Origin of the sequence: Pseudomonas sp. UBA5706 (genome assembly GCF_002419965.1) — a bacterium.
Lineage (GTDB): Bacteria > Pseudomonadota > Gammaproteobacteria > Pseudomonadales > Pseudomonadaceae > Aquipseudomonas.
The window spans coordinates 1-57671 of the sequence record NZ_DIHC01000015.1 but is presented as its reverse complement, the minus strand read 5'-3'; the positions used below and the strand labels follow the sequence as shown (position 1 = coordinate 57671).

Here is a 57671-nt window from a genome sequence, read left to right as displayed (position 1 = left end):
CAGAATACTGGTGGACTGCGGCCGTGTGCAGCACCGCGTCGCCGTGCTGTGTGTGGGCCTTGACGACTTCAAAGGCATCAACGAGCAATTCAGTTACCAGGCAGGCGACCAGTTGCTGCTGGCATTGGCTGACCGTTTGCGCGGGCATAGCGGTCGTCTGGGCGCACTGGCGCGTCTGGGGGGCGATCAGTTCGCGCTGGTCCAGGCCGACATCGAACAACCTTACGAAGCAGCCGAACTGGCGCAGAACATCCTCGACGACCTGGAAGCGCCGTTCGCAGTGGACGGAGAAGAAATTCGCCTGCGCGCCACCATCGGCATCACCCTGTTCCCGGAAGACGGCGACAGTACCGAAAAGCTGCTGCAGAAAGCCGAACAAACCATGACCCTGGCCAAGACCCGTTCGCGCAACCGCTATCAGTTCTACATCGCCAGCGTCGACAGCGAGATGCGTCGTCGCCGTGAACTGGAAAAAGACCTGCGCGAAGCGCTGGTCCGTGATCAGTTTCATCTGGTTTATCAGCCGCAGATCAGCTACCGCGACCAGCGCGTAGTGGGGGTCGAAGCGCTGATTCGCTGGACGCACCCGGAGCACGGTTTCGTGCCCCCGGACCAGTTCATCCCCCTGGCCGAGCAGAACGGCACCATCATCGCCATTGGCGAGTGGGTGCTGGATCAGGCCTGCAAGCAGCTGCGCGAGTGGCACGATCAGGGTTTCAGCGACCTGCGCATGGCGGTCAACCTATCCACTGTGCAGCTGCACCACGCCGAACTGCCAAGGGTGGTCAATAACCTTTTGCAGATCTATCGGCTACCGCCGCGCAGCCTGGAACTGGAGGTTACCGAAACCGGCTTGATGGAGGACATCAGCACCGCCGCCCAGCATTTGCTTAGCCTGCGCCGCTCCGGGGCGTTAATCGCCATCGATGACTTCGGCACTGGCTATTCGTCTTTGAGCTACCTCAAAAGCCTGCCGCTGGACAAGATCAAAATCGACAAGAGCTTCGTGCAAGACCTGATCGACGATGATGACGACGCCACTATTGTGCGGGCCATCATTCAGTTGGGCAAAAGCCTGGGGATGCAGGTGATTGCCGAAGGCGTTGAAACCGTCGAACAAGAGGCTTACATCATCTCTGAGGGTTGCCACGAAGGCCAAGGCTATTTCTACAGCAAGCCATTGCCCGCACGGGAGTTGCTGGCTTATCTGAAGCAGGCGCATCGCACGCACGTCGGGGTGTTGTAGAGCGCTCGGCACACCGGCCGTATGGCAGTCTGCCTGTAGCAGTCCGCTTGCCAACGGCCAGAGCGTTGAAAATCACCAGCACCAAGCGCAGGGGCTGGCCACCGGTTATCACTGCCTGACAAGCCCCCCTTCAATGCCCCGTAACAGCTTGAAATACCTCCCCCGCCATGAACAAGGCGTTTTGCCTTTACACCGAATGCAAATCCTTCGCATTATTGCGCGGCTTTTTGTGGCGCTCGCCATCGTTCACACACTTCTTCGAAGCAGGATTCCGTCATGATTCGTACGCCCCTGGCTAGTGCCAGTCTGCTGGCCATCGCTATCGCCTTGGCTGGTTGTGACCAAGGCAAGGACAAGCCCGCCGCTACTGCCAATACCGCTCCGACTGCCGCCGTTGCAGCCCCGCCAGCGCCGATCAGCGATACCGCCGCCAAGGCTGTGGTCGCGAACTACGCCAATATCGTGTTCGCCGTATTCAGTGACGCCGAATCCACCGCGAAGACACTCGGCACCGCCATTGACGCCTTTCTCGCGGCACCCAGCGATCAAACCCTCAACGCCGCGCGCGATGCCTGGCTGGCCGCACGCATCCCGTACATGCAGAGCGAGGTGTTTCGCTTCGGCAATACCATCATCGATGACTGGGAAGGTCAGGTGAACGCCTGGCCGCTGGACGAGGGCCTGATCGACTATGTCGCCATGGACTACCAGCATGCGTTGGGCAACCCCGGCGCAACCGCTAACATCATCGCAAACACGTCGGTGCAGGTGGGCGAAGACACGGTCGATGTCAGCGAAATCACTCCCGAGAAACTGGCCAGCCTGAACGAGCTGGGTGGTTCCGAAGCTAACGTCGCTACCGGCTATCACGCTATCGAATTCCTGCTCTGGGGCCAGGACCTAAACGGCACCGGCACCGGCGCCGGCGAGCGTCCTGCCAGCGATTACCTTGAAGGCGCCGGCGCTACCGGCGGGCATAACGAGCGTCGTCGCACGTATCTAAAAGCCGTCACCGACCTGCTGGTCAGTGATCTGGAGGAGATGGTCGGCAACTGGAAACCGGGGGTCGCCGACAATTACCGAGCGACGCTGGAAGCAGAGTCGGGCGAAAGCGGCCTGCGTAAAATACTGTTCGGCATGGGCAGCCTGTCGCTGGGCGAACTGGCGGGCGAACGCATGAAGGTCGCGCTGGAAGCCAATTCCAGCGAAGACGAACACGACTGCTTCAGCGACAACACGCATAACTCACACTTCTACAACGGCCTGGGCATCCGCAACGTTTACCTGGGCCAATACACTCGCGTGGACGGCAGCAAGGTCAGCGGTCCAAGCCTGTCCTCGCTGGTCGCCAACGTTGACGCCGCCACCGACAGCACCCTGCGCGCCGATCTGGACGCCACTCAGGCCAGACTCCAGGTCATCGTCGATCACGCCAACAAGGGCGAACACTTCGACCAATTGATCGCCGCTGGCAACACCGCAGGCAATCAGGTCGTTCGCGATGCGATTGCCGCGCTGGTAAAACAGACCGCTGCCATCGAGCAAGCCGCAGCCAGGCTGGGCATCACCGATCTGAACCCGGACAACGCCGATCACGCGTTCTGATCGACGCTCCTGCTCCATCCCCTAAAAGCGTGGTCAGATGAGCTGCGAATAACAGCCAACCCGTATCCGGGCTGGCTGTTTTTGCCTGCGAACCAGGCTCGCCTGCCCTAGTAACCACGGGAGTTTCGAGGACCGATCCGTAAGTTCTGTAGGGAGTTTCCTGTTCACTGTTTGTCGGATTGAACGCCCCCAAGTGGCCGTCGATCATGCGCACTTCCTTGACCCCATCCCATCCAGGAGGAGACAGACAGTGCCCAAAGGAAACAAGAAACGACGCCGTGTCAGCAAGCACAAAGCCAACAATTACGGAATCCATCTGCTGGTCGGTATCAAGGGGCCGCGCGCCTGGAAAGTGACCATTTATCGCGATGGCAGGACCTTCAATAGACTCTTCTCATTCTCTCGTTATGGTGGACGAGAAGCAGCCCGCCAGGCCGCCGATGCCTGCCGCGATGAACTGATACTGACGCACCTGCCCAAGCTCAGCCGTGACGTTCGCCAACGCATCATCGCCACCAACACCAGCGGCTATCCCGGCGTGCATTATCGCTGTTACACCGGCATCGCGTATTGGGTGGCGCGCACCACGTTGCGCAACGGCAGCAGCGTGACCAAGTCGTTCAGAGTCGAATATTACGGCTATGAGCGGGCCAAGGAGTTGGCCATACGCGAGCGCGAGCGGCAGTTGGACAGCATCGGCGATTACCGATCATTCAAGGTGGTGGAAGGCGAACGCCGTTTGATGCAACTCATGGTGGAAAACCCGTCATTGGAAATTACCGGGATTTGAGCCCGCTCGCTGGTCAGGCACCCGCCTGCCAGCGAATTGGTTACAACACGTTTCGAGAGGCACTTACAAACGCAAATCCCTCTTATTCGTCAAAGACGGGGCTGTTAAGCTTGCTCGCCCCGATTTCCACCCCTATGCAGGATGTGTATGGCTGCGCGGTTCCGTCTTTGGTTCTCCCTGCTGATGGCTTGCGCCCTTGGCGGGTGCGACGACGCCCCGCGTTTCACCGCTGCGCAGCCTGGCGAATCACAATCGGCAGGTGCTGCGACCGTCAATCGCAGTGACCGTAATGCATTCTCCTCGCCCTCTGCCAATCTCTCGCCCACACGTCGTCTGGACTTCAGCGCGGGTAACAGTTTCTTCCGCAACCCATGGGTGATCGCCCCCTCCACCACCACCGCGCGCGATGGCCTCGGACCACTGTTCAACACCAATGCCTGTCAGAACTGCCACATCAAGGACGGTCGCGGCCACCCGCCCGAGCCCGGCGCTGAGAATGCGGTATCGATGCTGGTCCGGCTATCCATTCCCGATGACCCGGCTTACGCCGATCGCCTTCGAAAGCTGGGGCTGACCCCCGAGCCGGTGTACGGCATCCAGTTGCAGGACATGGCGATTCCCGGCATCACCCCGGAAGCCAAGGTGCGCGTCGAGTACGACTCGATGACCGTGCATTTCCGCGACGGCACACCGGCTCACCTGCGTCGCCCTACCCTGCGTATAACCCAGCTCGGCTACGGCCCGATACACCCCCAGGCCCGCACTTCGGCACGCATCGCCCCGCCAATGATCGGCCTGGGTCTGCTGGAGGCAATCCCGGAAGCGGCGATTCTGGCCAATGCCAATCCCGACAACCGCAATGGCACCGGTATCACCGGCACGCCGAACAGGGTCTGGGATGACGCACAGCAGAAACCGGTGCTCGGCCGGTTCGGTTGGAAAGCCTCGCAGCCCAGCATCCAGCAGCAGAACGTCCATGCGCTGGCCGGTGACATGGGCCTGACCACGACCCTGAGGCCCGCCGACGATTGCACCCCTTCACAAACCGCCTGCCTCCAGGCTCCCAGCGGCAAAGGGCCCAATGGCGAGCCTGAGGTCAGCGACAACATCCTGCGATTGATCACCTTCTACACCCGCAACCTAGGGGTCCCGGCGCGGCGCGATGTAGCCGACCCGCAGGTGCTGCAAGGCAAGAATCTGTTCTTCAAGGCCGGTTGCCAGCAGTGTCATACACCGCAATTTACTACCGCAACCGACGCCGCCGAGCCGGAGCTGGCGAACCAGGTGATTCGCCCTTACACCGACCTGCTGCTGCACGACATGGGCGAAGGACTGGCCGATAACCTCAGTGAGTTCCAGGCCAGCGGCCGACAGTGGCGCACCGCGCCTTTGTGGGGCATCGGGCTGACCGAAACCGTCAGCGGGCATACCCGGTTCCTGCACGACGGCCGCGCCCGCAACCTCATGGAAGCGGTGCTCTGGCACGGAGGGGAGGCATTGCCGGCACAACGTCAGGTGCTGGCTTTCGATGAGCAACAGCGCGCCGCCCTGCTCGCGTTCCTGAACTCCCTGTAAACATCATTTCTGAAACATAAGGAGCCGGACATGTTCCGTCCCACGCTGTTGTTCACCAGCCTCGCCGCGCTCGCCCTGGGTGCCTGTGCGCCTTCGGATCCGCAGGCGGTGACGTCTGCCGCCATTGCCAAACAAGTGATCCTGCCGACCTACAGCGGTTGGGTCGACGCTGACCGACAGCTGGCCGTCAGCGCGCTGGCCTTCTGCGAGGGCAAATCGGACCTGAACACCGCCCGCGCCGATTTTCTGCACGCGCAAAAAGCCTGGGCTCAGCTGCAGCCATTACTGATTGGTCCACTGGCAGAGGGCAACCGCGCATGGCAGGTCCAGTTCTGGCCTGACAAGAAGAATCTGGTTGGCCGTCAGGTCGAGCAACTGGTCACCGCCCAGCCGCAGATCGACGCTGAGGCGTTGGCCAAGTCCAGCGTCGTGGTGCAGGGCCTTTCGGCTTATGAATACATCCTGTTCGACGCCGGGATCGATATGGCCAGCGCTGAGCAGAAAGCCCGCTACTGCCCGTTGCTGACCGCCATCGGCAATCGCCAGAAGGCTCTGGCCGAAGAAATGCTCAACCGCTGGAACAGCACCGACGGCATGCTCGCGCAGCTCAGCAAATTTCCCAATCAACGCTACGCCGACTCCCACGAAGCCATCGCCGAACTGCTGCGCGCGCAGGTCACCGCACTGGACACCCTGAAGAAGAAACTCGGCACCCCGCTGGGCCGCCAGTCCAAGGGCGTGCCGCAGCCGTTCCAGGCCGAAACCTGGCGCAGCAATGCGTCCCTGAGCAGCTTGCAGGCCAGCCTGGAAAGTGCCGAAACGGTGTGGTCGGGTGTGGACAACAAGGGCTTGCGTGGGCTATTGCCCACTGAATACAAACCGCTGGCCGAAAGGATCGATGCCGCCTACGCCGAGAGTCGCAAACAGCTGGCCGCCCTGAAGCCGCCGTTGGCCGACCTGCTGGCCACTGAACAGGGTCGCGAGCAACTGAATGCGTTCTACGACAGCCTCAACGTGGTCCACCGCCTGCAGGAAGGCGAACTGGCCAGAGCACTGGGCATCCAGCTGGGCTTCAACGCCAACGATGGTGACTGATATGTTGCGACGTCAGGCTTTGGCGCTCGGCAGCCTCATTCTCAGCGCTTGCACCTTGGGCGGTTGGACGCTGTTCACGAACAAAAGCGCAGGTCCACTGCTGCTATCGGCCCGCGACGACAGTAACGGTCGGCACTACGCCGTGGGCTATCGCGTGGATGGCACTCGGGTGTTCGCCACCCAGGTCGCCCAGCGCTGCCACGACATCATCGATCACCCGCAACTGCCGATCGCCCTGTTCGTCGCCAGGCGGCCGGGCACCGAAAGTTACCTGATCGACCTGCGCGATGGGCGCTTGCTGCAAACCGTCAGTTCGTCACCCGACCGGCATTTCTACGGCCACGCTGTGATCCACAATAGCGGCAAATGGCTCTACGCTACTGAGAACGACATCACCGATCCGGGCCGCGGCGTGCTGGGTGTGTACCAATTCGTCGGCGAGCGTCTGCAGCGTGCGGGCGAGATTTCCACCCACGGTATCGGTCCGCATCAGGTGTCGTGGTTGCCGGATGGCGAAACGCTGGTGGTGGCCAACGGCGGCATTCGTACCGAGGCGGAGAGCCGCGTCGAAATGAACCTCGATGCCATGCAGCCGAGCCTGGTATTGATGCAGCGTGACGGCACGCTGTTGAGTAAGGAAAGCCTGTCGCAGCAGATGAACAGCGTGCGGCATATGGCAATTGCCAGCGACGGCACCATCGTGACCGGACAGCAGTTCATGGGACCGTCCCACGAGGCTGCCGAGCTGTTGGCGATCAAGCGACCGGGGCAGCCGTTTCAGGCGTTTCCGGTGGCCGAACAGCAACTGCAGGCCATGGCGCACTACACCGCCAGTGTCGCCGTGCATGACCCCTTGCGACTGGTGGCCTTAACCGCACCGCGCGGCAATCGTTTCTTCATTTGGGATCTGGACAGCGGCGCGCTGAAACTCGATGCCCCCCTGCCCGATTGCGCGGGCGTCGGTGCGGTCGCCGACGGTTTTGTCGTCACTTCGGGCCAAGGCCGCTGCCGTTTCTACGATTGTCGCCAGCGCACACTGGTCGCGCAGCCGCTGGACCTGCCGACAGGGTTGTGGGACAACCATCTGCATGTGGTCTGACGCGGGGGGTGGCTTGAGGGCGTCACGTTGATGCCCTGCGGACCTATCGCGGGCGAGCCCGCTCCTGCATCGTCTGCAACATTCCGCGTTCCGGCAGATCGGGTTGAACGCCTTAAAGGCAAACGCCCATCATCCGCGAATTCGCACCAAGGCCGCCAACTCGGTCCATCTGGCCCTGGCACGTTGCAACAAATGTAGGAGCGGGCTTGCCCCGCGATAGGCCCGCAGGGCATCACATAACGATCCCAAGCCACCCCAAAAAACCCCGAATCATCGGGGCCTTTCAATCGAAGGGTAACTTCAGCTCTGCGGCCCCGATCCCTGGGCTAGGCCAAACATAAACAGCAGAAGGTCGTGATCCGGGCGTACGGGCGAGACCACCTTCGCCACGCGCGGCAACGGACACCTTCCCTCACCGTGCACTGCGCTCAGAATCTGCGCCTTGGGCTGTTCCCAAGCCGCCATGGCAATGGATGCGACACCCAGTGCCCCGACTAAAAACAAACCTCGAGCGACTTCTAGCTTCATCGATCTAAACCTTTGATAGGGCTGCCAAACGCCGTCTCGTAAAAGTAGACGAGCTTGCTCCAGTCCGCTGATTGAAACGACGAGTGGCGGCGCAGTTGCTTCATGTCATGCTGAGCCGCGCCATAAGCAGTCAAACGTTGACGGCACTTTTCCAGATCCAGCAACGCCACTTCGGGTTTGGCATTGGCGCCTTCACCGACCACCCGCACGAAAACGTGCTTGATGTAGATGCAACTGTGTTGCCAGCGCCCCTTGTGCATACGCGCAAGGTTGATGGCCAGCTCCTTGAGCATCTGTTCGTAGACGGCCTCACCGTACTGTTCGCGGCCACCGGCTTTGAGCCAGTTTTCGAACTCGTCGAAGCCGTCCAGTGCTGCGGTCACCAGTAAGGCCCGCCACTGGTTGTTCTCGTCGCGCTCGGCGCCGCAAAACACGATGCGCGCAACGTTGACGTTGAGCTGGCGCAATCCTTCCAACGCGTCACGTTCGCGCAACACCGTCGGACGACCGAACGGGTGCAGCCAACTGCGATAGATGTGCCCGACCTGGCGTTTGACGTACAGCAGCCGGCCATTCTCCGACACGACACGCTGTACGCCGCTTTCACCACCACGACGGACATTGGGCTCTTCTACCCAATCGCCCTTGGTATTCCAGAAATAGGCAAAACGGTCCTTGGCGGGAACGGTCAATTCTGCTGCAAAATCCACGGCCATCCTGTTTCCTCTTACGTAATAGATACACACGCCACTTGGCGTACAAAGGCGGGAAGCCCGGGCGATCCCGGATGCAAATCCTGCCTTTTTGAATTCGTTTTCAACGGTGGCCACCGGTAAGCATAGAGCCGGTCAGCTACCCCTCCTTCCCGCAGGTACTTTCGGCACGCCTGCGTTTTTGGGCCTGAAGTTTGCGCCCACCAGAGCGAAACGATAACGCCAGCAGCGTCCAGGAACGGCCAGCGGCAGGGCAGTCCAGATCCCGTCACGGCTCGCCCGACAGTGTCAACAGGCGGGGGGGCCAGCTGTTTGTCGCGACGATCAGACCATCGTCAGGCCGTTACGTCCCTGTGTCTGCGTAAATATTTTCTGTCGTGCTCTTTATCATAGTTGCGAAAAAAAGAGCTAGATCCGTATACCCAAGGCCGCATCATCTGAAGGTGAGACAGCCAAAACTAAGCGGGCTGGCGTCATGCTCAGGTGATCGGGATGTGAAAAAAACATTCCACGTGCCGCACGGATGTTACGAAGTATTTCCAGACAATAGCGCAAGCATAGGGCTGGAAACCTTCGAATCGCAGCAACATTTACATAGCCTATACATTCAAACGCAACCGGGGTCAGCCTTTGGCGCCCGTCGTTTTCGGGAACTCGACGATGAAGCGGCAGCCGTTTGGCTCCATGGTGTCGAGGCTCACCGTCCAGCCCTGGTTCTCGCAGATGCGCTGAACCAGAGACAAGCCCAGGCCGAGACCTTCCCCACGCTTTTCATTGCCCCGCACGAAGGGCTGAAACATCGCTTCGCGTTTCTCTTCCGGAATGCCCACTCCGGAATCCTCAACGGTGAAGCCGTCGGGCAACAGGATAAGTCGAATGAACCCTTGATCGGTGTAGTGCAGCGCGTTGCGCAGCAGGTTGCCCATGACGGCATACAGGAACGTGGCGTTATACGAGGTTTCCGAAGCGCGGTCAGGGTAGTACTCCAAACGCAGACCCTTGGCTTCGATCGGCTCACGCCAGAGCGTCAGCAGCTGCTGGGCAGCGCCTTGCAGGGACAACTGTGGATTCATACCGGGGTCATCGCGCTGAGTGCGAGCCAGCATAAGAAAAGTCTGCACCAGGTCGCGCATTTCCTCACAGGCGCGCCCTACCCGTTCGACCTGCGCCCGCGCACGCTGATCCAGCGCCGGATTTTCCAATAGCAGCTCGCACGAGCTGGCAAGCACCATCAATGGGGTTCGCAGTTCGTGGCTGACGTCGCTGGTGAACATCCGCTCGCGTGTCAGTGCATCGCGCAGGCGCCCCAGCGTGGCGTCGAAGGCCACGGCCAGCTCACCTACCTCATCAGCGGCATAATCCGGCGCCAGCGGCGGTGCGAGGCCGAGCAACTGATCACGATGGCGCACCTGACGAGCCAGCCTGACCACCGGCGCCATCACCCGGCGCGCCAGCACCCAGCCCAGAACTACCGCCAGCGCCAGTGCCAGCACGAAGCCCACCAGCACGACCGCGAACAGCACACGTTCGCGCTCTTCGAAATCGCTTTGATCCTGCAATAGGACGTAATGCCGCCCGTCGACCACCTCGACCATCGCGTGGTAGGACAACGGCCCCCGGAACACTTCGTGAAAGCCGGGCTCCAGATGGCGTAAATCCTTGGGCAGTTCGAAATCGCCCGGCCCGCCGCTGAAATAAAACAGCTGGTCAGGCTCAGGGCGATGGCTCCAGTCCTCGACGCTGTCCATCAGCAGCAGGCGCGTCAGGTCACCGCCCAAGCCGGCGGAAATCAGTTTCTCTTCGACCAGATGGACAGTTGCGACGATACCCATGGCGAAAGACCCGGCTACCAACGCGCTCATCAAGGCAAAGGCGATGATGATCCGCTGGGCGAGGCTTTGCTTAAACTCCATCGCGGCCCTCGGCCAAGCGATAGCCGACGCCATGCACCGTCTGCAGCAACGGTTTGGCGAACGGTTTGTCGATCACCTGGCGCAGTTGGTGGACATGACTGCGCAGGCTGTCGCTGTCCGGGCAGTCGTCGCCCCAAAGGGCCTCTTCCAGGACTTCCCGGCGAAGCACATGAGGGCTTTTGCGCATCAGCACCGCCAGTAGTTTCAGGCCGACCGGGTTGAGCTTGAGCATGCGCCCTTCGCGGGTCACTTCCAGGGTGTCAAGATCGTAAATCAGGTCGGCGACCTGCAAAGCGTGCAGACCGCCGCCCTGGCTGCGGCGCAGTACCGCTTCAATGCGCGCGGCCAGCTCCGACAGCGCGAACGGCTTGAGCAGGTAATCGTCGGCGCCGGAGCGGAAACCCTGCAAGCGGTCGTCGAGCTGGTCACGCGCAGTGAGCATGATCACCGGCGTGTCGCGGCGCGCATCTTCACGCAAGCGTTTGCATAGGGTGTAGCCGTCGATGCCTGGCAGCATGATGTCCAGCACGATCAAGTCGTAATGCTCGGTCGCCGCCAGGTGCAACCCGGACAGCCCATCCTGCGCGCAGTCCACGGTGTAGCCTTTCAGGCCCAGATAATCGGCAAGGTTAGCCAGGATATCGCGGTTGTCTTCGACCAGCAGAATTCTCATGGGTAACTGTCTCCTAATGCGTTTGTCGGCGTAACCCGGGGTATGAAATACCCACTCGACAGGTCAGAGGTGGCGGCAGCTTAAGGCCATGCGCGTCCAAGGGCCAGCGTCGTTGTACATAACGTTTTTTTCACTCTCGGTTCACAGCGGGGCGACAGCGGGCGCCCCAGACTGTCGCATACGTTCGATCCCCTCCTACGCTCCGCTTGCACTATAGGATTCACCATGTCCGAGATCTTCGAACGGCCCGCCTCGCGCCCGATCAACCTATGGGTTTATCTCGGGATCCCGGCGTTGACGGCCCTCGTTTTGTTGCTGCTGGAACTGACCACCCTGGACATGAGCATTGCGAGAATAGCTTACGACCCTGCGGCAGGTCAGTTCGTGGGCAGGCACAGCTATTTCCTGGAAAACGTACTCCACGACCGCGCCAAACAGGTGGTGATCGCATTAGGCGTGCTGTCGTTTGCAGGCTTCGTTGCTGCATTCGTCGTCGAGCGGCTTAAACCCTGGAGGCGCGAACTGGGATGCCTGGTGTTGTCGATGGCGCTGTCGACCAGTTTCGTCACGCCGGTCAAGGCGGTGACGGCGGTTCAGTGTCCGTGGAGCCTGACTGAGTTCGGTGGTCAGCAAACCTACAGCGAACTGCTCAGTCCGCGCCCACCTACCGATAAACCGGGCCGCTGCTGGCCGGGCGGGCATGCGGCAACGGGTTTTACGCTGTTTGCGTTGTTTTTCGTCTTCCGTGACCGCCGCCCGCGCCTTGCCAAGGCGGGACTGATCTTCGCGTTCGGATTGGGCACCGTGTTTTCTGTAGGGCGCATGTTGCAGGGCGCACACTTCTTCTCGCACAACATCTGGACGGCGGTGTTTTGCTGGTGGATTTGCCTCGGGGCTTATTACGCCGTGCTTTATAGACCGGAGGGTAAGCAAGACAGAGTCGTTGCGGGGCAGCCGGTTTCCGGATGAGCGCAAGGTGCACTTCGGCCCTCCTTTTACAGCGAGCCCGTTTCGTCGCTGCTTGTGTGGGTCTATTCGTTTTCCGTGATGGATCGGCTAGCGGTTGCACGCTTACAGCGCGTCACCTTTTTTCGGAAAAGTAACCAAGGGCTTTCCAGGTAACTCGCTGCGGGCGAAACAGTCCGCGGGGCCGAGCCTTCATCAGTTAATCAGCGCCAGCCCAAAAAACGCATATAACGACCACCCCACCACTAATACCCAAAAAACACTCATAAAAAAACCCCGCCGAGGCGGGGTTCTTTATGCATCAGCGCAAGGCTGGCTTACATCATGCCGCCCATACCACCCATGCCGCCCATGTCTGGCATACCGCCACCGCCAGCTGGAGCATCTTCTTTGATCTCAGCGATCATCGCCTCGGTGGTGATCATCAGACTGGCAATCGACGACGCAGCCTGCAGCGCAGAGCGAGTCACTTTAGCCGGGTCCAGAATACCCATCTCGATCATGTCGCCGTACTCGCCGGTAGCAGCGTTGTAACCGAAGTTACCCGAACCCTGCTTGACCTTATCGACCACAACGCTTGGTTCGTCGCCCGAGTTGGCAACGATCTGACGCAAAGGTGCTTCAACGGCACGACGCAGCAGTGCGATACCGACGTTCTGATCGGCGTTGTCGCCTTTCAGTTCAGAGATAGCCTGCAGCGAGCGAACCAGCGCCACGCCGCCGCCAGGTACCACGCCTTCTTCAACGGCTGCGCGGGTTGCGTGCAGGGCGTCTTCAACGCGGGCTTTCTTCTCTTTCATTTCAACTTCGGAACCGGCACCGACCTTGATTACCGCAACGCCGCCGGACAGCTTGGCCAGGCGCTCTTGCAGCTTCTCTTTGTCGTAATCCGACGAAGTGTCACCGATCTGCTGGCGGATCTGGGCGATACGACCGTCGATATCGGTTTTAACGCCAGCACCGTCGATGATGGTGGTGTTTTCTTTGTTCAGCACGACGCGCTTGGCATTACCCAGGTGTTCCAGGGTTGTGCTTTCCAGGCTCAGACCGATCTCTTCGGAGATAACGGTACCGCCAGTCAGGACAGCGATGTCCTGCAGCATGGCCTTGCGACGGTCGCCGAAGCCAGGAGCCTTGACGGCCGCGACTTTAACGATGCCACGCATGTTGTTCACGACCAGAGTCGCCAGGGCTTCGCCTTCAACGTCTTCAGCAACGATCAGCAGCGGACGACCGGCTTTGGCAACGGCTTCCAGCACTGGCAACATTTCGCGGATGTTTGAGATCTTCTTGTCAACCAGCAGCAGCAGAGGGCTGTCCAGTTCGGCAACCATGGTGTCTGGCTTGTTGATGAAGTATGGAGACAGGTAGCCGCGGTCGAACTGCATGCCTTCAACGACCGACAGTTCGTTTTCCAGACCCGAACCTTCTTCAACGGTGATGACACCGTCCTTGGTCACTTTTTCCATGGCTTCGGCAATGATGTCGCCGATGGAGCTATCGGAGTTGGCCGAAATGGTACCGACCTGAGCGATGGCCTTGGTGTCGGTGCAAGGTTTGGACAGCGTTTTGAGCTGAGCCACGATGGCGATGGTCGCCTTGTCGATGCCGCGCTTAAGGTCCATCGGGTTCATGCCGGCAGCGACGGCTTTCAGGCCTTCGTTGACGATGGCCTGCGCCAGAACGGTAGCAGTGGTAGTACCGTCACCCGCGTCGTCGTTGGCACGAGAGGCAACGTCTTTGACCAGCTGCGCACCCATGTTTTCGAAACGGTCTTTCAATTCGATTTCTTTGGCAACCGATACACCGTCTTTGGTGATCAGAGGAGCGCCGAAGCTTTTCTCGATGATGACGTTGCGGCCTTTCGGGCCCAGTGTCGCTTTTACTGCATCAGCCAGGACGTTCACACCGGCAAGCATTTTCTTACGGCCAACGTCACCGAATTTAACTTCTTTAGCAGCCATGATCGATATTCCTTAAATACTTTGTAGTAACGGGAAAATGAGAGGTATCAACTCAGCCTTCGACGACCGCGAGAATTTCGTTCTCGCTCATCACCAGCAGGTCTTCGCCGTCTACTTTCACAGTGTTGCTGCCGGAGTAAGGGCCGAACACCACTTTGTCACCCACTTTGACGGCCAGCGCACGTACTTCACCGTTGTCCAGGATGCGACCGGTACCCACGGCGATGATTTCGCCACGGTTCGGTTTCTCGGCAGCCGAACCTGGCAGCACGATACCGCCAGCAGTCTTGGTTTCTTCTTCGCTGCGACGGATTACGACGCGGTCATGCAGAGGACGAAGCTTCATTGTCGATCTCCTAATTATGGTTTTTGAACGCCCGGTGTTGGCACCGGCCGGTTAACATCCCGGGCTTGCCGGTTACGGTTCGCGAGCGAACCGCAGAATACGGTCTGGCGAAAAGCGCCAGAAACCTTGCGGTGACCCATACATAAGGGCGAGCAAGCTGATTACAAGGCTCGGCGAAGAATTTTTTTATACAGGGTGAGGTCGCGAAAACGTACACGGCACCCTGGGGTGCCGTGCCGGACGTGGAGCGCAATCACTTTTTATCGACAGGCTCGAACTCGCCCTCGATAACTTCCCCCTCGATCACGTCGGGGCGCCGGGCGCCGTGACGCGCTGCACCGGGATGGGCCGCCCCTGCCGAACGTAAATCATCGGCAAAGGCTCGCTGGCGACTGGCTGCCGCTTCGGCGCGCTGGCGCACCTTGCTAACGAGCACCCGGCGAGTAAACGGCATCAGGCAGATCAATCCAAGCACGTCACTGATAAAGCCGGGCAATACTAGCAAACCGCCGCCGACTGTCATCATCAGCCCGTCCATCATCTGCTGCGCGGGCAACTCGCCTCGCGCCAGACTCGCACGGGCACTGATAGCGGTCGCAAGCCCTGCGACCCGCACGACAAAGATTCCTAGCATGGAGCCGGCGACAACCAACAGGAAGGTCGGCAAAAAGCCGATTGCCATCCCGACTTTCACCAGCACGAACAGCTCGAGCACCGGAAAAAGCAATAAAAGCAGTAGAAAAGCACGCATCAATTAGTGTCCTCAACGGAAGAAGGCTTCCAGTAGACATTAGGTGAAGTCGCAAAGTCGTTAATTCAAGCTTCGGATGCCTGAGCGGCGGGCCATTTTTCGGCGTGAGCCAGTTGGACCAAGGCCTGGCGGACTTGTGTCGGCGTATTACAAGGCTCGGCGAAGGCCAGCCAGTGCAGGCTTTGCCCGATACGCAGGTGCATGCCTTCACTGTCGATGCCAACCAAAACCGCAGGCTCGGTCTTCGGCAGTCCGGCCAGTTCGACGTAATGACCGATGGCCCTGACGTGATCTGCGTTCATGTGCTCGACCATGCTGGTTTCAACTGCACCGGCAAACGGATTAGCCAATGCTACGTCGTCCAGCCAGTGGATCGCGCCGAAGCCACCTATGTAACGGTAGCGCACCGGCGCCAGCACCCAGAAGTCGAAATCGTGAGCACTGTGGTAGCTCGCCGACTCAGGGAAGTAGCGGTAATAACGTTGTGCCGCGGCTTCGATCGCAGCGATGTCAGTGACCTTCTCCGCCTCGGCCATCACCGTCACACGGCCCACCGACTGCACGTCTTCGGCTTCGCGTTCGCCGACGATCATCGAGCACTTGGGATCGAGTTGCAGGTTGTGGGTGTGCTGGGCGATACGGCTGATCAGGATCAACGGGCGGCCTTGCTCGTCCAGGCAATACGGCACCACGGAGCCAAACGGATAACCGGGCATCGACTTGGAGTGGGTCGACAGTACGCCGCGGTACTCCTTGAGCAGCAGTGCTCGGGCTTGCCGGTTGGCGATGGCGCTCATGAAATGACTCCTGAACAGATAAAATCGGGCTAATGCGAGAGGCGAAGCGGATTTGAGGCCACACGATAATGGTTATCGCGCAAGCGTGCCAGATTGAGGAGTCGTGACGATTTTGCGAAGATTTAGCGTAAAAACCGGGGAGCTGAGCGCAAACCCGCTAGGAGTCGGCTTGCCTGGCAGCAGCCGCTGGTCCGCCACCGCCAGCAAGCCATGCCGCTTAGAGACGAGCGATAATTCTCGTCTCTGTACTTAGCTATATAAAGAAGAGCTTACCAAGCCACGCCGAAACCAGCGGTATAGCGCGTTTTGTCCAGGTCGCCGTTGCTGGAGCCGCTGATGACGTCTTTCTCAGCCTTCACATTGAGCGAGGCCCACTCGGTGACCTTGTAACGCAGACCGATTTCGGTATCGAGGCTGTAATCGGCCACGCCGCTAAGCGGTTTGCCCAATTCGCCGTTAGTGAAGAACTCAACCTTCTTGCCAATCAGGAAGCGGTTGTAATCCCACGTGCCGGAGACGGAATAGAAGTGATCCTTTTCGTCGTTGGAGTATTCGAAGTCCGTGCGGTTGAGCAATGCGCCGACCTTGAAGGCACCCAATTCATCGTCCCAGAACTGGTAACCCGGACCGGTACCTACCGTGCGCTGACGATCCAGGTCTTCGATGGTGTCACGCTTGTAGGTCAGACGGCCGTCCCAAAACCACTTATCCGTGAGGAAACGGTCGACCGAGTACTCGACGCTCCAGTTGTTGGTGGTGGTCAGGTCGTCCTGCGATTCGCGGTTGTACTCGCCCTTGGCGTTATGTCGCCACTGCCCGTGGGTCGCTGTGGTCTTGAAAGCGATGTTGTAGTCGTCGGTATCGTTCTCTGCGCGCTGGAAGTCCAGGGCAGCGTCGATATTACCTTTCCAGACCAGATCAGTGACCACCGGCTTGGGCTTCATGATCTGCTGAATGCTGGCAAGCTCAACGGTCTTGGGTGCATCACCATTGGCCAGAGTGACCTTGCCATCACCGGCGGCCTGCAACGACTTGGAAATTTCGCCGGTGTGCGCATCCTCTTTGACCAACAGGTGCTGATCGCTTTCCAGCGTCTTGACTTCTTTCCAATCCAGCGGAATATCGCCCGCATATTTGGTATTGAGCAGCAGCTTGCCGCCGTCGAAGACCTTGATGGTCCCCGTCAGCTTGTCACCGTTTTTCAACCAGACGGTATCAGCGAGCAAAGGAGTGGAAGCACTAGTGATGGCGAGGCACAACAGGGTTCTGGACAACATAAGCGACGACAGGGCTCTGATTGGCGGTGAATCGGGCATTATCCGGCAGGACAACGTCAAGGCAATCCAGGGACCGCCGGCACAGGAATCACTGACCGTAGGAAATCTCCCTAGTTCCGCAGCGAAATTCGTGCAGGCCCTTTATACAGGAACGAATGCGTGACTGAACACACTTGCATCACCCACGACCCGGCGGGTTTGTCACCTGCCCAAGCACGGCTTACGGCGCTTTATCTGACCTTGCACCAGGTGCCCGAAGGCAAGGTGGTCAGCTACGGTCAGTTGGCAGAACTGGCCGGTCTGGGAAGAGCGGCACGTTTCGTCGGTCGGGCCCTGAGCCAGCTGCCGGATGGCAGCAGCTTGCCCTGGCACCGGGTTCTCGGTGCAGGCGGAAAGCTCAGCCTGGCTGCCGGAACGGTATCCGGCGAGGAACAGCGCGCGCGTTTACGAGCCGAAGGCGTGACCATCCGTAATAATCGTGTGGATATGCAGCGTCATGGCTGGCGTCCGACAGAGCACAACGGTTAGAGTGCGCGCTTTGTCCACGTAATCTGAGGCAGATTCCAGCCCATGCCCCGCAAAACCTGGCGCGCCGCGCTCGCCGCATATGCCAGCCCCTCTACATTCGTGCTGTTGTTGCTCGGCTTCGCTGCGGGCATGCCCTACATGCTGGTGTTCTCCACCCTCTCGGTCTGGCTTCGTGAAGCCGGTGTCGCGCGTGAAACCATCGGTTACGCCAGCCTGATCGGTCTGGCGTACGCGTTTAAATGGGTCTGGTCGCCGCTGCTGGACCAATGGCGTCTGCCTCTGCTCGGCAAGCTGGGACGGCGTCGCTCCTGGCTGGTGCTGTCGCAATCGCTGGTGACAGTGGGCCTGATCGGCATGGGTTTCTGCGATCCACAACAGCATCTGTCCTGGCTGATCGCGATTGCCGTGTTGGTAGCGTTCTCCTCGGCGACTCAAGATATCGCCATCGACGCCTACCGTCTGGAGATCGCTTCCGAAAGCCAGCAAGCCACTCTGGCCGCCAGCTACATGGCGGGCTATCGCGTCGCCGCTCTGCTGGCCACCGCAGGCGCGCTGTATTTCGCCGAGGGCTTCGGCTCGACCGGCTTCGCCTACAAACACTCCGCATGGACCGGCACCTACGTGCTGTTCGGCCTGCTGATGCTGCCTGCACTGGTGACCACGCTGATCATGCGCGAACCCGCCGTGCCGCTGCGCACCCAACTTTCCGCAGCGCGCTACGGCTTCGCCCATCAACTGGCATCGGTGTTCGTGCTGATCATCCTGCTGGTGTCGGTTCCGGCGATGTTCACCCAACTGTACAACACCGATTTCGCCAGCGTGCTGTTTCAGGGCACCACCTGGAAAAGCCTGTTGATGGAAGACCGCGCCTTCCTGCGCGCGATTCTGTATACCCTGCTCACTGCGGCCTGCCTGTCGTCCATAGGACGACGCGGTTTGGCGCCGGTGCTGACCCCGATCAACGATTTCATTCTGCGGTATCGCTGGCAGGCATTCCTGTTGCTGGGCCTGATCGCCACCTACCGCATGTCTGACACGGTCATGGGTGTGATGGCGAACGTGTTCTACATCGATCAGGGCTTCACTAAGGACCAGATCGCCAGTGTCAGCAAAATTTTCGGCCTGGTCATGACCTTGCTGGGCGCCGCGTTCGGCGGCTTGGCGATCGTACGCTTCGGCATACTGCCGATCCTGTTCATCGGCGGTGCTACGTCAGCGGCGACCAACCTGCTGTTCCTGATGCTGGCCGATATGGGTCCGAACCTGAAGATGCTGATCCTCACGATCTCGCTGGACAACTTCAGCTCGGGCCTTGCGACGTCGGCGTTCGTGGCCTACCTGTCGAGCCTGACCAACCTCAAGTTTTCGGCTACGCAGTACGCGCTGCTCAGTTCGATCATGCTGCTGTTGCCCCGCCTGATAGGCGGATACTCAGGGGTGATGGTCGAGAAACTTGGCTATCACAACTTCTTCCTGGCAACGGCCGTGATGGGTGTGCCAACCCTGTTCATGATCGCCCTGCATTGGGCGCAGGAGTTGCGCAAGGCAACGCCGCATGGGGATGCGAAGCCTGCCGAGGCAGCGGTGACCGAAAGGCCGTGATTGCGCGCTGACCTGTTTTTGATTCTGGGCCGCAGCGCGTGGGAGTCTGGCTTGCCAGCGATCTGCCGCGCAGCGGCAGCGAAATCAGCAAATGCTATGTGTCAGGTAAACCGCGTGCTCAGGTTTTACTGCCGCTGCGCGCCATATCGCTGGCAAGCCGAGCTCCTACGGCCTTTGGCCAGAATCAAAAGCGTCGCGCCTGGCCGCAACCATGTGGGCAGCGTTCTACGTCGCTTCTGCCCGCAGGGCGTAGGCGTCTGGCTTGCCAGCGATCTGCGCGCAGCGGCAGCGGAATCGGTAAATGCGGTGGGTCAGGCAAACCGCCCGTTCAGGGTTTACTGCCGCTACGCGCCAGATCGCTGGCAAGCCGAGCTCCTACGGCCTTTGGCCAAAATCAAAAGCGTCGTGCCTGGCCGCAACCATGTGGGCAGCGTTCTACGTCGCTTCTGCCCGCAGGGCGTAGGAGTCTGGCTTGCCAGCGATCTGCCGCGCAGCGGCAGCGAAATCAGCAAATGCGATGTGTCAGGTAAACCGCGTGCTCAGGTTTTACTGCCGCTGCGCGGCAGATCGTCGGCAAGCGGAGCTCCTACGGCCTTTGGCCAAAATCAAAAGCGTCGTGCCTGGCCGCAACCATGTGGGCAGCGTTCCCAAAAGACGCAAACAAAAAGCCTCGATCTCTCACGAGTCGAGGCTTTTGTCGTTTCAAGGCGACGCTTAACGTACAGGCGATGCTTGCTGCTGTTCCTGCACCACACGAACCACCCGTTGCGGGAATGGGATATCGATGTTGGCGGCACGCAGGCGATCGCGGATCTCGGCATTGAAGCGGTTGGAGACGTCACCAAAGTCGCCGGTCTTGGTCCATACGCGCAATGACACTGTAATCGAGCTGTCGCCCAGCGCGGCAACCACGGCCTGCGGTGCTGGATCCTGCAGCACACGTGGGTCGTCTGCCATTTCCTTCAGTACACCCAGTGCCTGCTTGAGGTCTGCGTCGTAGTCGATGCCGACGTCGAAGGTAATCTTGCGGGTCGGCTGTCGGTTGGTGTTGGTGATGATGCCGTTGGACAGATTGCCGTTGGGCAGAATCACGGTCTTGTTGTCCCCGGTGCGCAGCACGGTATGGAAAATCTGAATGCTGTCCACGGTGCCGGACACACCCTGCGCTTCGATCCAGTCACCGATACGAAATGGACGAAACAGCAGGATCAACACCCCCCCTGCAAAGTTGGCCAGGCTGCCTTGCAAGGCCAGACCGATGGCCAAACCCGCCGCGCCGATGGCCGCGACAAAAGAGGTGGTCTCCACGCCAATCATCGATGCGACGCTGACGATCAGCAGAATCTTCAGAATGATGTTGGCCAGACTGCTGATGAAGCCCTGCAGCGCCAGATCCACGTGACGCAACGCCAGCAGCGCGCCGACTTTGGACGTCAGCTTGTTGATCAGCCACCACCCCACCAACAATACCGTAACGGCCAGCAACACGCGGCTGCCGTACTGCAAGACCATCGGAATCCAGGCTTGGGAAGCCTTGACCAGATGATCCACCTGGCCGTTCAAATCCAGATCCATTGAATGCTCCTTAGGGTCGCGAAATGAAAGACGGAAACGATGGCGCCCCAAGACGCCTTCGTTTCAACGGGACCTGCACTCGGACGCGCACAAACCCTTCAGGTTCCCCGTTCAGGCACCGAATGCGGACACAAATGCATCATCGAAGGGCGCGGACAAAGCGCAGCGTTGATCAGTCGCGAAAGTTGTTGAACTGCAGCGGCATGCCGAATTCATGACCACGCAGTGCCGCAATGGCTTCCTGCAGGTCGTCACGTTTCTTGCCGGTCACACGTACCTGCTCGCCTTGAATGGAGGCCTGAACCTTAAGCTTGGCCTCCTTGATATGGGCAACGATTTTCTTCGCCAGCTCCTTGTCGATGCCTTCCTTGAGCGTGGCCTCCTGCTTCATCAGCTTGCCCGAAGCGTAGGCCTCCTTGACTTCCAGGCACTGCACATCGATCTTGCGCTTGACCAGGGCCAGCTTGAGGATTTCGACCATTGCTTCAAGCTGAAAATCGGCTTCGGCGGTCAAGTTGACAGTGAGGTCCTTGAACTCGAAGCTGCCTTTGCCTTTGAGGTCGTAGCGACGGTCCAGCTCCTTGATCGCATTGTCGACGGCATTCGTGACTTCGTGTTTATCCAGTTCGGACACTACGTCGAACGAGGGCATGTAAATTCTCCAATTGATACGGCGCAGCTCGACATGTAGATGCAGCACGCCTGACTTGACGGTATGAAAGCCCGGTCATTATAACGAGACTTTTCCTCTGTTCATGTGAGCCTGCGATGTCGTTTTCGTTTTCCTTTTCTTCACGGCTCGACGACCTGCGGCGTCATGCTCTGTGACGTCCACCCTTTGGCATGTACTCGGCGCAGGCAGTCTCGGCAGCCTGTGGGCTGCAAGGCTGGCGCGCGCCGGGTTGCCGGTGCGGCTGATTCTTCGCGATGAAACGCGCTTGCAAGCCTACAACGCCAAAGGCGGGCTGACGCTGGGCGAGCAAGGCCTGCGGCGCACGTTCGATATTTCGGCACAGACCGGCAGCGATCCGCTGCCCATCGAGCGGCTGCTGGTCGCCTGCAAGGCCTACGACGCCGAGCGTGCAGTCGCAGGGATCGCTTCACGCCTGGCACCCGGTGCCGACGTGCTCCTGCTACAGAATGGCTTGGGCAGTCAGCAGGCCGTTGCCGCCCTGCTGTCGCACGCACGCTGCACGTTCATCTCCAGTACCGAAGGAGCGTACCGGGATGATGACTTCAGCGTGGTCCTGGCGGGCAAAGGGGATAACTGGCTCGGCGACGTTCAGCAGCGCCCTGCCCCGGTGTGGCTTAATGAGCTCGCAGCAGCCGGTATCCCGCACCAATGGACCCCGACTATCCTCGAGCGCTTGTGGCGCAAGCTGGCACTGAACTGCGCAATCAACCCGCTGACCGTGTTGCATGCCTGCCGAAACGGCGAGTTGCAGGCCCACTCGCACGCAGTCACAGCGCTGTGCGACGAATTGGTGACCGTGCTCGATCGCTGCGGCCAGCCACAGGCTGCGCTGGGACTGCATGAAGAAGTGAAGCAGGTAATCGAGGCCACGGCGGCCAATTACTCGTCGATGTATCAAGACGTAGCCCAGGGTCGCAGAACCGAAATCAGTTATCTGCTGGGTTACCTTTGCGCCACGGCTGCGCGTCACGGCCTTCAGGCACCTCTCTTGAACCGACTCCGCCAGCAGTTGATCGAGTACCTTGAAGCCAAAGGGCTATCGAGCGACTAGATACACCGCTCTTGGATTCCCCGCCCTGCGCGCGTTTTACATCGCGGGTTTGCTCTGGACCGGAACAGCGCTAACCTGCTTGCTCCTCATCTGCCAGTGACCCGTCCAATGCCATTGCGCCAGCGCCTCGAAAACCTGCCGGTGGGCCAGAAACTGCTGGCCGCCTTGCTGGTCCTGCTGACCACCGTCTTGCTGGTCGCCAATCTGACCTTTATCAGCGCCGCCTACTACATCTCCCAGGAAGCCATGGCGCCCCAAGCCTTACAAACGATTGGCCGCCTGATCAGCAACCCGGGGCTGTCCGAACAGGCGCTCTCATCACCGTACAATGCTCAGGCGCTGCTCAAGGAGCTGAAAAATTACGGCCCGTTGCGCGCTGCTGCCGTTTACGAAAGCAACGGTAACCGGCTGGCGCAGGTGCAGCAGGGTGACAAACTGCGGCTGCCCGACCACTACCGCAATCTGGAAAGCTGGCGGATTACCGAGTTTCGCAATACCCAGGTGGTTCCGATCCCCAGACCGGGCCAGGCGCCAGGGCATTTGTTGCTGGTGGCGAGCAGCGAGTTGCCGACTGCGTTTTACACCGGCACGCTGACGGCAAGCCTGGGCATCCTGATTTTCAGCGTATTGCTGTGGGCAGGCGTGGCGCGGCAAATACGCAGGTTCATTACCGAGCCGATTTACCAGTTGGAGGACTTGTCACGTCGCGTCACACGTGAAGAGAATTACGCCCTGCGTGCCAGCCCTGGCAATCAGGATGAAATCGGCTCCCTGGCTGAGGCGTTCAACACCATGCTTTCGCGCATGGAGGCCCGCGAACAGCAGCTCAAGCGCGCCCGCGATGATTCCCAGGAGGCATATGACCAGGCTCAGGGATTGGCTGAAGAAACCCGCCACACCAACCGCAAGCTGGAGCTGGAGGTACAGGTCCGTAGCAAGATCGAGAAAAAACTCACCGGCTTTCAGAATTACCTGAACAGCATCATCGATTCCATGCCGTCAGCGCTGATCGCGCTCGATGAACAGCTATACGTCACGCAATGGAACCAGGAGGCTGGCGCGCTCTCAGGCACGCCGCTCGATGAGGCGCTCAATCAGCCGATCTTTTTGGCCTTCCCGCCGATGAAGGCGTTTTTGCCGCAGATCAAGCAGACCGTTGAACGCCACGGGGTGACCAAGATCGAGCGCGTGACTTGGGTCAAGGGCGAGCTGACCCGCCACTTCGCACTGACGTTCTACCCACTGACCGGGGGCGCCGGGCGTGGCGTGGTCATCCGCATCGACGACATCACTCAACGGTTGTCTCTGGAAGACATGATGGTGCAGTCCGAAAAGATGCTTTCGGTGGGCGGGCTGGCGGCCGGCATGGCCCATGAGATCAACAACCCGCTGGGCGCGATCATGCATAACGTGCAGAACATCCGGCGCCGCCTGTCCCCTGAACTGCCGAAGAACCTGGAGCAGGCGCAAGAGGAAGGCATCGAACTGAGTGCAGTGAACCAGTACCTCTGCGCCCGGGAAGTACCGCAATTGCTCGACGGCATTCAACAGGCCGGCGCTCGCGCGGCGAAGATCGTCAGCCACATGCTCAGTTTCAGTCGGCGCAGCAATCGGCAGATGGCACCGTGCGATCTGGCGCTGCTCATCGAGCAAGCCGTTGAGATCGCCAGCAATGACTTCGACCTGACCATCGGTTTCGACTTCAAAGGCCAGAACATCATTCGCCAGTTCGATCCCAAGCTCGGCCCGGTCCCAGGCACCGCCAACGAACTGGAGCAGGTGCTGCTCAACCTGCTGAAAAACGCAGCGCAGGCGATTCACCAGCGCGAGAACGACGCCGAGCCCGGGCGTATCATCCTGCGCACTCGATTGAGCCCGCCGTGGGCGGAAATCCAGGTCGAGGATAACGGCATCGGCATGTCCGAAGCCGTGCGCAAGCGCACCTTCGAGCCGTTCTTCACGACCAAGGAGATTGGTCAGGGCACCGGGCTGGGACTCTCGGTGTCGTACTTCATCATCACCAACAATCACAAGGGCCAGATGGAGGTGCACTCCACCCTTGGCCAAGGCACCTGTTTCACGTTGCGGCTGCCGCTGGCAGGCAACCCCATTAACGTGCCGCCCCCTCAGATCATTGGTCAGAACGACCGGGAGTAGAACCATGGGATTTCGCTTGTCGAAGATTTACACGCGCACCGGCGACAAGGGCGAAACCGGCTTGGGTGACGGCCGCCGAGTGCCCAAGGATCATCCGCGGATCGAGGCCATCGGCGAGGTCGATACGTTGAACAGCCAGCTTGGGTTGCTGCTAGCGGGCCTCGAGGAATGGGTGGAGGCGACGCCTGCACTGCAGGAGATCATCGAGGTGCTTGCGCCCTGTCAGCACCGATTATTTGACCTGGGTGGCGAACTGGCGATGCCGGAATATCAGGCACTGGATGCGCAGGAAATAGGACGGCTGGAAGCAGCCATCGACATCTGGAACGAGGAAGTGGGGCCACTGGAGAATTTCATTCTGCCGGGCGGCTCTGCGCTGATCGCCCAGGCCCACGTCTGTCGAAGCCTTGCACGCAGCGCCGAGCGCCGCTGTCAGCACCTGAACGCCAGCGAGCCGTTGGCCGGAGTTGGCTTGGCGTATATCAATCGTCTGTCGGATCTATTGTTCGTCGCCGCCAGGATCATCGCGCGTAGACAGGGCGTTGCGGAGATTCTGTGGGTGCCGGCGAAGAAGCCGGACTGAGCGCAAGCGTCCTGCAGGTGCCCGCTTGCCTGCGGTCATGGGGCCGGGTCAGATACGCATTCGGTGAGTGCCCCCCCCTTCGCCGGCAAGCGCGCTTCTACAAATCAGACGCCACCTACACGTGCGGCCAAAACGCCCGAATCCCCGCTACACCCTGCGCGCCACTCTCCCAGGCACGTTGACGCTCGGCCGGCCCCACCCCGCCAAGTAGATAAACGGGCTTGCTGAACCCGTCGATCAATTCGCGCGCCAACTCCCAGCCCAGAGCCTGTGTGTCGGGATGAGACTGAGTCGGTTGAACAGGCGACAGGGTGACGAAGTCCACACCCATCTGCTCGGCCAGGACCAACTCTTCTGCGTTATGACAAGAGGCGGCCAGCCAGCGGTCCTGCGGAAATGGACGGCCCTTGCTGGCGTATTTGCGCAATTGGGCGCCGGTCAAGTGCCAACCGGCGGCAGGAAAGTCCCCTAGCCACTCCAAAGGCCCTTTGAGCATCAACTGTGCCTTGCCAGCGCAAAGCCCCACCGCATCCACTGCAACGTCGCGGTATTTAGGGTCGTAACCGTTAGGCGCACGCAATTGAACCAGCTTGATACCACCTGCGATCGCCTTCTGGATGCCCTGCAGCAAGTGAGGGGTTTCCAGCGCATCGGGGGTAATCAGGTATTCGCCTGGCAAACGGGCAGCGGCCACGATTGGCCGATTCGCCGCGGGGAATTCGTATTCGGCCAACTCGCGGTTGGAGACCCAAGCCAACGGCTGGCCTTCTGCGCCGTGTGGCTCGCCGCTAAACGACGAGACTTCCCAGACATCCAGCAACACCTGTTTATCCGGGTAGTCATGGTTAATCTTGATCAGCGGGCGCGCGGCCGTCACCGCGATGCCCAGCTCCTCCTTCAGCTCGCGAGACAGGGCCGCTTCGACGGTTTCGCCTGATTCGACCTTGCCACCGGGAAATTCCCACAAGCCGCCCTGATGCTGCTGATCGGCGCGCCGGGCAATGAGAACCTTGCCGTCAGTACCACGAATGACTGCGGCGGCTACATGGATTCGTTTCACGTTCGACTTTCCTCTATGACAGCCTGCCGCAACGCAATTGCGCATCCAGGCGAACCTTGCAGCATCCCGGCATGCCGGGGGCAATCTCAAAGACGCCACCGTGGCCAGACCGGTTGCTGCAAGCGGTTGCCGTGGTCAGCAATGAGTAGCGCTCAAACCACGGCAAGCACTTCGATCAGGTGCGGTATTCCGCGTTGATCTTCACGTACTCGTGGGACAGATCGGTAGTCCAGATGGTTTCGCTGCAATCGCCGCGGCCCAACTCGATACGGATGGTGATTTCTTCTTCGGCCATCACGGCCGAGCCCTGTTCTTCGGTGTAGGTGGTGGCGCGGGCGCCCTTGCTGGCAATGCACACGCCGCTCAGGAACACGTCAATCTTGCTCACGTCCAGATCCGGCACGCCCGCGCGGCCTACCGCAGCGAGGATACGGCCCCAGTTCGGATCGGAAGCGAACAGCGCTGTCTTGATCAGCGGCGAGTGGGCGACGGTGTAGCCGACATCCAGGCACTCTTGATGATTGCCACCGCCATTGACTTCAACCGTCACGAACTTGGTCGCGCCTTCGCCATCACGCACGATGGCCTGGGCAACGTCCATGCAGACGGCGAACACGGCTTTTTTCAGCGCTTCGAACAGCGGGCCCTTGGCTTCGGTCACCTCAGGCAGTTTCGCCTGGCCGGTGGCGACCAGCATGCAGCAATCGTTGGTCGAGGTGTCGCCATCGATGGTGATGCGGTTGAACGACTTATTGGCGCCGTCGCGAATCAGGTCCTGCAGCACGCTCTGTGACACCTTGGCGTCGGTGGCAATGTACCCGAGCATGGTCGCCATATTCGGACGGATCATGCCCGCGCCTTTGCTGATGCCGGTGACGGTGACGGTGACGCCGTCGATCTGGAACTGGCGGCTGGCGCCCTTGGGCAGGGTGTCAGTGGTCATGATACCGGTGGCCGCTGCCGCCCAGTTATCCACAGAAAGATCATCCAGCGCGGCTTGCAACGCGCCTTCGATCTTTTCCACAGGCAACGGCTCGCCGATCACGCCCGTGGAGAAAGGCAGCACGGCGCTAGCCTCGACGCCAGTGATCTCGGCCAGTCTGGCGCAGGTGCGCTCGGCCGCGACCAGCCCCGGCTCGCCGGTGCCCGCGTTGGCGTTACCCGTGTTGGTCAACAAATAACGCACGGTGCCCTGCACGCGTTGCTTGGCCAAAATCACGGGCGCTGCGCAAAACGCATTCAACGTAAACACGCCCGCGACGCTGGAGCCTTCGGCGCAGCGCATGACCACGACGTCTTTGCGCCCAGGGCGCTTGATGCCGGCAGAGGCGATGCCCAGTTCGAAACCGGGGACTGGGTGCAGCGTCGGCAGAGGACCAAGACCAACAGCCATGAAATGCGCTCCTTGAAAACGTTCATGCCGTGCACCCGGGTGACCGGTACGGCGCAATCGATTGAAAAACGCCGCGACGGCGGGGCCGGTCGCGGCGTTGTATTAATGACTCTTTCGATCCCACGCGCTGTGAAAACGTAACGAGCATAGGCAAGACAAGGCAAAAACAGGCGAGGAGCGATCGGGGCCGCGTTCGGCTTTACTGACCCTCAGCGAGTAGTCCGAGCCTGTTTTTGACGTGCTGTTGTCAAGCGCAGTCGTTTTCACAGTGTCTGGTTAGTTGATCTGACCGTGACAGTGCTTGAACTTCTTACCGGAGCCACACCAGCACAGCTCGTTACGCCCCAGCTTCTGGTCGTTACGCGCCGGCGACAAGGCAGTGACTGCTGAAACGGCAATGTCTTCGCCGCCTTCGGCCAGTACATCCGGTTGATCCAGACCTGGCGCTTCAGCGTGCTGAAATTGCATGCGTTGTGCCAGTTCTTCGGCATCGCGACGCAGGCGTGCTTCCTCTTCGGCCGGATCTTCGCGACGAACCTGAACGTGAGACAGCACACGGATGGTGTCGCGCTTGATCGAATCTAGCAGTTCCTGAAACAGGGTGAAGGACTCGCGCTTGTACTCCTGCTTCGGGTTTTTCTGAGCGTAACCGCGCAGGTGAATACCGTGACGCAGGTGGTCCATGGTCGACAGGTGGTCTTTCCACAGATCGTCCAGAACGCGCAGCAGAATCTGCTTCTCGAAGGTACGCAGGGCATCGGCGCTGGCCTGGTCTTCTTTCTCGTTGTAAGCCGACATGATGGCTTCCAGGAGTTTCGGGCGCAGGTTTTCTTCGTGCAGGTGGTCATCTTCGTCCAGCCACTGCTGGATTGGCAGCTTCACGCCGAAGTCGCTGCTCAACGCAGCCTCCAGGCCGGCCACGTCCCACTGTTCTGGCAGGGACTGTGGAGGAATGTGCGAGCTGATGGTGGCGTCCAGCACTTCTTCACGGAACTCGGCAATGGTGTCACCAATATTGGTCGCAGCCAGCAGGCTGTTACGCATGTGGTAGATCACTTTACGCTGTTCGTTGGAAACGTCGTCGAACTCAAGCAGTTGCTTACGAATGTCGAAGTTGCGGCCTTCGACCTTGCGTTGTGCCTTCTCGATGGCGTTAGTCACCATGCGGTGCTCGATCGCCTCGCCGGACTGCATGCCCAATGCCTTCATGAAGTTCTTCACCCGATCAGAGGCGAAGATGCGCATCAGGCTGTCTTCCAGCGACAGGTAGAAACGGCTGGAGCCGGTATCACCCTGACGCCCCGCACGACCGCGCAGCTGGTTGTCGATGCGACGGGACTCATGGCGCTCGGAAGCGATAACGTGCAGGCCACCGGCCTCGATCACCTGCTGATGGCGCTTCTGCCAGTCGGCCTTGATTTGCGCAATCTGCTCGGAGGTCGGATCCTCCAGGCTGGCGACTTCGACTTCCCAGTTGCCACCCAACAGAATGTCGGTACCACGACCGGCCATGTTAGTAGCGATGGTCAGCGCGCCCGGACGGCCGGCCTGGGCAATGATTTCCGCTTCTTTTTCGTGGAATTTTGCGTTCAGAACCTTGTGATCGATGCCTTCCTTGCGCAGCAGGTTGGACATGTGCTCAGAGGTTTCGATGGTCGCAGTACCTACCAGCACCGGACGCTGCTCGGCCAGACACGCCTTGATATCCGTGATGATCGCCTGGTATTTCTCTTCGGCGGTCAGGTACACCAGATCGTTGAAATCCTTACGCGCCAACGGTTTGTTCGGCGGTATGACCATTACGGCCAGGGCGTAGATCTGGTGGAACTCGAACGCTTCGGTATCCGCGGTGCCGGTCATGCCGGACAGCTTGTTGTACAGACGGAAGTAGTTCTGGAACGTGGTTGATGCCAGGGTTTGGCTTTCGGCCTGGATGTTAAGGTGCTCTTTGGCTTCGATCGCCTGGTGCAGGCCTTCGGACAGACGACGGCCAGGCATTGTACGGCCGGTGTGTTCGTCAACGAGCAGAATCTGGCCGTCCTGAACGATGTACTCAACGTTGCGATGGAACAGCTTGTGCGCACGCAAGCCGGCATAGACGTGGGTCAGCAGCCCCAGGTTGTGCGCCGAATACAGACTCTCGCCTTCGGCCAACAGGCCGACTTCGGTGAGCATTTCTTCGATGAATTGGTGACCGGCCTCATTCAATTCCACCTGACGGGACTTCTCGTCGATGGTGTAGTGGCCTTGCTTGGTTACCACGCCCTCCACTTCCTCGATGTGCTGCTCGAGTTTAGGGATCAGCTTGTTGATTTCGGTGTACAGCTTGGAGCTGTCTTCAGCCTGGCCGGAGATGATCAGCGGGGTACGGGCTTCGTCGATGAGGATCGAGTCGACTTCGTCGATCACGGCGAAATTCAGCTCACGCTGGAATTTGTCTTCCAGGCTGAAGGCCATGTTATCGCGCAGGTAGTCGAAACCGAATTCGTTGTTGGTGCCGTAGGTAATGTCCGAGCCGTAGGCGGCGCGTTTCTCTTCAGGCGGCTGGAATGGCGTGACGACGCCTACGGTCAGACCGAGAAATTCGTACAGCGGGCGCATCCAGTTGGCGTCACGACGGGCCAGATAGTCGTTCACGGTTACAACGTGCACGCCCTTGCCGGACAACGCGTTGAGATAGACCGCCAGTGTCGCGACCAGGGTCTTGCCTTCACCGGTACGCATCTCGGCGATCATGCCTTCGTGCAGCGTCATGCCGCCGATCAACTGAACGTCGAAGTGACGCATCCCCATGATGCGCTTGCCCGCCTCGCGGCAGACCGCGAACGCTTCGGGCAGGAGCTGATCGAGGGTCTCACCTTTGGCTATGCGGGCCTTGAACTCTTCGGTCTTGGCGCGCAGTTGCTCGTCCGAAAGGGCCACCATTTGCTCTTCGAAGCTGTTGACGAATTGAACCGTCTTGAGCATGCGCTTCACTTCGCGCTCGTTCTTGCTTCCGAAAAGTTTTTTTAACAAAGGTGCAAACATATCGACAGGATCTTCCACACATAGGGATGGAGGGCGGCCCCGTGAGTCGCCCGTGCAGCCCTCATGGCCGCATGCGAACGAGCATTCTACCCGGAAATGGTGGTGAGGAAAGTGGCGTTATTCCACGATGCTGGCACAGCAGTGTTACGGGGCAGCAGTAAAATAGGGGCGTTTGCCTGGACTTCAACCCGTCATCGAAAGAAGTTTGATTAAAATTTGTTCACAAACAGAGCACCATCTTGCCAGCCGGGTCCAATGCCTGCGAGGCCGGCCGGTAGTTTCTGATACCATCGCAGGCTTGTATCGAAGGGCAACTCTTATGGCATTTCGTCCCTTGCACGCCCGCGCCCCAGCCGTGTTGTTGCGTGAGGCTCGGCCACTCAAAGCCATCTACCATCATGCCCAGCGACTGGCGCACTTGCAGCGCTTGCTGGAAAGCCAGCTGCAACCGGCTGCGCGCGCGCACTGTCACGTCGCGTCTTGGCGCGAGGGCACTTTATTGCTGATTGTCACCGACGGGCATTGGGCCACGCGCCTGCGCTATCAGCAGAAACGCCTGCAAAGGCAACTGGTGGCTTTCAAGGAATTCGCCAACCTGACACGCTTGCAGCTCAAGGTACAACCAGCAACGGTCCATCAGAGTGCTGCGGGTCATTCGCGGGATCTTTCGGTGGCGGCGGCGGAGACGATCAGTGAGACGGCTGAGGGGATCAGTGATCCCAAACTGCGCGCGGCGCTGGAGCGATTGGCGGCGCATGGCAAGCACAGGCAGCCTAACGGCTAGGTTTTGACGTTTGGGTTGGGTGCATCCCAAACAAGCGGACCACCCCAAACACAGCGCCTAAGCCCACAATGAAAAAAGGCCACCCGAAGGTGGCCTTAAATAAACAAACTAGAAGAAGAGAGTATTTACACCGCCGCTACAGGGCGCATGTACGAGATCGGTGCGGTACTGGCATCTTCGAAGGTGACGACTTCCCAAGCGTCTTTCTGTGCGATGAGGGCACGCAGCAGACGGTTGTTCAGACCGTGTCCCGACTTGAAGCCCTGATACTCGCCGATCAGGCTGTTGCCCAATAGATACAGGTCACCGATGGCATCCAGAATCTTGTGTTTGACGAACTCGTCCTCGTAACGCAGGCCGTCTTCGTTCAACACGCCGTCCTTGTCCACGACGATAGCGTTCTCGACGCTGCCGCCGAGCGCAAGATTATGCTTGCGCAGGTACTCGATGTCTTTCATGAAACCGAATGTACGCGCTCGGCTCACTTCTTTTACAAACGAAGTGCTGGAGAAGTCGACGCTTGCAGTTTGCGTACGGTTCTTGAGGTAGGGGTGGTCGAAATCGATTTCGAAGCTCACCTTGAAACCTTCGAACGGCACGAACTTTGCGTATTTGCCGTCTTCTTCTACGCAGACTTCTTTCAGAATGCGTATGAATTTCTTCGGTGCGTCCTGCTCTTCCAGGCCAGCTGACTGAATCAGGAATACGAAGGGGCCTGCGCTGCCGTCCATGATCGGAACTTCGGAGGCAGAGAGTTCAACATAGGCGTTATCGATGCCAAGGCCGGCCAAAGCCGACAGCAGGTGCTCAACCGTATCGACCTTCACATCGCCGTTGAAGAGCGTTGTGGACAGAGTGGTGTCTCCCACGTTCTCCGCAAAGGCGTTGATCTGCACGACGGGATCGAGGTCGGTACGGAAAAACACAATGCCTGCGTTCACAGGTGCGGGCTTGAGGGTAAGGTAAACCTTCTCCCCCGAGTGCAGGCCGATACCTGTGGCACGGATAATATTCTTCAGGGTGCGTTGTTTAATCATGGCATTGGCCGCTTCAGCGCATATCGCGAATTAGTATCAACAAAGGCGGGCGATGATAGCAGACCTCGCCTTTGCTGAACACCAATCACCCTTATACCCCTGATAGAACTCATCAATCAGCCTGACGACGCAGGAAGGCTGGAATATCCAGGTAATCCAGATCATCTTGCGGATTCATTTTTGCCGCCGCGGTGGCGCCTGCGTGAGCCTGATTGCGCATCACGGTAGGACGGTCCAGATCGCGGTAGTTCACCGAAGGCTGTTCCTGACGTGCTGTCTGCTGCTGCACCGGTGCGGCTTGTGCAGTCTGCAGGGTGTTGTCGATAACCTTCACAGGCTTCTCGATTTTCGCGCCTAGGCCGGTGGCGACCACTGTTACGTGCAACTCGTCGCGCATGTCCGGATCGATAACGGTACCGACCTTGACCATGGCGTGCTCGGAGGCGAACGCTTCGATGATGCTACCCACGTCCGAGTACTCGCCCAGGGACAGGTCAGGACCGGCAGTGATGTTCACCAGAATGCCGCGGGCACCTTGCAGGTTCACGTCTTCGAGCAGCGGGTTGCGGATCGCCGCTTCGGTGGCTTCACGCGCACGGTTAGGACCGCTGGCAGCGCCAGTGCCCATCATCGCCATGCCCATTTCGGACATCACGGTGCGCACGTCAGCGAAGTCGACGTTGATCATGCCTGGACGCTTGATGATGTCGGAGATACCGCGAACAGCACCGGCCAATACATCGTCCGCCTTGGCGAAAGCCGAGAGCAGGCTTGCGTCTTTACCCAGGATGGTCAGCAGCTTCTCGTTGGGGATGGTGATCAACGAGTCAACGCTTTCGGACAGCGCACGGATGCCTTCATCGGCGATCTGCATGCGCTTGCGACCTTCGAACGGAAACGGACGAGTCACGACCGCAACGGTCAGGATGCCCATTTCCTTGGCCACTTCGGCAATGATCGGTGCTGCACCGGTACCGGTACCGCCACCCATGCCGGTGGTGATGAAGACCATGTTGGTGCCCTGCAGGACTTCTGCAATGCGCTCACGATCTTCCAGCGCGGCCTGGCGACCGACTTCAGGGTTGGCACCTGCGCCCAGGCCCTTGGTCACACCGGTACCCAGTTGCAAAATGGTACGTGCGCCAATGTTTTTCAGGGCTTGAGCATCGGTGTTGGCGCAGATGAACTCGACGCCTTCGATATTGCTCTTGACCATGTGGTTGACTGCGTTGCCGCCGCCACCGCCGACGCCGATAACTTTAATTACCGGGCTTTGTGGGATGTTGTCTACGAGCTCGAACATGTTCCCTCTCCTTCAGTTCTCTAGTTTTATGTCGCCTGTTGCCTGCCTACCACTTTTGAATCCTAGAAATTCCCCTGGACCCAGCGTTTGAGACGCTCAAACACTGGAGCCTTCGGTTCATCGCTATAACTGCTACCGGAGCCGGAAAGGCCGGACAGCGAGATGCCGTCAGACTGCTTTTGCAGTCCATACAGCAACAGGCCGACGCCGGTGGAGTAAATCGGGTTGCGAACCACGTCCGTCAAACCCTTGATGCTGTGCGGCACACCAAGGCGCACCGGCATGTGGAAGATTTCTTCGGCAAGTTCCACCGCGCCTTCCATTTTCGACGTACCTCCGGTCAGCACGATGCCGGCCGGGATCAGATCTTCGTAGCCGCTGCGACGCAGTTCGGCCTGAATCAGGGTGAACAGTTCGTCATAACGTGGCTCGACCACTTCGGCCAGGGCCTGACGCGACAGCTCACGCGGGGGACGGTCACCGACGCTCGGAACCTTGATGGTTTCGCCGGCACCGGCCAGTTTGGCCAATGCGCAGGCGTAACGGATCTTGATCTCTTCGGCGTACTGCGTAGGCGTACGCAGGGCCATGGCGATGTCGTTAGTGACCTGGTCACCGGCAATCGGGATCACTGCGGTGTGACGAATAGCGCCTTCAGTGAAGATCGCGATATCAGTGGTGCCGCCGCCGATGTCGACCAGGCATACACCCAGCTCTTTCTCATCGTCGGTCAGCACCGAGTACGCCGAAGCCAGTTGCTCCAGAATGATGTCGTCCACTTCCAGACCGCACCGGCGAACGCACTTCTCGATGTTCTGTGCAGCGTTCACAGCGCAGGTCACCACGTGAACCTTGGCTTCCAGACGCACGCCCGACATGCCCAGCGGCTCACGAACGCCTTCCTGGTTATCGATCACGTAATCCTGCGGCAGCGTGTGCAAGACGCGCTGGTCAGCGGGGATCGCCACGGCCTGAGCGGCATCGAGTACGCGCTCCAGGTCAGCCGAGCTCACTTCGCGGTCACGAATCGCCACGATACCGTGGGAGTTCAGGCTGCGAATGTGATTGCCGGCGACACCCACGAACGCCGAGTGGATGCGGCAGCCAGCCATCAACTGCGCTTCTTCGACAGCGCGTTGAATCGACTGCACGGTCGATTCGATATTCACCACCACGCCCTTCTTCAGGCCTCGTGAGGGGTGGGTGCCGATACCGACGATTTCCAGCGTGCCATCAGCCGCGACTTCGCCTACCAGCGCCACCACCTTGGAGGTGCCGATATCCAATCCGACGATCATTTTGCCGCTTTGCACGTTTGCCATGGGTCCTGCCTCTTATCAATTCTTCGCGACGGCGGGTTTGTCCGTCGTTGTAGCTGACGCCTGCTCACGCCAACCGACGGCAAGGCCGTTGTTGTAACGCAGGTCGACGCGCGCAATGTTCGTGATCTGTTCTTTAAGCGTTTTTTCGTAGATGGCGATAAAGCGGCGCATCTTTTCCACCAGATGGTCACGCCCCAGCAGCAACTCCAGGCCTGGGCCCGCGTTGCCTGCGCCGGTGGTGAGGAACCAGCTGCCTCGCTCACGCAACTCCAGGCGAGCGATGGAGAAGCCCAGCGGGCGCAACATCTGGCTCAATACCTGGTACTGCTGCATCACCTGCTGTTGAGCCCGTTGCGGCCCGAACAACTGCGGAAGGTGTTCGTAGTTGGCCAGCTCACGCGGGGTGAACGCCTGACCCTGGTTGTTCAGCAGGGCTTCATCGCCCCAACGTGCGACCGGTAATTGCTCTTCCAGTCGAATCACCACCTGATCCGGCCACACACGGCGGACTTCGGCGTGGGCGATCCACGGCATCTGCTCGAGTTCGGTACGCATCCCGGCCAGATCAATATTGAAGAAGCTGGTAGCCACGAAGGGGGCAATGCGCTGCTGGACGGCCTGCTGGCTGATGTAGCTCAGGTCACCCTGAACGTTGATCCGCGAGATCGGGCGGTCGGCGTAAGGCAATAGGCGTTGCGCCGCTTCGTAAGTGCCGAAACCGAACACCACCAGCAGCACGGGCCACATGAGGCTGCGCAGGAAACCGAAGTTCGGCCGGGGCATGCGCGCCGACAAAGGCTCTTTGGCCACCATGCGACTGGCGCCACGAGGCACCGGCTTGCGGCCCGGAGTGGATTGCTGATGACGTACCGTCGCGCCGAGCATGACTTACCCCCGCACCTGGACACTGTCGGCCAGAATCGCCAACACCAACTGTTTGAAATCCAGACCCGCCGCTCTTGCGGCCATGGGTACAAGACTGTGATCGGTCATGCCGGGCACGGTGTTGACTTCCAACAACCAAAACTTGCCTTCGGCGTCCTGCATAACATCGGTGCGCGCCCATCCGGCGATACCCACTGCTTCGCAGGCACGAGCGGTCAGCGCTTTGAGTTCCTGTTCTTTGGCTGCGTCGAGGCCGCACGGAATCCGGTACTGGGTATCGGAAGCCAGGTACTTGGCGTCGTAGTCGTAGAAACTGTGAGGGGTGCCCAGGCCGATGGGCGGCAATACTTGCCCACGCAGCGAGGCGACGGTGAACTCCGGACCTTGAATCCATTGTTCGACCAACACTTGTGAATCGTAGGTACTGGCGGCATTCCATGCGGCGATCAATTCATCGACGCCGCTCACCTTGGCCATACCGATACTGGAGCCTTCATGGGCGGGTTTGACGATTAAAGGAAAGCCCAGTTCCATCGCCGCGCAAATACAATCGGCTTCACTACCCAATACCGCGTGGCGAGGGGTCGGCAGTCCCAGACTCTGCCAGACCTGCTTGGTACGCAGCTTGTCCATTGCCAGTGCCGAAGCCAGCACACCGCTGCCGGTGTACGGGATGTCCAGACACTCCAGCAAACCCTGCATGGTGCCGTCCTCGCCACCGCGGCCGTGCAACACGATGAACGCACGATCGATTTTCTCGTTCACCAGTCGCTGCAGCAAATCGTCGCCCACATCGATGGCAAACGCATCGACACCCGCGCCCTGCAATGCTTCAAGCACAGCTTTGCCGGATTTCAGGGAAACCTCCCGCTCCGCGCTCTTGCCACCGAAGAGCACGGCGACCCGACCGAAGCCTTTCGGCTGCAGGGTCGAGAACAGGGAGACTTGCGCGGCGGCTGTCATTTCAGCTTACCTTCGGTTGAGGCCACGATGGCGCCCGTGAACAACGGGCTCTTAAGCAACTGCGGCGCCAGGCCACCGATATCGCCAGCGCCCTGACACAGCAGGATGTCGCCCGCACGCAGCAACGGCTTGACCAACGGCGCCAGTTCCACACCACGTTCGATATAGATCGGGTCCAACTGGCCACGCTGACGAATGCTGTGCGCCAATTGACGGCTGTCGGCGCCAGGAATCGGCTCTTCGCCTGCGGGATAGACTTCCATCAGCAGCAGGACATTGGCATCGTTGAGCACCTGCACGAAATCGTCGTACAGATCGCGGGTACGGCTGTAACGGTGCGGCTGGTAAACCATGACCAGACGGCGATCCGGCCAGCCACCGCGCACGGCATTGATCACGGCCGCGACCTCGCGAGGATGGTGACCGTAGTCGTCCACCAGCATCACGTTGCCGCCCTCGACCGGCAATTCACCGTAGACCTGAAAGCGACGCCCCACGCCCTGGAAGCCGGAAAGGCCTTGAACAATGGCCTCATCGCTGATGCCTTCGTCGGTCGCGATGGCGATGGTAGCCAGCGAGTTGAGTACGTTGTGATTGCCGGGCATGTTCACCGAAACATCCAGCGGCGCACGGTCGCGGCGTAAGACAGTGAAGTGGGTGCGCATGCCGTCCTGGCGAACATTGATCGCGCGCACGTCGGCATCTTCGTTGAAGCCGTAGGTGACAACTGGACGCTTCACCGCTGGCAGGATGTCGCACACCACCGGGTCGTCGGTGCACACCACGGCCAGCCCATAGAACGGCAGGTTGTGCAGGAACTCGACGAAGGTTTTCTTCAGCTTGTTGAAATCGCCTTCGTACGTCGCCATGTGGTCGGCGTCTATATTCGTCACCACTGCTACCAGCGGTTGCAAGTGCAGGAAACTGGCGTCGCTCTCGTCCGCTTCGGCGATCAGGTAACGACTGGTACCAAGCTGCGCGTTGGTGCCGGCGGCGTTCAAACGACCGCCGATCACGAACGTCGGGTCCAGGCCACCGGCTGCAAACACAGAAGCAATGAGGCTGGTGGTAGTGGTCTTGCCATGAGTCCCGGCGACCGCGATACCGTGACGATAGCGCATCAGTTCAGCCAGCATTTCGGCACGTGGCACTACCGGAATACGCCGTTCAAGGGCAGTCGCTACTTCCGGGTTAGCGGTGTTCACCGCGCTGGAAACCACGAGCACGTCGGCCGCCGAGGCGTTCTCCGCACGGTGGCCGATGAAGATGTGCGCGCCGAACGATTCGAGACGTTCAGTCACAGGCGATGCCTTAAGATCGGAACCGGACACTTCATAGCCCAGGTTCAACAACACTTCGGCAATCCCGCACATCCCTACACCGCCGATACCGACGAAGTGGATGCGACGGATTCGGCGCATTTCCGGTTGTGGCATCGCACGTTGACTCTCAACCATGGACCACCTCCAGGCAGACATCAACGACGGTGTTAGTGGCATCCGGCTTGGCCAGTTGGCGGGCCGTGGTAGCCATGCGCTTCAATTGTTCGGGTTGCATCAAAACCTCTTTCAGGCGAGCCGCCATCTCGGCGGCGCCAGTTGTCGCTTGCGGCATCACGAAGGCAGCGCCTTCACGAGCCAGATATTCGGCATTGCGCGACTGGTGATCGTCGATCGCGTGGGGCAATGGCACCAGCAACGAGGGCAGACCTGCGGCGGCCAGTTCGCTGATGGTCAGCGCACCTGCGCGACAAACCACCAGATCCGCCCAGCCATAGGCCTGGGCCATGTCTTTGATAAAGGGGGCAACCTGCGCCTCGACCCCGGCCGCGCGATAGCGCTCGGTGGTGACCTCATCGTGATTCCTGCCAGCCTGATGGAACACTTCAGGCCGCAGATCCGCAGGCACCTGAGCCAGCGCTTCAGGCAGCAATTTGTTAAGTGGCTCGGCCCCCAGGCTTCCGCCCAGCACCAGCAAGCGAGGCTTGCGCCCGACCAGAGCCTGGCGTGGTGTCTCAAAAAACAGCTCGGCACGTACCGGGTTGCCGGTGGTGCGCCGCTTGGCCGACGCAGCGAACGTCTGCGGGAAGGCCTCGCACACGCGAGCGGCGAATGAAGCCAGGCTGCGATTAGCGGTACCGGCCACAGCGTTCTGCTCGTGAATGATCAACGGCACGCCGCCAAGCCTGGCCGCCAGGCCGCCGGGACCGGTCACGTAGCCACCGAAACCGACGACACACACCGGTTTGAGCTCGCGAACGACTTTGCGCGCCTGCAACAACGCCTTGAACAGCATAAACGGCGCCTTGAGCAACGACAGACGACCCTTGCCGCGCAGCCCGGTAACGTTGATCAGGTGCAACTGCAGACCCGCCGCGGGCACCAATTCGTTTTCGATTCCGCGTGGCGTGCCCAACCAGTGCACGGTGTAGCCGCGCGCCTGAAACTCGCGAGCGCACGCCAGTGCCGGGAACACGTGTCCGCCGGTGCCACCGGCCATGATCAATACGTTACCGACGGCCATGGGTTGGCTCCTCGGCAAAATCGCTCTCGTTGAATTCGGCCTCTTCGCTGCCCATGTTGTTGCGCGATTCCCATTCGATGCGCAGCAACAGGCCCAGGCTTGCGCAGCAAATGATCAGCGAACTGCCACCGTAGCTGAGAAATGGCAGGGTCAACCCTTTGGTGGGCAGCAGGCCGACGTTCACGCCAATGTTGATCAGGAATTGGCCAATCCACAGGAAAGCCAGACCGTAAGCGGTATAGGCAGCGAAAAATTGCTTGGCGCGCTCGGCCCACATGCCGATGTACATGGCGCGGATACTCACGAACACGAACAGGGCGACGGTTGCCAGTGAACCCACGACGCCCAGCTCTTCCGCCAGCACCGAGAACACGAAGTCGGTGTGTGCTTCGGGCAGGTAAAACTGTTTTTGTACACTGTTGCCCAGGCCGACGCCGAACCACTCGCCGCGCCCGAAGGCGATCAACGCCTGAGTCAACTGATAGCCGGAGCCAAACTGATCGGACCACGGGTCGGTAAAGGTAATCAGACGAGCCATCCGGTAAGGCTGCGCCTGCACGAGTACGAACACCGCGCCCACGGCCATCGCCACCATCAGGGTGAAGCGGAACAGACCCACACCACCAAGGAACAGCATCGCTGCCGCCGAGCCCATCATCACGACGGTGGCACCAAAGTCAGGCTCCATCAGCAGCAGGCCGGCCATCGGCAGCAGCACGATGAACGGCTTGAAGAAACCCATCCAGCTCTCGCGAACTTCTTGCTGACGACGAATCAGGTAGCCGGCCAGAAAGATCACCACGAAGACCTTGGCAATTTCCGACGGCTGTACGTTGAACATGCCGAAACCAATCCAGCGCATCGACCCGTTCACCTCGCGCCCGATGCCGGGGACGATCACCATCACCAGCAGGCCGAACGCGCCGATCAGCATCAGCCAGCCCAGACGCTGCCAGGTTGCAACCGGGATCATCATGGTGGCGATACAGGCACCCAGGCCCAGCACCAGGTAGATCAGGTGCCGGGTCATCATGTAAAGCGCGTTGCCGGACTGCACCGCGGCCACTTCCGACGACGCGGACGTGATCATGACAAGGCCCAGGCCCAGCAAGGCCAGGCAACCGGCGAGCATCGGGAAATCGACGTCGACGCCGCGACCGCTGATGATCGGCGATGGATAAGGCTTGATCACGCCAAAGATCATGACAAGCTCCCCACGGCCTGAGCGAACAAACGTCCGCGCTCTTCGAAATTCTTGAACATATCCAGGCTTGCGCAGGCCGGGGACAGCAACACGGCGTCCCCTTCCTGGGCCAATTCGGCAGCACGTTGCACAGCTTCTTCCAATGTTTTGACGCGTGTCAGAGGCACCGAATCGCCGAAAGTCGCAGCGAGCAGTTCAGCGTCGCGTCCCAGCAGGACGACGGCGCGACAATGAGTGGCAACGGAGGATTTGAGCGCGTCGAAATCCGCCCCCTTGCCGTCGCCGCCGGCGATCAGTACCAGTTTGCCGCTGATGTCCGCACCCAAGCCTTCGATGGCGGCCAAGGCGGCACCGACGTTGGTGGCTTTGGAGTCATCGTAGTAACTGACGCCAGCCAGCTCGCGGACCCACTGACAACGGTGAACCAGCCCCGCGAAGCTGCGCAGTGCAGCGAGCATAGGCTCGAACGGCAGTCCGGCGGCGTGGCCCAGCGCCAGTGCTGCCAGGGCGTTGGCATGGTTGTGCGCGCCACGGATTTTCAGTGCACTGACCGGCATCAGGTTGTCGAACTGGAACGCCAGGTACTTTTCACCCTGCTCTTCTCGCAGACCGAAGCCATTGATGTCAGGCCTGTTCAGACCAAAGGTCCAGCACGGCACGCCTTCGCCGATCAATGGTCGCGACAGCGCGTCCTGACGATTGACCACCACCTGACGAGCGCCACGGAAAATCCGGTGTTTGGCCAGATGATAGGCAGGCAGGCCGCTGTAGCGGTCCATGTGGTCTTCGCTGACGTTGAGCACGGTGGCGACTTCAGCGTCCAGTTGATCGGTGGTCTCCAGCTGGAAGCTCGACAGTTCCATCACATACAGCTCGACGTCGTCGCTGAGCAGGTCCAGCGCAGGGGTACCGAGATTGCCGCCGACGGCGACGCGCTTGCCAGCCGCCGCGGCCATTTCGCCGACCAGCGTGGTGACGGTGCTTTTCGCGTTGGAGCCGCTGATGGCGACAATCGGCGCCTTCGCGTTTCGCGCGAACAATTCGATGTCACCGGACAGTTTCACGCCACGAGCCGCAGCCTGCTGCAGCGCAGGCGTTGCCAAGGCCAAACCGGGACTGACATAAAGCTCGTCGGCGCGGCAGAGAAATTCGACATCCAGCTCGCCACAGCGCACTTCCACCTGCGGGTAGTCGCGACGCAAGGTCGCCAGCTCCGGAGGGTTCTCCCGCGTATCGGCCACGGCAAACGCCACGCCCCGGTTCGCCAGGAAGCGAATCAGGGACATGCCGCTTTTGCCGAGGCCGACAACGATGCGGAAGTGAGAGGAAGCGATCAGCGACACTTCAATTACCTCAGTTTCAACGTAGCAAGGCCGATCAGTACGAGAATCACCGTGATGATCCAGAAGCGGACAATCACGCGCGGCTCGGGCCAGCCCTTGAGTTCGAAGTGGTGGTGGATCGGTGCCATACGGAAGACGCGACGGCCGGTCAATTTGAAGGAGGCAACCTGAATGACGACTGAAAGGGTCTCCATCACGAACACGCCACCCATGATGAACAGAACGATCTCCTGACGAACGATGACTGCTATGGTGCCAAGGGCTGCGCCCAGCGCCAGCGCGCCGACGTCGCCCATGAACACCTGCGCGGGGTAGGTGTTAAACCAGAGAAAGCCCAGCCCGGCACCGATCAGCGCACCGCAGAACACGATCAGCTCGCCCGCGCCAGGCACATAAGGGATAAGCAGGTATTCGGCGAATTTCACGTTACCGGACAGGTAGCAGAAGATCCCCAACGCCCCGCCGACCATGACGGTGGGCATGATTGCCAGACCGTCCAGGCCATCGGTCAGGTTGACGGCATTACTGGAGCCCACAATCACGAAGTAAGTCAGGACTACGAAACCAATGCCCAGCGGGATGCTGAAATCCTTGAGCATCGGGATCAGCAACGTGGTTTCAACCGGCGATTGCGCAGTCACATAAAGGAAGATCGCGGCCCCCAGGCCGAACACCGACTGCCAGAAATACTTCCAGCGACTGGGCAGGCCTTTCGAATTTTTCTCGATGACCTTGCGGTAATCATCGACCCAGCCGATGGCGCCGAACAGCAACGTGACGATCAGCACCACCCACACGTAGCGGTTGGAGAGGTCGGCCCACAACAGCGTGGCAATGCCGATGGCGGACAAAATCAGTGCGCCACCCATGGTTGGGGTGCCGGATTTGGACAGGTGGGATTGCGGACCGTCGTTACGGACCGATTGGCCGATCTGTTTGCTCTGCAGGGCGCGGATCATCCACGGACCAAGGCAAAGCGAGAGCGACAGTGCAGTGAGCACGCCAAGAATTCCGCGCAGGGTCAGGTACTGGAAGACCGCGAAGCCTTTGTAGAACTGTTGCAGATACTCGGCCAGCAGCAGCAGCATTAATGTTTCTCCGCCTTCAAGGGGTAAGTCTGGGGTCCGCACAGCGCCGCCACGATGTTTTCCATCGCCGCACTGCGAGAGCCCTTGATCAATAGGGTTGTGTTTTTATCTTGCTCGGCGCCGAGGGCCTCGATCAGGTCAGCCTGGCTTGCGAAATGGCGCGCAGCCTGCCCGAAAGCACTGACCGCGTGGGCCATAAGCGGACCAACGGCATACAACGCGTCAACTTTACCGACAGCGTAAGCGCCGACATCGCGATGCCCCTGTTCGGCCCAGTCGCCCAGCTCACCGATGTCACCGAGCACCAGAATCCTGCGCCCGGCAAAACCGGCAAGAATGTCGGTGGCCGCCGCGACCGAGGTCGGGTTGGCGTTATAGGTGTCGTCGATCACGCGCATGCCGTTGTTCGCCAGTTGCGCGACAGTGCGGCCCTTGACCGGTTGCACGCTGTTGAGTCCAGTGATGATGCCTGGCAGCGAAACGTCCAAGGCATGAGCGGCAGCGGCGGCCGCCAACGCATTGGACACGTTATGTGCACCCAGCAGATTCAGCTGCACCTGCGCCGAGCCGTTCGGGCTGTGCAGGGTGAACGCCGGACAGCCACGGGCGTCGATGCCCAGATCACTGGCATACAGGTCTGCTTCGCGATGCTGGGTAGAAAAGCTCAACACCTTGCGCGCGCCCGCACGGGCTACCCAGATGTCGAATGCCTTGTCGTCACGGTTCAATACCGCAGTGCCGTGACTGTCGAGCCCCTCGATGATCTCGCCCTTGGCTTCGACAATCTTTTCAGGACCGCCGAATTCACCCACATGCGCAGTCCCGGCGTTGGTCAGCACCGCGACGTGGGGCTTGGTCAAGCTGACGGTGAAGGCAATTTCACCGATGCGCGAGGCGCCCAGCTCGATCACCGCAGCGTCGAACTCCGGCGCCAACTCCAGCAGGGTCAGTGGTACGCCCAGTTCATTATTCAGGTTGCCACGAGTCGCCAGCACCGGACCTCGGGTACGCAGGATGCTCGCGAGCATCTCCTTTACCGTAGTCTTGCCGCTTGAACCGGTGATTGCGGCCACAGGTTTATCGATGAACGCGTTGCGATTCATCGCCCCCAACTGCGCCAGCGCCTTGCGGGTGTCGCCAACGATGAGTTGTGGCAAACCACTGCCTGGAATCTCACGTTCGACCAATGCGCCGACAGCACCTTTGGCAGCGACCTGATCAAGGTAATCGTGGCCGTCGAAATTCGGACCGGTCAGCGCCACGAACAGCTGCCCTGGATCGATGATGCGGCTGTCGATGCTGACGCCATCAAAGCGTGCATCACCGCCAACCCGACGTGCGTCGAGCGGCATCAGCAGTTCGCTGAACGAAAGTGGCTTAAGCATGCGCAGCCTCCCATTCGTTCAATGCTGCAGCGGCTTGTTCAAGATCGGAAAACGCGTGGCGCTGGCCATCGATTTCCTGGTAATCCTCATGGCCCTTGCCTGCCAGTACGATCACGTCGGCGGCCTGGGCCCGGGCGATGATTTGCGCGATGGCTCGAGCACGACCGGCCACGAACTCAACGTTATCTGCAGCAGTAAAACCGGCACGAATATCATCGAAAATACGCGCAGGATCTTCGCTGCGCGGGTTGTCATCGGTGACCAGTACCTTGTCGGCCAGGCGCTCGACGACTTCGGCCATCAAAGGACGCTTGCCGCGGTCGCGATCACCGCCGCAACCGAACAGACAAGTCAGTTGACCTTTTGCGTGCGGACGCAGGGCGGCGAGGACTTTTTCCAGTGCATCCGGGGTATGGGCGTAATCGACCACCACCAGTGGACGCGCGCCGCCGCCCAAGCGCTGCATGCGGCCGACCGGGCCTTCGAGGGCTGGCAGCACTTTTAGGATGTCGTCCAGCGGATAATCCAGGCCCAGCAAGGCCCCGACAGCGGCAAGCACGTTGCTTAGGTTGAAGTGGCCCAGCAGACCGCTGCGCAGGACGTGGTCGCCCTGTGGCGTCACCAGTGTGGCGCGCACACCGTCGTCGTCGAACTGCGCATCGCGGCAGAACAGATAGGCAGCGCTGTCTTCCAGGCTGTAGGTGATCAAACGAGAGGGATGGGGTTTGGCGGCCAGCTGGCGACCGAATTCGTCGTCGAGGTTGATCACGCGGCAACTCAGGTCATCCCACGCGAACAGTTTGGCCTTGGCCGCGCCATACGCTTGCATCGTGCCGTGGTAATCCAAGTGGTCCCGAGACAGGTTCGTCAACACCGCCACATCGAACGCCAGCGCCGTGACACGACCTTGATCCAGGCCATGAGACGAGACCTCCATCGCAATCGCTTTGGCCCCGGCTTTTTTCAGGTCGTAGAGGGTCGACTGCACCGAAATTGGATCGGGGGTGGTGTGAATTCCGCTTTTCAATTCGCTGTAGAAGCCGGTGCCCAGCGTGCCGATCAGACCGCAGCGCTGACCCAGTTTGTCGAGCGCTTGCGCGATCAGCTGGGTGACGCTGGTCTTGCCGTTGGTGCCTGTGACGCCCACCAGATTCATGATGCGGCTCGGATCGCCATAAAAACGTCCGGCGATATCCGACAACTGCGCCGCCAGACCCTTGACCGGAATCATCGGGATGTCGGTGATCGGCAGCACCTTCGCGCCTTCGACTTCATAGGCCACGGCGGCTGCACCGTGAGCAATGGCATCGGTAATGTGATCGCGACCGTCGACTTTCAAACCTGGAATCGCCAGGAACAGATCGCCAGGACGCACCTTACGGCTGTCCAGCGTCAATTCCCGAATCAACAGGTCCCGGTCGCTCTGGGCAAAAATCTTGCTCAAGTTGAAAGACATCAGCCACGTCCTCCCTTGACTGGAACGACCGGCGGTGCGGCATTGGCCTGCTGTTCAGGCGCAACAGGCGCGAGGTTGTCCGGGCGCACATTCATCAAGCGCAATGTGCCTGACATCACTTTGCTGAATACCGGCGCAGACACCAAACCACCGAAGTAGCCGCCTTTGCTCGGCTCGTCGATCACAACCACAATGGCATAGCGCGGATTGCTCATCGGGCCGAACCCGGCGAACAGCGACCGATAGGAGTTCTCGGCGTAGCCTTTGGTACCCACCGAAGTTTTACGCGCAGTACCCGACTTGCCAGCTACGTGATACGACGGCACTCGCGCACGGTAAACGCCGCGCGGATCTTCGATAACTTGCTGGAGCATGCCTTGCAGGGTTTTGGCAGTCGCCTCCGGGATGGCCTGGACCGAATCCGTTGGCTTGTCGGTTTTCAGAATGGTCAGCGGGACAATCTTGCCGTTGTTGGCCAGTGCCGAATAGGCGTGCACCAATTGCAGCGCCGTTACCGACAGACCGTAGCCGTAGGAAAGGGTCGCGGTTTCTGCCTTGCGCCACTCACGATAGTTCGGCAGGTTGCCTACGCGCTCGCCGGGGAAGCCGAGGCCCGTGTATTGGCCCAGACCCACGCGCTGCATGGCGTGGAAGATCGCTTCGCCGCCGACATCGAACGCGACCTTACTCATGCCGACGTTACTGGAGTTGATCAGGATACCGGTCAGGTCGAGAATCGGGCCTTCGGTCTTGGTCACGTCGCGGATGGTGTATTTGCCGATCTGCAGCGTGCCCGGGTACACCTCAACCTTGTCACTGGGCTTCCAGCGACCACTGTCGAGGGCGGCTGTCATGGAGATCGGTTTCATGGTCGAGCCCGGCTCGAACACGTCGATGATCGCCCGGTTACGCATCGCGGCCGGAACCATGGTGCGGCGGTTGTTCGGGTTATAGGTGGGCTGGTTGACCATCGCCAGCACTTCGCCAGTCTTCACGTCCATGATCACCAGGCTGCCGGCCTTGGCGTCGTTTTCCTGAATCGCGTTGCGCAACTCGCGGGTCGCCAGGTATTGCAGGCGCAGATCAATAGACAAAGCCAGGGTTTTCCCGGCCTTGGCATTCTTCTTCACTTGCAGGTCCTTGATGAGCCTGCCGCGCCGATCCTTGATCACTTGCCTTCTGCCGGGCACACCCGCGAGCCAGTCGTCGTAAGCGAGTTCGACCCCTTCGCGGCCATGATCGTCGAGGTCGGTAAAACCGACCATGTGGGCGGTCACGTCGCCGGCCGGATAGAAACGGCGGAACTCTTCCTTCCCGTAAACGCCCGGCACCTTAAGATCTAGGACCGACTGGCCTTGTTCCGGGGTCAGGCCACGAACCAGATAGATAAACTCCTTGCTGGCCTGCTCGTTCAAGCGGTCGGTCAGGGCCTTCGGATCCTGACCCAACGCCTGCGCCAGTTGCGACCACTTGCTCTTGTCCGCCTGCATTTCGGAAGGGTTGGCCCAGATAGTGGTGACCGGCGTACTGACAGCCAAAGGCTCACCGTTGCGGTCAGTGATAAGACCACGGTGCGCGGGAATGGAAACGTTACGCAGGCTGCGTGCGTCCCCCTGCTCGATCAGGAAGCGATGATCGATGACCTGCAAGTCGACGATGCGGTAGGCAATCGCCGCCACCAAGACAGACAGCAGGCCGACCACGACGCGGAATCGCCAAGGGTACAGTGCGCCTTCAAGCTTCATCATGGCGACACCATCCGGATATCGGCGGCGTTCGGGATACGCATTTTCAATTGATCGGTCGCCAGCGCTTCGATGCGGCTGTGGGCAGTCCAGGTGCTTTGCTCAAGGATCAGGCGGCCCCACTCGGCTTGCGCCTTGTCGCGCACGCTGAGTTCGGCGTACAGCGAGTTGAGCAGTTGACGGTTCCAGTGCGCACTATAGGAAACGGCGATTGCCGAAACGAGAACGGCAATAAACAGCAGCAGCATGAAGAAGCTGCCGCCCGGCAACGGCTTGAAGAAACCGCGGCTCACCGTAGCTTCTCCGCAACACGCATGACTGCACTGCGCGAACGAGGGTTGGCGCGGGTTTCTGCGTCTGAAGCAAACTGGGCTTTGCCGATCAGCTTGATGGTCGGCTCGAAGGCTTTATGGCGAATAGGCAAGTTGCGCGGCATGTTGTCTGCCTCACCCTTGACCAATTTGCGCATGAACAATTTAACGATGCGATCTTCCAACGAATGGAAGCTGATGACCGCCAGACGACCGCCCACTTCCAGTGTTTCAAGCGCGGCCTCGAGGCCGGCTTCCAGGTCGCCGAGCTCGTTGTTAACGTGAATGCGCAAACCCTGGAACGCACGGGTCGCCGGGTTCTTGCCCTTTTCCCATGCGGGGTTGGCGACTTTCAATACTTCGGCCAGATCGGCAGTGCGTTTAAAGAGTTGCGTTTCACGGCGGGTAACGACAGCACCTGCCATGCGCTTGGCGAAACGCTCTTCGCCGTATTCCTTGAAGACGCGGGCAATCTCCTCGACAGTTGCGCTATTGACGAAATCGGCAGCACTGATCCCGCGAGAAGGGTCCATGCGCATGTCCAGCGGGCCATCGTTCATGAAACTGAAGCCACGCTCAGGGTCGTCCAATTGCGGCGACGAAACGCCAAGATCAAGCAGGATGCCGGTGACTTTTCCCGCGATGCCGCGTTCCAGAGCCTCGGCGCCCATTTCGGCAAAACTGCGCTGCACAATGACAAAGCGGCCGTCTTCGGCCGCCAGCGCTTGCCCTGTGGCAATCGCTTGAGGATCTTTATCAAATCCGAGGAGCCGGCCATCAGGCCCCAGGTTTCGCAATATAAGACGGCTGTGCCCGCCCCGCCCGAATGTGCCGTCCACATAGCAGCCATCGGCGCGCACCGCGAGAGCCTCGACGGCTTCTTCGAGCAGTACGGTGATGTGGGTAAAGCCGCTAGTTGTAGTCACAGGATCAAATCACGCAGTTCATCAGGCATCGCGCCCGGTTTTTGAATGGCCGCAAGGTCCGCATCAGCAAGTGCGTTCCAGGCGTCCTCATCCCACAGTTGAAACTTGTTGAGCTGGCCTACCAGCATCACTCGCTTATCGAGCTTGGCGTACTCACGCAGACGAGGCGGCACCAAAAAACGCCCGCTGCCGTCAAGCTCCAGATCAACCGCATTGCCGATCAAGAGTCGTTGCAGACGACGGTTTTCCTCACGAAATGTGGCCAGCTCACGTAATTTGGCTTCGATCACTTCCCATTCCGGGAGTGGATAAATGCATAAGCAGGGGTCGACAGTGTCAATGGTCACAATCATTTGGCCGGAGCTACGCGAATCCAACTCGTCACGGTACCGGCTCGGCATAGCGAGACGGCCCTTTGCGTCGAGATTGATTGCATTTGCACCACGGAACACAGGCGCTTTCTCCGAATATTATCTTTTTGCGGTAAAAAAACCCACTTCACGCCACTTTCCACCACTTGCGCACACTATAGGAATGCGCCCACCACACCGTCAAGGCGACTTCTCACGGAAAACCCTTACAGGACGGAGATTTACGACGGGTGATAGAGGAGTTTTGGAGAATTTCGGAGCGTTCTTACAGATAAATCCGAGAAAACTCAAAAAGATGAGGGCCGGAGTTAAAGTGATTTATGAGGTTTAAGATTTTTTTGGCATTACGAGGAGGAAGAAACGGTACAAACGAGGGGAGAAAATGAGGTGGAGAGTCGATCTGTAAGCCGGGTTCTGTCGAGGACAGTCATTCCTCTACGATGGCCATCACTGGACATCTTTAGCAACCTACCCGGTTCCAGCGCGGGCCACGCCTAGGAACCCTATTTGGTCTTGCTCCGAGTGGGGTTTGCCTAGCCACGAACTGTTGCCAGACGTGCGGTGCGCTCTTACCGCACCTTTTCACCCTTACCGGCACCGAAATGCTTAGGCGGTTATTTTCTGTGGCACTTTCCGTAGGCTCGCGCCTCCCAGGCGTTACCTGGCACTCTGCCCTATGGAGCCCGGACTTTCCTCCCCCCCTCATTGCGGAACAATGAGAGGCAGCGACTGTCCAATCGACTCTCCGCCGCCAAGGTTAATGCCAGGGCGACCCAAGAACAAGCTTTAATAAGTCCTTGCTCATTTATAACGCGGACATACGCACAGCACTCACTGAGTTTTTTGTTTATCCAGTGCCACCTGATACAGCAAATTCTTGCGCACTCCGGTGATTTCAGCCGCCAGTGCCGCTGCGCGTTTAAGCGGCATTTCCTGCAGCAGCAGATCCAGCACACGCCGTGCTTCAACACCAATCGCATCCTCGCCTTCGGGCTCGCTCCAGCCTGCAACCAGCACCACGCATTCTCCGCGTTGCTGATTACTGTCGCTTTCGACGAAAGCGCGCAATTCTCCCAATGGCAGACCCTTTAGCGTTTCGAAAGTTTTGGTCAATTCCCGACCCAGCACGGCAGGACGATCAGCACCGAAGATATCCTCCAGGTCCTGCAGGCATTCGAGGATGCGGTGTGGGGCTTCGTAAAAAATCAGCGTACGCGGCTCCTCCTTGAGCAGATCCAGACGCGCCTTGCGTCCTACCGACTTGGCCGGAAGAAAACCTTCGAAGATGAAACGGTCGGAAGGTAACCCCGCCGCGCAAAGCGCCGCTATCAATGCACAGGCACCTGGAACCGGAACGACCTGAATCCCCGCTGCCCGCGCCTGCCGCACAAGGTGATAACCGGGGTCGGAAATCAGCGGAGTACCGGCATCGGAAATGAGTGCAACATCATCGCCAGCCTGCAAACGCGTGATGAAGCGGCTCCCCTCTTCACGTTCATTGTGCTCGTGGCAAGCGGCCAGCGGAGTCGTGATACCGAAGTGTTGCATTAACCGAAGTGAATGCCGGGTATCTTCCGCGGCAATCAGCGACACATCACGCAGTACCTTCAAAGCACGCACACTCATGTCATCCAGGTTGCCGATCGGCGTGGCCACCACATAAAGCGAGCCTGTAGTGGAATTCAAAGCACCCGGAGCAGTCAAAGCGCACACCTCATGTTCGATTAAAGCCTGCATTGTACAGGTTAAGCCGAGGCAAACAGGGAGATTGAGAATTGGACCGACACACACGCACGTACATCCAGGCAATCGCCCCTAGCCGAGGCAAGGCGCCGAGCGAGACGCTCGCGGGCGCTTCAAGACGATCTTTATCACTGTCCTAACGCCTACAACATCGCGCCCCGGCCAGTGCTTGGGTACAATTCCACGCTAATTTGCTCAAGTATCAGGAACATAGACATGATCGCTTGCCTGCGGCTGTTATCTGCCCTCTGCCTGGCTGCCTTACTGGCCGCTTGTGCCGGTTCGCCCTCCTCCAGCCTTGGCGAACTGCCACGCACACCCGACGCCAGCATCGAGCAGTTGCTCGAGCAAGCCACCGCTGCCAAGACGCCCGACCAGGCTGCACTGCTGCGACTGACAGCCGCGGACCTGGCCGCACGCCAGAACAACCCCGGGCGTGCGGCCAGCATTCTCGAGCAGGTCCAGATGGATCAGCTCAAGACAGATAAGCAGATCTACGCCAATACTCTGGCCGCCGAATTGGCATTGGGTCGCAGTCAGCCAAAGGCAGCATTGACTGCACTCAACCATCCAAGCATGCAACATCTAGGCGAAATGCCGGTGGATCTGCAGACCCGCACCCACACCGTCCGCGCCCGCGCCCTGGAAGCCGACGGCCAGACGCTCGCCGCAGCCAGCGAACGCGTGTTCATGGGGCCGTTGCTGCAGGGCGATGCCCTGAACGCCAATAATGATGCGATCTGGGCGCTGGTCGCCGCCCTGTCCCCTGAACAATTGCAAAGCTCGGCCAACGACGACATGGGTGGCTGGCTGAGCCTTGCCCGCGCGGTAAAAGGCGCTGGCACCCTTGAACAGCAACAGGCCGCGATCGACAACTGGAAAGCGCAAAACCCGCAACACCCGGCAGCGCGCCAGTTGCCGACGACCCTGACGCAACTGCGCGAACTGAAGAGCGAGCCGCTGACCAAGATCGCCTTGCTACTACCACAGGAAGGCCCGTTGGCCTCGGTTTCTCGAGCGTTGCGTGACGGCTTCATGGCCGCACACTATCAAGCGCAGCAGGCAGGCCAGAACCCGCCCAGCATCGAAGTGTTCGACAGCTCCCGCGTGACGTCCATGGACGCCTTCTATGCCCAGGCCAAAGCGGCTGGCGTGCAGTTGGTCGTCGGTCCTCTGGAAAAACCGCTGGTCAAGCAGTTAAGCACCCATCAGCAATTGCCGATTACTACATTGGCCCTGAACTACAGTGACTCCACCACTCAAGGTCCGGCTGAGCTGTTCCAGTTCGGCTTGGCCGCAGAAGATGAAGCCCGCGAAGTTGCACGTCGCGCCTGGGCCGATGGCAAGCGCAGTGCCGTGGCCATGGTGCCGAAAGGCGAATGGGGCGATCGTGTGCTCGAGGCTTTCCGTCAGAGCTGGCAAGCCAAGGGCGGCACCTTCCTGGGTGTCGAGCGCATCGACCAACCCGTTGCACTGGCCCAGCAAGTGGCCGATCTTTTCCAGCTGCGTAACAGCGAAGGTCGTGCCCAGCGCCTGCAAAGCACCACCGGCGCACAAATGGCTGCCCAGCCAAGCCGTCGTCAGGACATTGACTTCATGTTCCTGGCCGCTACGCCGCAGCAGGCTCAACAGATCAAGCCGACCATGGTCTTCCAGTACGCCGGTGACGTTCCGGTCTATGCCACTTCGCACCTGTTCACCAACAGCAACGATCAAGCGATGTACAACGACCTGAGCGGCGTGCGCTTCTGCGAAACCCCTTGGCTGCTTAACGCTACCGACCCACTTCGCCAACAGGTCACCGCTCAATGGCCACAGGCATCGGGCAGCCTGGGCCGCTTGTACGCCATGGGCATCGATGCCTATCGCCTGGCGCCTCGCCTGAGCCAACTGAAAACGCTTCCGGACAGCCGCATCGACGGTCTTTCCGGCAGCCTGGCGATCGGCCAGGGCCAGCGCATCGAGCGCCAGCTGCCTTGGGCGCAGTTCGTCGACGGCAAGGTTCAGCGCCTGCCGGACACCGCTCCTTGAGCACAAGCAATACGCGACAAACCGCAGGGCGCGACGCTGAAGCCTATGCCCTGCGGTACTTGCTGCAACAAGGTTTACAACTCATCACACAGAATTGGTCATGCAAACGCGGCGAGCTTGATCTGGTCATGCTCGACGGCGATACAGTAGTATTCGTCGAAGTTCGCTATCGACGCCACGCCGGATGGGGTGGCGCGCTGGAAAGCGTCGATTTTCGCAAGCAGGCAAAGCTCACCCTGGCCGCACAATGGTTTCTGCAAAACGAATCGAAATGGGCGGATTCTCCCTGCCGCTTCGATGTCGTGGCAATCAATGGCGATCCGGGCAAGGCGCCTGCGCTGAACTGGCTGCAGAACGCGTTCGACAGCTGATCAAATCGCAAGTCTCTGCCAAGACGCTCGCCGGAATACCTGAACCCACACTGTTTTTTTGCTCTTTGCTTTGCGGGCTGCACAGTTTTGTGCCGGGAAGCCGACGACCTTATCAATACGTCGCCCGACCAGCCGCCCCTATTAAGGTTTTCATAGATGGACATGCAATCCCGAATTCGCCAGCTTTTTCAGGCCAGCATCGATACCAAGCAGCAGGCGATGGACGTTCTTGCACCCTACATCGAGCAAGCCAGCCAAGTGATGGTCAACGCCCTGCTCAACGAAGGCAAGATGCTTGCGTGTGGTAACGGCGGGTCAGCCGGCGACGCACAACACTTTTCGTCGGAGCTGCTCAACCGTTTCGAGCGTGAGCGACCGAGCTTGCCAGCCATCGCACTGACGACCGACACCTCGACCATCACCTCGATCGCCAACGACTACAGCTACAACGAAATCTTTTCCAAACAGATCCGCGCCCTTGGCCAGCCTGGCGATGTGTTGCTGGCAATTTCCACCAGTGGCAATTCCGCCAACATCATCCAAGCCATTCAGGCTGCCCATGACCGCGAAATGATCGTCGTGGCGCTGACCGGTCGCGACGGCGGTGACATGGCTTCGCTGTTGCTGCCGGAGGACGTCGAAATCCGGGTGCCGGCCAAGGTCACTGCACGTATTCAGGAAGTCCACCTGCTGTCGATCCACTGCCTTTGCGACTTGATCGACAGCCAATTGTTCGGGAGTGAAGAATGATATCCAAACGTCTCAGCCTGCTGGCCCTGACGCTCTGCCTGGGCGTCAGCGGATGCAGCTCGGTGATCAACGCCAGCCGCGAAGCACCCATTGATGACGATCGCGGTACGCGCACTTTCGGTAGCAAGATCGATGACTCACTGATCGAAACCAAGGTCGCGGTCAATGTCGCCAAGGCCAGCCCTGACCTGGACAAAGCCTCGCACATCGTTGTAACCAGCTTCAACGGGGTAGTGTTACTTGCCGGTCAAACCCCGCGCGCCGACCTCAAACAGCTGGCCGAGCAGACTGCGAGCCAGGTGCAGAAGGTCAAGAAGGTCAACAACGAGCTGCAGGTCATTGAGCCCTCCTCCCTGCTGGCCCGTAGCAACGACGCCTGGCTGACCAGCAAGATTAAGACCGAGATGCTGACCGACAGCGCTATCCCGGGCTCGCGGATCAAGGTCGTGACCGAGAACGGCATCGTCTACCTGCTCGGCCTGCTGACCCAGGCAGAAGCCAACCGTGCGACCAATCTGGTTCAAGGCGTGGCAGGCGTGCAAAAGATCGTGAAGCTTTTTGAGTACATCGACTGACACCGTGCTGCCGGGGATCCGGCGGTGGCGATTGAACACGCTGCCGCCGAGAAGAAGGACTGCTACAAAGATTTGCGGGCGAGCGGCGGTAAATCCAGGTATGAACGTCAGAATCGCTGTTGTTGAGCGACTGAAACCATTTCAAGAAACGCGACAACGCGCTCAACGCTCAAGAACGCGCGCACAGGCGCTGATCATCGGCAGATATCCCCCGCCGCATTTGCACGTACTGCGCCGATGGAACGCCTGCTGCTATTTTAGAACCCAGCAGACGCCCATATAACACTACAACCGGATCAGGCCCTGCCCTTGCGTCGCAGCAGCTTTAAGCCGTTCATTCTGAGCCGCGCTCAACAGCCTGTACGACTAATTGACCAACTCCTACATATGATCTGTGACCAGGACAGTGGGTAATGAAAAATTTCAAGATAGTTATAATAATTATTAAAAATACCCGCCAAAGCGCAGACCAGACGCTATAGAGTTTTAGGTAGGATCCCGGATCAAATATATAAGGACATTTCTGTGGCAAAACATATTTCATTACATCTTTTAACTTTACTGCTCTTGACCGGCTGCGAGGCGCAATCTCTTTCTCTCCCCACAAGCCAAAAGCTCTCGCCTGATAAAGTCGCACAGATTGCGGCGAACATTGAGCAGAAATACCCGAAACTCTCTGCCGAGCTTCGCGGCAAAGTGCTCCACACCGTCGTGCGGTCGCTGGACAATATGGTATTTGTCGAAGGCGGCGAATTCCAGATGGGGGATTTTGGTTGGCCGTATGACGATGACCCCGCCAATATGTGCGACTGGCCATGCGGGGTAGAGCCTGAGCGAATGGGTAGAATCAGCATGCGCGCCGATGATGACTTCGTTCATCCCGTTAAGCTGAGCAGCTACTCTCTATCAAAATACCAGACGATGCTGGGGGATTTTGACGTGTTCTTTATTGCTCAAGGCAAACCGTTGTTTGACGCGGAAGATCGTAAGCGAGAAGATCTGCACGAAAAGTTCTATGCACCTAAGCTGCCTGCGCCCACCCAAAGCTGGCAAGAAGCTAAAGATTACTGTGGTTGGTTGGGAGAGTTAAGTGGCTATGCGGTGAATCTGCCCACAGAAGCCCAATGGGAGTATGCAGCGCGTAACCGGGGTCAATACGTAGCCTACTCTACCGACAATGGAAGCCTCAACTATGGTCGCAACTTCGGAGGCCCGGGTCGCAGTACACGCCTGACCTTTGCCGTCGACAGTTATGTTCCTAGCCCCCTGGGGTTTTACAACTTGTCAGGGAATGCCACCGACTGGGTCAACGATTGGTACGATAAAGATTATTATCGCTATTCACCGGTCGAAAATCCCACCGGCCCCCAGACAGGTACACATCGTGTGCTTAGAGGCTCGAATTATCCAGAAGGCCCCTTGCTCAGCGCAAGTACTGTACGGCGCTGGCCAGAGGTACCGATAAGAAAAGGACATATTCCAGGCTTTAGCTTCCGCTGTGCCGTTCAATCCCATCAGCCGTTATAGAGCCGAAATATTAAGGGCACCAGCACAATGCCCTCATTATTTGATCAATGTTTAGACCAACCCCTCAAACAAGCCACTGCGCTGCGCGGCCACCAGCACCCTCTCCTTGCGCCACGCATTGCTGGGGGTCTAAGCGAATCAGCGCTCCTATGTTGAATATAGCAAGGTTTTCAATTTAACGATTGAATACATCTTGCTCATGACCGCTCAACATGGTGCGTGCCGAACGGAAATAATGTTATCAAAATATGTCCCCCACATCGGTCGCTCGAAACAGCAGTTATAGGCCTCACATAACAGCGTTAGTATCTAGCTTTCCTGAATTTTCGGAATCATTCTTCTGGACATACGAGCTATGGCAACCACCAAGTGTTAGAATGCTACCTTCAGATTACATCTATAAGGACATTCAATGAATAGACATATTCCATTACATATTTTAACTTTACTTCTCTTGACCGGCTGCGAGGCGCAATCTCTTTCTCTCCCCACAAGCCAAAAGCTCTCGCCTGATAAAGTCGCACAGATTGCGGCGACCATTGAGCAGAAATACCCGAAACTCTCGTCCGAGCTTCGCGGCAAAGTGCTCCATACCGTCGTGCGGTCGCTGGACAATATGGTATTTGTCGAAGGCGGCGAATTCCAGATGGGGGATTTTGGTTGGCCGTATGACGATGACCCCGCCAACATGTGCGACTGGCCATGCGGGGTTGAGCATGAACGCATGGGTAGAATTAGCATGGACGGTGATGATGACTTCGTTCATCCCGTTAAGCTGAGCAGCTACTCTCTATCAAAATACCAGACGATGCTGGGAGATTTTGATGTGTTCTTTATTGCTGAAGGCAAACCGCTGTTCTATGCGGAAATTCGCGATCGAGAAGATCTGCAAGAAAAATTCTTTTCACCCAAGTTGCCTGCACCAGCTAAAGGCTGGCAAGAAGCCAAGGACTACTGCAGTTGGCTGGGGGAGCTAAGTGGCTATGCGGTGGATCTGCCCACAGAAGCCCAATGGGAGTA

50 protein-coding genes and 1 other RNA gene (1 of these 51 running past the window's edge) are annotated in these 57671 nt (G+C 59.3%); 19 read left to right on the top strand and 32 right to left on the bottom strand.

The genetic code is table 11. The features are described from left to right. The 6 genes from B3I26_RS07515 to B3I26_RS07490 form a co-directional block, all read left to right on the top strand. Positions 1 to 1246 carry the 3' portion of a putative bifunctional diguanylate cyclase/phosphodiesterase gene (locus B3I26_RS07515; RefSeq protein ID WP_296256615.1) on the top strand. Its footprint begins 806 nt before the window's first position, so the window shows 1246 of its 2052 coding nt (coding positions 807-2052); its start codon lies off the left edge, out of view; the stop codon is at positions 1244 to 1246. 276 nt (positions 1247 to 1522) lie between these two features. Continuing rightward, entirely contained in the window at positions 1523 to 2851 is a 1329-nt protein-coding gene (locus B3I26_RS07510; protein WP_296256613.1) for an imelysin family protein, read from the top strand. Positions 2852 to 3101: 250 nt separating this feature from the next. Next, a complete protein-coding gene (locus tag B3I26_RS07505) occupies positions 3102 to 3641 on the top strand; it encodes an AP2/ERF family transcription factor (RefSeq protein WP_296256612.1) in 540 nt (179 codons plus the stop codon). Between the two features lie 147 nt (positions 3642 to 3788). After that, positions 3789 to 5216, top strand: coding sequence for a di-heme oxidoredictase family protein (locus tag B3I26_RS07500; RefSeq protein WP_296256610.1), 1428 nt, complete (start codon positions 3789 to 3791; stop codon positions 5214 to 5216). 30 nt (positions 5217 to 5246) lie between these two features. Then, entirely contained in the window at positions 5247 to 6311 is a 1065-nt protein-coding gene (locus B3I26_RS07495; protein ID WP_296256608.1) for an imelysin family protein, read from the top strand. A 1-nt stretch (position 6312) separates the two neighbouring features. Beyond that, on the top strand, positions 6313 to 7410 hold the full coding sequence (locus B3I26_RS07490; RefSeq protein WP_296256607.1) for a DUF1513 domain-containing protein: 1098 nt from the start codon (positions 6313 to 6315) through the stop codon (positions 7408 to 7410). 300 nt (positions 7411 to 7710) lie between these two features. On the opposite strand, the gene B3I26_RS07485 is transcribed toward B3I26_RS07490, so the two are convergent. The 4 genes from B3I26_RS07485 to colR all read right to left on the bottom strand — a co-directional run bounded on the left by B3I26_RS07485 (position 7711) and on the right by colR (position 11237). Further along, positions 7711 to 7938, bottom strand: coding sequence for a hypothetical protein (locus B3I26_RS07485; RefSeq protein ID WP_296256605.1), 228 nt, complete (start codon positions 7936 to 7938; stop codon positions 7711 to 7713). Then, complete coding sequence (locus tag B3I26_RS07480) at positions 7935 to 8654, bottom strand: lipopolysaccharide kinase InaA family protein (RefSeq protein WP_296256603.1); 720 nt, start codon at positions 8652 to 8654, stop codon at positions 7935 to 7937. Before B3I26_RS07480 ends, B3I26_RS07485 begins: the two co-directional genes overlap by 4 nt. Positions 8655 to 9274: 620 nt before the next feature. Continuing rightward, positions 9275 to 10564, bottom strand: coding sequence for a sensor histidine kinase (locus tag B3I26_RS07475; RefSeq protein WP_296256601.1), 1290 nt, complete (start codon positions 10562 to 10564; stop codon positions 9275 to 9277). After that, positions 10554 to 11237, bottom strand: coding sequence for a two-component system response regulator ColR (colR, locus tag B3I26_RS07470; RefSeq protein ID WP_296256599.1), 684 nt, complete (start codon positions 11235 to 11237; stop codon positions 10554 to 10556). Before colR ends, B3I26_RS07475 begins: the two co-directional genes overlap by 11 nt. Positions 11238 to 11462: 225 nt before the next feature. On the opposite strand from colR, the gene B3I26_RS07465 reads away from it, so the two are divergent. Further along, complete coding sequence (locus tag B3I26_RS07465) at positions 11463 to 12206, top strand: phosphatase PAP2 family protein (protein ID WP_296256597.1); 744 nt, start codon at positions 11463 to 11465, stop codon at positions 12204 to 12206. A gap of 314 nt (positions 12207 to 12520) precedes the next feature. Here the strand turns inward: B3I26_RS07465 and groL are convergent, their stop codons facing one another. The 5 genes from groL to B3I26_RS07440 form a co-directional block, all read right to left on the bottom strand. Further along, a complete protein-coding gene (gene groL / locus B3I26_RS07460; RefSeq protein WP_296256595.1) occupies positions 12521 to 14167 on the bottom strand; it encodes a chaperonin GroEL in 1647 nt (548 codons plus the stop codon). A 52-nt stretch (positions 14168 to 14219) separates the two neighbouring features. Beyond that, a complete protein-coding gene (locus tag B3I26_RS07455; protein WP_296179801.1) occupies positions 14220 to 14513 on the bottom strand; it encodes a co-chaperone GroES in 294 nt (97 codons plus the stop codon). 253 nt (positions 14514 to 14766) lie between these two features. Continuing rightward, entirely contained in the window at positions 14767 to 15264 is a 498-nt protein-coding gene (locus tag B3I26_RS07450; RefSeq protein ID WP_296256594.1) for an FxsA family protein, read from the bottom strand. 65 nt (positions 15265 to 15329) lie between these two features. After that, the gene (locus B3I26_RS07445) at positions 15330 to 16061 is read right to left on the bottom strand and encodes a HugZ family protein (RefSeq protein WP_296256593.1); all 732 of its coding nucleotides are present in this window, start codon (positions 16059 to 16061) and stop codon (positions 15330 to 15332) included. Positions 16062 to 16330: 269 nt separating this feature from the next. After that, positions 16331 to 17338: a DUF481 domain-containing protein gene (locus B3I26_RS07440; RefSeq protein ID WP_296256592.1), complete on the bottom strand. Its 1008-nt coding sequence runs from the start codon at positions 17336 to 17338 to the stop codon at positions 16331 to 16333. A 159-nt stretch (positions 17339 to 17497) separates the two neighbouring features. Between B3I26_RS07440 and B3I26_RS07435 the strand changes: the two genes are divergently transcribed. Continuing rightward, entirely contained in the window at positions 17498 to 17866 is a 369-nt protein-coding gene (locus B3I26_RS07435; protein ID WP_296256590.1) for an MGMT family protein, read from the top strand. Between the two features lie 42 nt (positions 17867 to 17908). After that, the gene (locus tag B3I26_RS07430) at positions 17909 to 19468 is read left to right on the top strand and encodes an AmpG family muropeptide MFS transporter (protein ID WP_296256588.1); all 1560 of its coding nucleotides are present in this window, start codon (positions 17909 to 17911) and stop codon (positions 19466 to 19468) included. A 714-nt stretch (positions 19469 to 20182) separates the two neighbouring features. Here B3I26_RS07430 and B3I26_RS07425 read toward each other — a convergent pair. After that, positions 20183 to 21037 carry a mechanosensitive ion channel family protein gene (locus B3I26_RS07425; RefSeq protein WP_296256818.1) on the bottom strand — a complete coding sequence of 285 codons (855 nt, stop codon included), beginning with the start codon at positions 21035 to 21037 and terminating at the stop codon, positions 20183 to 20185. A 178-nt stretch (positions 21038 to 21215) separates the two neighbouring features. After that, on the bottom strand, positions 21216 to 21695 hold the full coding sequence (locus B3I26_RS07420; RefSeq protein ID WP_296256585.1) for a YajQ family cyclic di-GMP-binding protein: 480 nt from the start codon (positions 21693 to 21695) through the stop codon (positions 21216 to 21218). 172 nt (positions 21696 to 21867) lie between these two features. Between B3I26_RS07420 and B3I26_RS07415 the strand changes: the two genes are divergently transcribed. The 3 genes from B3I26_RS07415 to B3I26_RS07405 all read left to right on the top strand — a co-directional run bounded on the left by B3I26_RS07415 (position 21868) and on the right by B3I26_RS07405 (position 25528). Then, positions 21868 to 22788, top strand: coding sequence for a putative 2-dehydropantoate 2-reductase (locus tag B3I26_RS07415; protein ID WP_296256583.1), 921 nt, complete (start codon positions 21868 to 21870; stop codon positions 22786 to 22788). Between the two features lie 108 nt (positions 22789 to 22896). Then, on the top strand, positions 22897 to 24945 hold the full coding sequence (locus B3I26_RS07410; RefSeq protein WP_296256581.1) for a sensor histidine kinase: 2049 nt from the start codon (positions 22897 to 22899) through the stop codon (positions 24943 to 24945). Between the two features lie 4 nt (positions 24946 to 24949). Next, entirely contained in the window at positions 24950 to 25528 is a 579-nt protein-coding gene (locus B3I26_RS07405) for a cob(I)yrinic acid a,c-diamide adenosyltransferase (RefSeq protein WP_296256579.1), read from the top strand. 115 nt (positions 25529 to 25643) lie between these two features. Here the strand turns inward: B3I26_RS07405 and B3I26_RS07400 are convergent, their stop codons facing one another. The 3 genes from B3I26_RS07400 to secA all read right to left on the bottom strand — a co-directional run bounded on the left by B3I26_RS07400 (position 25644) and on the right by secA (position 31008). After that, the gene (locus tag B3I26_RS07400; protein WP_296256577.1) at positions 25644 to 26588 is read right to left on the bottom strand and encodes a Nudix family hydrolase; all 945 of its coding nucleotides are present in this window, start codon (positions 26586 to 26588) and stop codon (positions 25644 to 25646) included. 175 nt (positions 26589 to 26763) lie between these two features. Further along, positions 26764 to 27981, bottom strand: coding sequence for a bifunctional glutamate N-acetyltransferase/amino-acid acetyltransferase ArgJ (argJ, locus tag B3I26_RS07395; RefSeq protein WP_296256575.1), 1218 nt, complete (start codon positions 27979 to 27981; stop codon positions 26764 to 26766). Positions 27982 to 28257: 276 nt separating this feature from the next. After that, positions 28258 to 31008 carry a preprotein translocase subunit SecA gene (gene secA / locus B3I26_RS07390; RefSeq protein ID WP_296256573.1) on the bottom strand — a complete coding sequence of 917 codons (2751 nt, stop codon included), beginning with the start codon at positions 31006 to 31008 and terminating at the stop codon, positions 28258 to 28260. A gap of 319 nt (positions 31009 to 31327) precedes the next feature. On the opposite strand from secA, the gene B3I26_RS07385 reads away from it, so the two are divergent. Further along, positions 31328 to 31792, top strand: coding sequence for a DUF721 domain-containing protein (locus B3I26_RS07385; RefSeq protein WP_296256571.1), 465 nt, complete (start codon positions 31328 to 31330; stop codon positions 31790 to 31792). A 125-nt stretch (positions 31793 to 31917) separates the two neighbouring features. On the opposite strand, the gene lpxC is transcribed toward B3I26_RS07385, so the two are convergent. From lpxC to rsmI, 18 genes are all read right to left on the bottom strand, one after another. Then, the gene (lpxC, locus tag B3I26_RS07380; RefSeq protein ID WP_296256570.1) at positions 31918 to 32829 is read right to left on the bottom strand and encodes a UDP-3-O-acyl-N-acetylglucosamine deacetylase; all 912 of its coding nucleotides are present in this window, start codon (positions 32827 to 32829) and stop codon (positions 31918 to 31920) included. A gap of 112 nt (positions 32830 to 32941) precedes the next feature. Continuing rightward, positions 32942 to 34132: a cell division protein FtsZ gene (gene ftsZ / locus B3I26_RS07375; protein ID WP_296256569.1), complete on the bottom strand. Its 1191-nt coding sequence runs from the start codon at positions 34130 to 34132 to the stop codon at positions 32942 to 32944. 62 nt (positions 34133 to 34194) lie between these two features. Further along, positions 34195 to 35454 (bottom strand): cell division protein FtsA, encoded by a 1260-nt coding sequence (gene ftsA, locus B3I26_RS07370; RefSeq protein ID WP_296256567.1) that lies wholly within the window; start codon positions 35452 to 35454, stop codon positions 34195 to 34197. A 15-nt stretch (positions 35455 to 35469) separates the two neighbouring features. Continuing rightward, positions 35470 to 36339 carry a cell division protein FtsQ/DivIB gene (locus B3I26_RS07365; RefSeq protein WP_296256565.1) on the bottom strand — a complete coding sequence of 290 codons (870 nt, stop codon included), beginning with the start codon at positions 36337 to 36339 and terminating at the stop codon, positions 35470 to 35472. 3 nt (positions 36340 to 36342) lie between these two features. Continuing rightward, positions 36343 to 37302 (bottom strand): D-alanine--D-alanine ligase, encoded by a 960-nt coding sequence (locus B3I26_RS07360; protein ID WP_296256564.1) that lies wholly within the window; start codon positions 37300 to 37302, stop codon positions 36343 to 36345. Then, positions 37299 to 38759 carry a UDP-N-acetylmuramate--L-alanine ligase gene (gene murC, locus B3I26_RS07355; RefSeq protein ID WP_296256562.1) on the bottom strand — a complete coding sequence of 487 codons (1461 nt, stop codon included), beginning with the start codon at positions 38757 to 38759 and terminating at the stop codon, positions 37299 to 37301. Before murC ends, B3I26_RS07360 begins: the two co-directional genes overlap by 4 nt. Then, on the bottom strand, positions 38752 to 39825 hold the full coding sequence (gene murG / locus B3I26_RS07350; RefSeq protein ID WP_296256560.1) for an undecaprenyldiphospho-muramoylpentapeptide beta-N-acetylglucosaminyltransferase: 1074 nt from the start codon (positions 39823 to 39825) through the stop codon (positions 38752 to 38754). The genes murC and murG overlap by 8 nt, the downstream gene beginning before the upstream one ends. Beyond that, positions 39812 to 41029, bottom strand: coding sequence for a putative lipid II flippase FtsW (ftsW, locus tag B3I26_RS07345; protein WP_409521954.1), 1218 nt, complete (start codon positions 41027 to 41029; stop codon positions 39812 to 39814). Before ftsW ends, murG begins: the two co-directional genes overlap by 14 nt. Then, positions 41026 to 42372 carry a UDP-N-acetylmuramoyl-L-alanine--D-glutamate ligase gene (gene murD, locus B3I26_RS07340; RefSeq protein ID WP_296256558.1) on the bottom strand — a complete coding sequence of 449 codons (1347 nt, stop codon included), beginning with the start codon at positions 42370 to 42372 and terminating at the stop codon, positions 41026 to 41028. The genes ftsW and murD overlap by 4 nt, the downstream gene beginning before the upstream one ends. A gap of 5 nt (positions 42373 to 42377) precedes the next feature. After that, positions 42378 to 43460, bottom strand: coding sequence for a phospho-N-acetylmuramoyl-pentapeptide-transferase (gene mraY, locus B3I26_RS07335; RefSeq protein ID WP_296256556.1), 1083 nt, complete (start codon positions 43458 to 43460; stop codon positions 42378 to 42380). Further along, positions 43460 to 44845 (bottom strand): UDP-N-acetylmuramoyl-tripeptide--D-alanyl-D-alanine ligase, encoded by a 1386-nt coding sequence (locus tag B3I26_RS07330; RefSeq protein WP_296256555.1) that lies wholly within the window; start codon positions 44843 to 44845, stop codon positions 43460 to 43462. The genes mraY and B3I26_RS07330 overlap by 1 nt, the downstream gene beginning before the upstream one ends. Continuing rightward, positions 44838 to 46301, bottom strand: a complete 1464-nt coding sequence (locus tag B3I26_RS07325; protein ID WP_296256553.1) for a UDP-N-acetylmuramoyl-L-alanyl-D-glutamate--2,6-diaminopimelate ligase — start codon at positions 46299 to 46301, stop codon at positions 44838 to 44840. Before B3I26_RS07325 ends, B3I26_RS07330 begins: the two co-directional genes overlap by 8 nt. Continuing rightward, positions 46301 to 48049: a peptidoglycan D,D-transpeptidase FtsI family protein gene (locus B3I26_RS07320; protein WP_296256551.1), complete on the bottom strand. Its 1749-nt coding sequence runs from the start codon at positions 48047 to 48049 to the stop codon at positions 46301 to 46303. Before B3I26_RS07320 ends, B3I26_RS07325 begins: the two co-directional genes overlap by 1 nt. Further along, a complete protein-coding gene (gene ftsL / locus B3I26_RS07315; protein ID WP_110948514.1) occupies positions 48046 to 48339 on the bottom strand; it encodes a cell division protein FtsL in 294 nt (97 codons plus the stop codon). Before ftsL ends, B3I26_RS07320 begins: the two co-directional genes overlap by 4 nt. Further along, on the bottom strand, positions 48336 to 49283 hold the full coding sequence (gene rsmH, locus B3I26_RS07310; protein ID WP_296256548.1) for a 16S rRNA (cytosine(1402)-N(4))-methyltransferase RsmH: 948 nt from the start codon (positions 49281 to 49283) through the stop codon (positions 48336 to 48338). Before rsmH ends, ftsL begins: the two co-directional genes overlap by 4 nt. Further along, a complete protein-coding gene (gene mraZ / locus B3I26_RS07305) occupies positions 49280 to 49735 on the bottom strand; it encodes a division/cell wall cluster transcriptional repressor MraZ (RefSeq protein WP_296256547.1) in 456 nt (151 codons plus the stop codon). Before mraZ ends, rsmH begins: the two co-directional genes overlap by 4 nt. Positions 49736 to 50041: 306 nt before the next feature. Next, positions 50042 to 50399, bottom strand: an RNA gene (gene rnpB, locus B3I26_RS07300) — RNase P RNA component class A. 86 nt (positions 50400 to 50485) lie between these two features. Continuing rightward, a complete protein-coding gene (gene rsmI / locus B3I26_RS07295) occupies positions 50486 to 51391 on the bottom strand; it encodes a 16S rRNA (cytidine(1402)-2'-O)-methyltransferase (RefSeq protein WP_296256546.1) in 906 nt (301 codons plus the stop codon). Positions 51392 to 51613: 222 nt separating this feature from the next. Between rsmI and B3I26_RS07290 the strand changes: the two genes are divergently transcribed. The 6 genes from B3I26_RS07290 to B3I26_RS07265 form a co-directional block, all read left to right on the top strand. Continuing rightward, a complete protein-coding gene (locus B3I26_RS07290; protein WP_296256544.1) occupies positions 51614 to 53428 on the top strand; it encodes a penicillin-binding protein activator in 1815 nt (604 codons plus the stop codon). Next, positions 53425 to 53799 (top strand): YraN family protein, encoded by a 375-nt coding sequence (locus B3I26_RS07285; protein WP_296256542.1) that lies wholly within the window; start codon positions 53425 to 53427, stop codon positions 53797 to 53799. The genes B3I26_RS07290 and B3I26_RS07285 overlap by 4 nt, the downstream gene beginning before the upstream one ends. Before the next feature lie 156 nt (positions 53800 to 53955). Then, positions 53956 to 54549, top strand: coding sequence for a phosphoheptose isomerase (locus tag B3I26_RS07280; RefSeq protein WP_296256540.1), 594 nt, complete (start codon positions 53956 to 53958; stop codon positions 54547 to 54549). Continuing rightward, a complete protein-coding gene (locus tag B3I26_RS07275) occupies positions 54546 to 55124 on the top strand; it encodes a BON domain-containing protein (RefSeq protein WP_296256538.1) in 579 nt (192 codons plus the stop codon). The genes B3I26_RS07280 and B3I26_RS07275 overlap by 4 nt, the downstream gene beginning before the upstream one ends. A gap of 525 nt (positions 55125 to 55649) precedes the next feature. Then, on the top strand, positions 55650 to 56651 hold the full coding sequence (locus B3I26_RS07270; protein WP_296256535.1) for a formylglycine-generating enzyme family protein: 1002 nt from the start codon (positions 55650 to 55652) through the stop codon (positions 56649 to 56651). Between the two features lie 412 nt (positions 56652 to 57063). Next, positions 57064 to 57671 (top strand): formylglycine-generating enzyme family protein (locus B3I26_RS07265; RefSeq protein WP_296256533.1); only part of this gene is annotated, 608 nt, incomplete at its 3' end.

Excerpts from the sequence above, each read along its gene's own strand:
- B3I26_RS07510 (WP_296256613.1), top strand. The coding sequence starts at position 1,523 with ATGATTCGTACGCCCCTGGCTAGTGCCAGTCTGCTGGCCATCGCTATC.
- B3I26_RS07500 (WP_296256610.1), top strand. The coding sequence starts at position 3,789 with ATGGCTGCGCGGTTCCGTCTTTGGTTCTCCCTGCTGATGGCTTGCGCC.
- B3I26_RS07495 (WP_296256608.1), top strand. The coding sequence starts at position 5,247 with ATGTTCCGTCCCACGCTGTTGTTCACCAGCCTCGCCGCGCTCGCCCTG.
- B3I26_RS07490 (WP_296256607.1), top strand. The coding sequence starts at position 6,313 with ATGTTGCGACGTCAGGCTTTGGCGCTCGGCAGCCTCATTCTCAGCGCT.
- B3I26_RS07485 (WP_296256605.1), bottom strand. The coding sequence starts at position 7,938 with ATGAAGCTAGAAGTCGCTCGAGGTTTGTTTTTAGTCGGGGCACTGGGT.
- B3I26_RS07480 (WP_296256603.1), bottom strand. The coding sequence starts at position 8,654 with ATGGCCGTGGATTTTGCAGCAGAATTGACCGTTCCCGCCAAGGACCGT.
- B3I26_RS07475 (WP_296256601.1), bottom strand. The coding sequence starts at position 10,564 with ATGGAGTTTAAGCAAAGCCTCGCCCAGCGGATCATCATCGCCTTTGCC.
- colR (WP_296256599.1), bottom strand. The coding sequence starts at position 11,237 with ATGAGAATTCTGCTGGTCGAAGACAACCGCGATATCCTGGCTAACCTT.
- B3I26_RS07465 (WP_296256597.1), top strand. The coding sequence starts at position 11,463 with ATGTCCGAGATCTTCGAACGGCCCGCCTCGCGCCCGATCAACCTATGG.
- groL (WP_296256595.1), bottom strand. The coding sequence starts at position 14,167 with ATGGCTGCTAAAGAAGTTAAATTCGGTGACGTTGGCCGTAAGAAAATG.
- B3I26_RS07455 (WP_296179801.1), bottom strand. The coding sequence starts at position 14,513 with ATGAAGCTTCGTCCTCTGCATGACCGCGTCGTAATCCGTCGCAGCGAA.
- B3I26_RS07450 (WP_296256594.1), bottom strand. The coding sequence starts at position 15,264 with ATGCGTGCTTTTCTACTGCTTTTATTGCTTTTTCCGGTGCTCGAGCTG.
- B3I26_RS07445 (WP_296256593.1), bottom strand. The coding sequence starts at position 16,061 with ATGAGCGCCATCGCCAACCGGCAAGCCCGAGCACTGCTGCTCAAGGAG.
- B3I26_RS07440 (WP_296256592.1), bottom strand. The coding sequence starts at position 17,338 with ATGTTGTCCAGAACCCTGTTGTGCCTCGCCATCACTAGTGCTTCCACT.
- B3I26_RS07430 (WP_296256588.1), top strand. The coding sequence starts at position 17,909 with ATGCCCCGCAAAACCTGGCGCGCCGCGCTCGCCGCATATGCCAGCCCC.
- B3I26_RS07420 (WP_296256585.1), bottom strand. The coding sequence starts at position 21,695 with ATGCCCTCGTTCGACGTAGTGTCCGAACTGGATAAACACGAAGTCACG.
- B3I26_RS07410 (WP_296256581.1), top strand. The coding sequence starts at position 22,897 with ATGCCATTGCGCCAGCGCCTCGAAAACCTGCCGGTGGGCCAGAAACTG.
- B3I26_RS07405 (WP_296256579.1), top strand. The coding sequence starts at position 24,950 with ATGGGATTTCGCTTGTCGAAGATTTACACGCGCACCGGCGACAAGGGC.
- argJ (WP_296256575.1), bottom strand. The coding sequence starts at position 27,981 with ATGGCTGTTGGTCTTGGTCCTCTGCCGACGCTGCACCCAGTCCCCGGT.
- secA (WP_296256573.1), bottom strand. The coding sequence starts at position 31,008 with ATGTTTGCACCTTTGTTAAAAAAACTTTTCGGAAGCAAGAACGAGCGC.
- B3I26_RS07385 (WP_296256571.1), top strand. The coding sequence starts at position 31,328 with ATGGCATTTCGTCCCTTGCACGCCCGCGCCCCAGCCGTGTTGTTGCGT.
- lpxC (WP_296256570.1), bottom strand. The coding sequence starts at position 32,829 with ATGATTAAACAACGCACCCTGAAGAATATTATCCGTGCCACAGGTATC.
- ftsZ (WP_296256569.1), bottom strand. The coding sequence starts at position 34,132 with ATGTTCGAGCTCGTAGACAACATCCCACAAAGCCCGGTAATTAAAGTT.
- ftsA (WP_296256567.1), bottom strand. The coding sequence starts at position 35,454 with ATGGCAAACGTGCAAAGCGGCAAAATGATCGTCGGATTGGATATCGGC.
- B3I26_RS07365 (WP_296256565.1), bottom strand. The coding sequence starts at position 36,339 with ATGCTCGGCGCGACGGTACGTCATCAGCAATCCACTCCGGGCCGCAAG.
- B3I26_RS07360 (WP_296256564.1), bottom strand. The coding sequence starts at position 37,302 with ATGACAGCCGCCGCGCAAGTCTCCCTGTTCTCGACCCTGCAGCCGAAA.
- murC (WP_296256562.1), bottom strand. The coding sequence starts at position 38,759 with ATGGTTGAGAGTCAACGTGCGATGCCACAACCGGAAATGCGCCGAATC.
- murG (WP_296256560.1), bottom strand. The coding sequence starts at position 39,825 with ATGGCCGTCGGTAACGTATTGATCATGGCCGGTGGCACCGGCGGACAC.
- ftsW (WP_409521954.1), bottom strand. The coding sequence starts at position 41,029 with ATGATCTTTGGCGTGATCAAGCCTTATCCATCGCCGATCATCAGCGGT.
- mraY (WP_296256556.1), bottom strand. The coding sequence starts at position 43,460 with ATGCTGCTGCTGCTGGCCGAGTATCTGCAACAGTTCTACAAAGGCTTC.
- B3I26_RS07330 (WP_296256555.1), bottom strand. The coding sequence starts at position 44,845 with ATGCTTAAGCCACTTTCGTTCAGCGAACTGCTGATGCCGCTCGACGCA.
- B3I26_RS07325 (WP_296256553.1), bottom strand. The coding sequence starts at position 46,301 with ATGTCTTTCAACTTGAGCAAGATTTTTGCCCAGAGCGACCGGGACCTG.
- B3I26_RS07320 (WP_296256551.1), bottom strand. The coding sequence starts at position 48,049 with ATGATGAAGCTTGAAGGCGCACTGTACCCTTGGCGATTCCGCGTCGTG.
- rsmI (WP_296256546.1), bottom strand. The coding sequence starts at position 51,391 with ATGCAGGCTTTAATCGAACATGAGGTGTGCGCTTTGACTGCTCCGGGT.
- B3I26_RS07290 (WP_296256544.1), top strand. The coding sequence starts at position 51,614 with ATGATCGCTTGCCTGCGGCTGTTATCTGCCCTCTGCCTGGCTGCCTTA.
- B3I26_RS07280 (WP_296256540.1), top strand. The coding sequence starts at position 53,956 with ATGGACATGCAATCCCGAATTCGCCAGCTTTTTCAGGCCAGCATCGAT.
- B3I26_RS07275 (WP_296256538.1), top strand. The coding sequence starts at position 54,546 with ATGATATCCAAACGTCTCAGCCTGCTGGCCCTGACGCTCTGCCTGGGC.